This is a genomic window from Enterococcus innesii, assembly GCF_022846515.1.
GTDB lineage: Bacteria > Bacillota > Bacilli > Lactobacillales > Enterococcaceae > Enterococcus_D > Enterococcus_D innesii.
Genome location: NZ_AP025635.1, coordinates 2,398,872 through 2,456,542 on the forward strand (window position 1 = coordinate 2,398,872; position 57,671 = coordinate 2,456,542).

51 protein-coding genes and 1 other annotated feature (2 of these 52 cut by a window edge) are annotated in these 57,671 nt (G+C 43.4%); of the genes, 38 read left to right on the forward strand and 13 right to left on the reverse strand.

Annotated elements, in window-relative coordinates:
- Window positions 1-456: the 3' portion of an Asp23/Gls24 family envelope stress response protein gene (locus ENLAB_RS11285; RefSeq protein ID WP_005232258.1), read on the forward strand. It extends 63 nt beyond the left edge of the window; the window shows 456 of its 519 coding nt (coding positions 64-519); its start codon lies beyond the left edge, outside the window; its stop codon occupies window positions 454-456.
- An 86-nt stretch (window positions 457-542) separates the two neighbouring features.
- On the opposite strand, the gene ENLAB_RS11290 is transcribed toward ENLAB_RS11285, so the two are convergent.
- The gene (locus ENLAB_RS11290; protein ID WP_140965108.1) at window positions 543-1,256 is read right to left on the reverse strand and encodes a C39 family peptidase; all 714 of its coding nucleotides are present in this window, start codon (window positions 1,254-1,256) and stop codon (window positions 543-545) included.
- A 368-nt stretch (window positions 1,257-1,624) separates the two neighbouring features.
- On the opposite strand from ENLAB_RS11290, the gene mnmA reads away from it, so the two are divergent.
- Window positions 1,625-2,743, forward strand: coding sequence for a tRNA 2-thiouridine(34) synthase MnmA (mnmA, locus tag ENLAB_RS11295; RefSeq protein ID WP_077453943.1), 1,119 nt, complete (start codon window positions 1,625-1,627; stop codon window positions 2,741-2,743).
- A gap of 122 nt (window positions 2,744-2,865) precedes the next feature.
- On the opposite strand, the gene ENLAB_RS11300 is transcribed toward mnmA, so the two are convergent.
- Window positions 2,866-3,822: a 1-phosphofructokinase family hexose kinase gene (locus ENLAB_RS11300; RefSeq protein WP_200125891.1), complete on the reverse strand. Its 957-nt coding sequence runs from the start codon at window positions 3,820-3,822 to the stop codon at window positions 2,866-2,868.
- A complete protein-coding gene (locus tag ENLAB_RS11305) occupies window positions 3,819-4,580 on the reverse strand; it encodes a DeoR/GlpR family DNA-binding transcription regulator (RefSeq protein WP_008376158.1) in 762 nt (253 codons plus the stop codon). The genes ENLAB_RS11300 and ENLAB_RS11305 overlap by 4 nt, the downstream gene beginning before the upstream one ends.
- Before the next feature lie 281 nt (window positions 4,581-4,861).
- Between ENLAB_RS11305 and ENLAB_RS11310 the strand changes: the two genes are divergently transcribed.
- From ENLAB_RS11310 to ENLAB_RS11330, 5 genes are read left to right on the forward strand one after another with little or no spacing between them, the layout of a single operon-like run.
- Window positions 4,862-5,323: a PTS sugar transporter subunit IIA gene (locus ENLAB_RS11310; RefSeq protein ID WP_142424156.1), complete on the forward strand. Its 462-nt coding sequence runs from the start codon at window positions 4,862-4,864 to the stop codon at window positions 5,321-5,323.
- Window positions 5,324-5,343: 20 nt separating this feature from the next.
- Window positions 5,344-5,643, forward strand: coding sequence for a PTS sugar transporter subunit IIB (locus tag ENLAB_RS11315; RefSeq protein WP_005227245.1), 300 nt, complete (start codon window positions 5,344-5,346; stop codon window positions 5,641-5,643).
- A gap of 36 nt (window positions 5,644-5,679) precedes the next feature.
- Window positions 5,680-7,071: a PTS galactitol transporter subunit IIC gene (locus ENLAB_RS11320; protein WP_140965105.1), complete on the forward strand. Its 1,392-nt coding sequence runs from the start codon at window positions 5,680-5,682 to the stop codon at window positions 7,069-7,071.
- 28 nt (window positions 7,072-7,099) lie between these two features.
- The gene (locus ENLAB_RS11325) at window positions 7,100-7,351 is read left to right on the forward strand and encodes a hypothetical protein (protein ID WP_244351143.1); all 252 of its coding nucleotides are present in this window, start codon (window positions 7,100-7,102) and stop codon (window positions 7,349-7,351) included.
- 17 nt (window positions 7,352-7,368) lie between these two features.
- The gene (locus ENLAB_RS11330) at window positions 7,369-8,121 is read left to right on the forward strand and encodes a class II aldolase/adducin family protein (protein ID WP_010748701.1); all 753 of its coding nucleotides are present in this window, start codon (window positions 7,369-7,371) and stop codon (window positions 8,119-8,121) included.
- A gap of 227 nt (window positions 8,122-8,348) precedes the next feature.
- Here the strand turns inward: ENLAB_RS11330 and ENLAB_RS11335 are convergent, their stop codons facing one another.
- Both ENLAB_RS11335 and ENLAB_RS11340 read right to left on the reverse strand, forming a co-directional pair.
- Window positions 8,349-8,621: a hypothetical protein gene (locus ENLAB_RS11335; RefSeq protein WP_189372222.1), complete on the reverse strand. Its 273-nt coding sequence runs from the start codon at window positions 8,619-8,621 to the stop codon at window positions 8,349-8,351.
- Entirely contained in the window at window positions 8,618-9,478 is an 861-nt protein-coding gene (locus tag ENLAB_RS11340) for an AAA family ATPase (protein WP_244351146.1), read from the reverse strand. The genes ENLAB_RS11335 and ENLAB_RS11340 overlap by 4 nt, the downstream gene beginning before the upstream one ends.
- Before the next feature lie 312 nt (window positions 9,479-9,790).
- On the opposite strand from ENLAB_RS11340, the gene ENLAB_RS11345 reads away from it, so the two are divergent.
- A complete protein-coding gene (locus tag ENLAB_RS11345; protein ID WP_005227251.1) occupies window positions 9,791-10,168 on the forward strand; it encodes a DUF1033 family protein in 378 nt (125 codons plus the stop codon).
- Window positions 10,101-12,173: a DNA topoisomerase III gene (locus ENLAB_RS11350; protein WP_005227252.1), complete on the forward strand. Its 2,073-nt coding sequence runs from the start codon at window positions 10,101-10,103 to the stop codon at window positions 12,171-12,173. The genes ENLAB_RS11345 and ENLAB_RS11350 overlap by 68 nt, the downstream gene beginning before the upstream one ends.
- An 81-nt stretch (window positions 12,174-12,254) precedes the next feature.
- Here the strand turns inward: ENLAB_RS11350 and ENLAB_RS11355 are convergent, their stop codons facing one another.
- The 3 genes from ENLAB_RS11355 to ENLAB_RS11365 are packed head-to-tail and all read right to left on the reverse strand — an operon-like array spanning window position 12,255 to window position 16,249.
- Window positions 12,255-13,808, reverse strand: coding sequence for a response regulator (locus tag ENLAB_RS11355; RefSeq protein ID WP_244351149.1), 1,554 nt, complete (start codon window positions 13,806-13,808; stop codon window positions 12,255-12,257).
- Window positions 13,786-15,234: a sensor histidine kinase gene (locus ENLAB_RS11360; protein ID WP_200125895.1), complete on the reverse strand. Its 1,449-nt coding sequence runs from the start codon at window positions 15,232-15,234 to the stop codon at window positions 13,786-13,788. The genes ENLAB_RS11355 and ENLAB_RS11360 overlap by 23 nt, the downstream gene beginning before the upstream one ends.
- 10 nt (window positions 15,235-15,244) lie before the next feature.
- Entirely contained in the window at window positions 15,245-16,249 is a 1,005-nt protein-coding gene (locus ENLAB_RS11365; RefSeq protein ID WP_200125897.1) for an ABC transporter substrate-binding protein, read from the reverse strand.
- A 232-nt stretch (window positions 16,250-16,481) separates the two neighbouring features.
- On the opposite strand from ENLAB_RS11365, the gene chvE reads away from it, so the two are divergent.
- The 5 genes from chvE (at window position 16,482) to ENLAB_RS11390 (ending at window position 22,544) form a co-directional block, all read left to right on the forward strand.
- The gene (gene chvE, locus ENLAB_RS11370; protein WP_005231478.1) at window positions 16,482-17,582 is read left to right on the forward strand and encodes a multiple monosaccharide ABC transporter substrate-binding protein; all 1,101 of its coding nucleotides are present in this window, start codon (window positions 16,482-16,484) and stop codon (window positions 17,580-17,582) included.
- 146 nt (window positions 17,583-17,728) lie between these two features.
- The gene (mmsA, locus tag ENLAB_RS11375; RefSeq protein ID WP_077453937.1) at window positions 17,729-19,258 is read left to right on the forward strand and encodes a multiple monosaccharide ABC transporter ATP-binding protein; all 1,530 of its coding nucleotides are present in this window, start codon (window positions 17,729-17,731) and stop codon (window positions 19,256-19,258) included.
- A 1-nt stretch (window position 19,259) separates the two neighbouring features.
- Complete coding sequence (mmsB, locus tag ENLAB_RS11380) at window positions 19,260-20,456, forward strand: multiple monosaccharide ABC transporter permease (protein WP_077453936.1); 1,197 nt, start codon at window positions 19,260-19,262, stop codon at window positions 20,454-20,456.
- 12 nt (window positions 20,457-20,468) lie between these two features.
- A complete protein-coding gene (locus ENLAB_RS11385; RefSeq protein ID WP_008376144.1) occupies window positions 20,469-20,804 on the forward strand; it encodes a PTS sugar transporter subunit IIB in 336 nt (111 codons plus the stop codon).
- A gap of 282 nt (window positions 20,805-21,086) precedes the next feature.
- Window positions 21,087-22,544 carry an alpha-L-fucosidase gene (locus tag ENLAB_RS11390; protein WP_233618988.1) on the forward strand — a complete coding sequence of 486 codons (1,458 nt, stop codon included), beginning with the start codon at window positions 21,087-21,089 and terminating at the stop codon, window positions 22,542-22,544.
- A 132-nt stretch (window positions 22,545-22,676) separates the two neighbouring features.
- Here ENLAB_RS11390 and ENLAB_RS11395 read toward each other — a convergent pair whose 3' ends face one another.
- The 3 genes from ENLAB_RS11395 to ENLAB_RS11405 form a co-directional block, all read right to left on the reverse strand.
- The gene (locus ENLAB_RS11395; protein WP_077453935.1) at window positions 22,677-23,786 is read right to left on the reverse strand and encodes an ABC transporter ATP-binding protein; all 1,110 of its coding nucleotides are present in this window, start codon (window positions 23,784-23,786) and stop codon (window positions 22,677-22,679) included.
- A 107-nt stretch (window positions 23,787-23,893) separates the two neighbouring features.
- Window positions 23,894-24,598, reverse strand: coding sequence for a helix-turn-helix domain-containing protein (locus tag ENLAB_RS11400; protein ID WP_233618987.1), 705 nt, complete (start codon window positions 24,596-24,598; stop codon window positions 23,894-23,896).
- Window positions 24,599-24,928: 330 nt separating this feature from the next.
- Window positions 24,929-25,783, reverse strand: coding sequence for an SHOCT domain-containing protein (locus tag ENLAB_RS11405; RefSeq protein WP_200125901.1), 855 nt, complete (start codon window positions 25,781-25,783; stop codon window positions 24,929-24,931).
- Between the two features lie 149 nt (window positions 25,784-25,932).
- Between ENLAB_RS11405 and ENLAB_RS11410 the strand changes: the two genes are divergently transcribed.
- The 5 genes from ENLAB_RS11410 to ENLAB_RS11430 all read left to right on the forward strand — a co-directional run bounded on the left by ENLAB_RS11410 (window position 25,933) and on the right by ENLAB_RS11430 (window position 33,362).
- Window positions 25,933-27,039, forward strand: a complete 1,107-nt coding sequence (locus tag ENLAB_RS11410) for a GntR family transcriptional regulator (protein ID WP_375349985.1) — start codon at window positions 25,933-25,935, stop codon at window positions 27,037-27,039.
- A gap of 4 nt (window positions 27,040-27,043) precedes the next feature.
- Window positions 27,044-28,639, forward strand: a complete 1,596-nt coding sequence (locus tag ENLAB_RS11415; RefSeq protein ID WP_200125905.1) for a xylulokinase — start codon at window positions 27,044-27,046, stop codon at window positions 28,637-28,639.
- A gap of 19 nt (window positions 28,640-28,658) precedes the next feature.
- Window positions 28,659-29,354 (forward strand): L-ribulose-5-phosphate 4-epimerase, encoded by a 696-nt coding sequence (locus ENLAB_RS11420; RefSeq protein WP_008376133.1) that lies wholly within the window; start codon window positions 28,659-28,661, stop codon window positions 29,352-29,354.
- Between the two features lie 19 nt (window positions 29,355-29,373).
- Window positions 29,374-30,798, forward strand: a complete 1,425-nt coding sequence (gene araA, locus ENLAB_RS11425; protein WP_081118304.1) for an L-arabinose isomerase — start codon at window positions 29,374-29,376, stop codon at window positions 30,796-30,798.
- Between the two features lie 197 nt (window positions 30,799-30,995).
- Window positions 30,996-33,362: a phosphoketolase family protein gene (locus ENLAB_RS11430; protein WP_244351152.1), complete on the forward strand. Its 2,367-nt coding sequence runs from the start codon at window positions 30,996-30,998 to the stop codon at window positions 33,360-33,362.
- Window positions 33,363-33,490: 128 nt separating this feature from the next.
- On the opposite strand, the gene ENLAB_RS11435 is transcribed toward ENLAB_RS11430, so the two are convergent.
- Entirely contained in the window at window positions 33,491-34,411 is a 921-nt protein-coding gene (locus ENLAB_RS11435; RefSeq protein WP_005227268.1) for a LysR family transcriptional regulator, read from the reverse strand.
- Window positions 34,412-34,537: 126 nt separating this feature from the next.
- Between ENLAB_RS11435 and ENLAB_RS11440 the strand changes: the two genes are divergently transcribed.
- From ENLAB_RS11440 to ENLAB_RS11495, 12 genes are all read left to right on the forward strand, one after another.
- On the forward strand, window positions 34,538-35,692 hold the full coding sequence (locus tag ENLAB_RS11440; RefSeq protein ID WP_200125909.1) for a cobalamin-independent methionine synthase II family protein: 1,155 nt from the start codon (window positions 34,538-34,540) through the stop codon (window positions 35,690-35,692).
- Between the two features lie 126 nt (window positions 35,693-35,818).
- Window positions 35,819-36,053: a binding site (T-box leader), on the forward strand.
- 307 nt (window positions 36,054-36,360) lie between these two features.
- Window positions 36,361-37,005 (forward strand): amino acid ABC transporter permease, encoded by a 645-nt coding sequence (locus ENLAB_RS11445; RefSeq protein ID WP_010748717.1) that lies wholly within the window; start codon window positions 36,361-36,363, stop codon window positions 37,003-37,005.
- Between the two features lie 12 nt (window positions 37,006-37,017).
- A complete protein-coding gene (locus tag ENLAB_RS11450) occupies window positions 37,018-37,650 on the forward strand; it encodes an amino acid ABC transporter ATP-binding protein (RefSeq protein WP_005227272.1) in 633 nt (210 codons plus the stop codon).
- Between the two features lie 13 nt (window positions 37,651-37,663).
- Window positions 37,664-38,467 (forward strand): amino acid ABC transporter substrate-binding protein, encoded by an 804-nt coding sequence (locus ENLAB_RS11455; RefSeq protein ID WP_005227273.1) that lies wholly within the window; start codon window positions 37,664-37,666, stop codon window positions 38,465-38,467.
- Between the two features lie 163 nt (window positions 38,468-38,630).
- The gene (locus ENLAB_RS11460; RefSeq protein WP_244351155.1) at window positions 38,631-41,069 is read left to right on the forward strand and encodes an FtsK/SpoIIIE family DNA translocase; all 2,439 of its coding nucleotides are present in this window, start codon (window positions 38,631-38,633) and stop codon (window positions 41,067-41,069) included.
- Between the two features lie 43 nt (window positions 41,070-41,112).
- On the forward strand, window positions 41,113-41,814 hold the full coding sequence (locus ENLAB_RS11465; RefSeq protein WP_005232219.1) for a GntR family transcriptional regulator: 702 nt from the start codon (window positions 41,113-41,115) through the stop codon (window positions 41,812-41,814).
- A gap of 61 nt (window positions 41,815-41,875) precedes the next feature.
- Entirely contained in the window at window positions 41,876-42,676 is an 801-nt protein-coding gene (gene proC / locus ENLAB_RS11470; protein ID WP_200125913.1) for a pyrroline-5-carboxylate reductase, read from the forward strand.
- 46 nt (window positions 42,677-42,722) lie between these two features.
- Window positions 42,723-43,397 (forward strand): HAD family hydrolase, encoded by a 675-nt coding sequence (locus ENLAB_RS11475; RefSeq protein ID WP_086293902.1) that lies wholly within the window; start codon window positions 42,723-42,725, stop codon window positions 43,395-43,397.
- 48 nt (window positions 43,398-43,445) lie between these two features.
- On the forward strand, window positions 43,446-43,670 hold the full coding sequence (locus ENLAB_RS11480; RefSeq protein WP_223347157.1) for a hypothetical protein: 225 nt from the start codon (window positions 43,446-43,448) through the stop codon (window positions 43,668-43,670).
- 15 nt (window positions 43,671-43,685) lie between these two features.
- Window positions 43,686-46,391: a YhgE/Pip domain-containing protein gene (locus ENLAB_RS11485; RefSeq protein WP_096742181.1), complete on the forward strand. Its 2,706-nt coding sequence runs from the start codon at window positions 43,686-43,688 to the stop codon at window positions 46,389-46,391.
- A 217-nt stretch (window positions 46,392-46,608) separates the two neighbouring features.
- Window positions 46,609-48,432 carry a potassium transporter KimA gene (gene kimA / locus ENLAB_RS11490; RefSeq protein ID WP_200126235.1) on the forward strand — a complete coding sequence of 608 codons (1,824 nt, stop codon included), beginning with the start codon at window positions 46,609-46,611 and terminating at the stop codon, window positions 48,430-48,432.
- Between the two features lie 279 nt (window positions 48,433-48,711).
- Window positions 48,712-49,614: an alpha/beta hydrolase gene (locus ENLAB_RS11495; protein ID WP_200143128.1), complete on the forward strand. Its 903-nt coding sequence runs from the start codon at window positions 48,712-48,714 to the stop codon at window positions 49,612-49,614.
- A 448-nt stretch (window positions 49,615-50,062) separates the two neighbouring features.
- Here ENLAB_RS11495 and ENLAB_RS11500 read toward each other — a convergent pair whose 3' ends face one another.
- Window positions 50,063-50,953: an ArsR/SmtB family transcription factor gene (locus tag ENLAB_RS11500; RefSeq protein WP_086293906.1), complete on the reverse strand. Its 891-nt coding sequence runs from the start codon at window positions 50,951-50,953 to the stop codon at window positions 50,063-50,065.
- Between the two features lie 375 nt (window positions 50,954-51,328).
- Here ENLAB_RS11500 and ENLAB_RS11505 point away from each other — a divergent pair, with 375 nt between their 5' ends.
- The 7 genes in view from ENLAB_RS11505 to ENLAB_RS11535 are tightly spaced (at most 56 nt apart) and all read left to right on the forward strand, a layout consistent with a single transcriptional unit that may run on beyond the window.
- Entirely contained in the window at window positions 51,329-52,669 is a 1,341-nt protein-coding gene (locus tag ENLAB_RS11505; RefSeq protein WP_015508887.1) for an ABC transporter substrate-binding protein, read from the forward strand.
- 56 nt (window positions 52,670-52,725) lie between these two features.
- The gene (locus tag ENLAB_RS11510) at window positions 52,726-53,640 is read left to right on the forward strand and encodes a carbohydrate ABC transporter permease (protein WP_034872060.1); all 915 of its coding nucleotides are present in this window, start codon (window positions 52,726-52,728) and stop codon (window positions 53,638-53,640) included.
- 11 nt (window positions 53,641-53,651) lie between these two features.
- Window positions 53,652-54,485 (forward strand): carbohydrate ABC transporter permease, encoded by an 834-nt coding sequence (locus ENLAB_RS11515; RefSeq protein WP_005232200.1) that lies wholly within the window; start codon window positions 53,652-53,654, stop codon window positions 54,483-54,485.
- Between the two features lie 4 nt (window positions 54,486-54,489).
- Complete coding sequence (locus tag ENLAB_RS11520; protein WP_005232198.1) at window positions 54,490-55,098, forward strand: DUF624 domain-containing protein; 609 nt, start codon at window positions 54,490-54,492, stop codon at window positions 55,096-55,098.
- The gene (locus tag ENLAB_RS11525) at window positions 55,095-56,522 is read left to right on the forward strand and encodes a glycoside hydrolase family 43 protein (protein WP_200126218.1); all 1,428 of its coding nucleotides are present in this window, start codon (window positions 55,095-55,097) and stop codon (window positions 56,520-56,522) included. The genes ENLAB_RS11520 and ENLAB_RS11525 overlap by 4 nt, the downstream gene beginning before the upstream one ends.
- 3 nt (window positions 56,523-56,525) lie before the next feature.
- On the forward strand, window positions 56,526-57,509 hold the full coding sequence (locus ENLAB_RS11530) for a glycoside hydrolase family 43 protein (protein WP_015508891.1): 984 nt from the start codon (window positions 56,526-56,528) through the stop codon (window positions 57,507-57,509).
- Window positions 57,510-57,671: the beginning of an alpha-N-arabinofuranosidase gene (locus tag ENLAB_RS11535; protein WP_195265329.1), read on the forward strand. It continues 1,284 nt past the right edge of the window; the window shows 162 of its 1,446 coding nt (coding positions 1-162); the start codon lies at window positions 57,510-57,512; the stop codon falls past the right edge of the window.

The window sequence follows — 57,671 nt, forward strand, 5'->3', positions numbered from 1 at the left end:
ATTCAAAAAATCGTAGGCATTGCATTAGAATCTGTAGACGGACTCTTAACAGTCGATGGCGGTTTCTTCTCAAATATTGCAGGTAAATTAGTCAACACCGATGATGTGACTTCAGGGATCAACGTTGAAGTTGGGAAAAAACAAGTGGCAGTCGATCTTGATATCGTTGCAGAATATGGCAGCGACATGACCACGATCTACGACCAAATCAAAGAGGTTGTTTCAACACAAGTCAACAAAATGACGAATTTAGAAGTCATCGAAGTAAACGTGAATGTAGCAGATGTCAAAACACGTGAACAATTCGAAAAAGACTCTGAAACAGTTCAAGACAAAGTAAGCAGTGCGGCAGAAACAACTGGCGACTTTGCGTCAAAACAAACACGTAAAGCCAAAGGTGCCTTCAACCGGACAACGACGCGTATTCAAGAAAACAACGAACCACGCGTTCAATAATAGCAAGATAAGCAAAAGACTAGCTTCGGCTAGTCTTTTTTTGTCCCACAAAAGGTGTATTTTTGCAGTTTCAGCCGATCAGAACATCAAAGCCAAAAGCTCCAATAATGGATTCCTTCTGCTTGAAAGACATCGTTAGGATAGCTTTTCTCATAATGGGCTTTTTCGGGGGAATCATTAGGATCGAATACTTGGATATTTCCTTCTTTGTTCAAAGCCAATACCATGATATGTCCGGATGTCGTAAAGGTTCCTGCTTGAACCGAGACCACAACGGGGATGCCTTGTGTCATTTTCTCATAGGCAGCCTCAAATGAATCCCCTAAATCGGCAAATTGGTAACCAAAAGCTTCGGCAAACTGAGGAAAGATTTGCCAACTGGTTCCTTGTTTGGGAAGATAAAATTGATCGCCAGCCCACTTTAATAGTTTGTCAGGATTCGGCGGATGATCCGTCCAAAAAGCATCGATCATGGCTAAAGAAGCAATAGCGCACCCGTTTGCCGCAAACGTATTTTGCTCTTCTCCATATCCATATGGGCTATTACCCCAGCGTTGATCGGTTTGTACAATCAACGGCAGTTGCTGCGTGTCTGCCATCGCTTGTTGAATCGCTTGATTGGCTTGGCGAGTGAACTGTTTTGAGACAAGCGCTGTCTGATCAAACGTAGCATCCCTGACCTGATCAATCACGTAATGAATGACAAACACACCACCGATGAGAAAAAGCAGCAGTGCAAGGCTCTTCTTTTTCTTCCCATCGTTTCTCCTAGTTTTTGATGTCCTTGTGTGCGATCGCATGAAATGCCCCTCCTCGTAAAGTAGTATCTAAGAGAAGTATAGTCTTTTTCTAATAAGAGCATTTCTGCATTTCCTGAAGAATTTCATACGATTTTATGACAACCAACATTTGAAAAGTAAGTTTTTGCTGTTTGGACAGCTGTCGATGACAGACACAAAAGCAGCGCTTCCTCTATTTGGCTGAGTGGGTGGAATAACGAACAGCCACTTCTCTCCAGATGTCTTTTCTAAAAAAGGAATTTTTAAGAAAAGACAGCAAACAGTGAAGTTTTTTGTGTTTTGTTGTATAATGCAAATTACTGAAAAGTTGCGACCTTCAAATCGTAGATGATTTCAGAATCTATAATTGAAATGATGGTGAAACAATCATGTCTAACGAAAACACCCGGGTGGTGGTTGGAATGAGTGGCGGGGTAGACTCGTCAGTAACAGCACTTTTGCTGAAAGAACAAGGGTATGATGTTGTCGGGATCTTTATGAAAAATTGGGATGATACCGATGAAAACGGTGTTTGTACCGCAACAGAAGACTACAAAGACGTAGCCAAAGTGGCTGCGCAAATCGGGATTCCTTATTATTCAGTGAATTTCGAAAAAGAATATTGGGACCGTGTATTTGAATATTTCCTTGCAGAATACCGTGCCGGACGGACACCTAATCCAGATGTCATGTGTAACAAGGAAATCAAGTTCAAAGCCTTCTTGGATTATGCGATGGATCTTGGTGCCGATTATGTAGCCACTGGCCATTATGCACAAGTGACCGTTGATGAGAACGGCGTGACCCATATGTTGCGAGGCGTGGATAACAACAAAGATCAAACGTATTTCTTAAGCCAATTGTCACAAGAACAATTGAGCAAAACCATGTTCCCACTAGGCGGTATGGAAAAATCAGAAGTACGAGCGATCGCTGAACGGGCCGGTCTAGCAACAGCCAAGAAAAAAGATTCCACGGGTGTTTGCTTTATCGGAGAAAAGAATTTCAAACAATTTTTGAGTAATTACTTGCCAGCGAAAAAAGGCAACATGGTTACATTAGATGGCGAAGTCAAAGGACAACACGATGGCTTGATGTACTACACCATCGGACAACGTCAAGGCTTAGGCATTGGCGGCGGCGGTGCCACTCAAGAACCATGGTTTGTAGTTGGAAAAGACTTAGCAACCAACACTTTGTATGTGGGGCAAGGATTCCATCACCCCGCATTGTATGCAGATCGCTTGGAAGCAAGCCAAATCCACTTTACCACAGACCAAGATCGCGGAACGGAATTTTCATGCACAGCAAAATTCCGCTACCGTCAACAAGATGTACCGGTAACGGTGCGTCTATTAGATGGAGATCGGGCAGAAGTGATTTTTGACGAACCAGTACGCGCCATCACTCCGGGACAAGCAGTCGTTTTTTATGACGGCATGGAATGCTTGGGCGGCGGTTTGATCGATGCAGCCTACAAAGAAGCCAAAGAATTACAATATGTTTAACCACTAACACAATCAGTCCTAGCTAAGAACACTGAACCAATCAGTTGCACTTAGCTAGGGCTTTTTTTATTTGTACCAACGAATGTTTTGCGTAATCAAGAGAACCAAAAATAGGTAGCCGATTATTCTTTGATCTTGAAAAGGTGGATCTGTTCGCTAAATGCAGCGACTTGTGCAGGATCGATCGTACCGTTTGTTTTCGAAAGCGCATTAGACATGCCACAAGCCATCGAATAGGTCAATGCTTGTTCCATTGGATACTGTTTATTCATTGCAACAGCCATACCACCAACGGTTGAATCGCCACAGCCAGTCGTATTAACGATGGCGATTTTAGGGATCTCGATCTTAAAAAAAGTCGACTGGTGTTTAACGATTGCCCCATCGCCGCCTTGAGAAACCATGACGGTGTCGATCCCTTCGAAAAGAGTGCTCTCTAAGACAGAGAAAATGTCTTGCGATGAATGCAATTTTTGACCCATTAGTTCTTCTAATTCCTGTTGATTTGGTTTAATAAAACTCGGACGAGCATTCGTTTGAGTCAAACAATTTTTTAGTTGTTCCCCAGCTATATCCATGAGGATCGGGACTTGTTCACCTAATGATTGACGGATGAATTGAAGCAACTGATCGTGAAAGTGTCCATTATCAGAATTTACTGATCCAGAAATACAGACGACCGTGATGGGGTGTTGTTTAATTATTGCTGCAAGGTGTTGGTAAAAAAGTTGTTCGTTTTCCTCCGACAGATAAAGTCCTTTTTCTACTAGCTCAGTATGAGTGTTACCGTCATGCATGATCGTGATCGCATTGCGAGAATTGCCGTCGATGGTGAGGAAATCCAATACATAACGTTCTTCAGCTAGTAAAGAATCAAGGATCGTTTTGCCTACAGGTCCACCTAAAATACCTGTCAATAAAACGGCTTCCCCAGATTGTGCGATGACTCTGCCAGCATTGATGCCTTTTCCTCCAATTGATGTATGTGGGTTATCTACCCGATTTACTTGATCCAATTTTAGCGAAGGAACAAGATAGTTGTAGTCCATGGAAGGGTTCATTGTGATGGTTAAAATCATTTTTGTTCCTCCTTGAGGATCTCTGTAAAGGAACGATAATAGTCAAAAGTAGTCTCAGAAAGTTTATCATCAGTGATCAAATAGTCGATATCTGAAAGCGAGTAGAAGGTATAAACGTCAGAGCGATTAAACTTGGAACTATCTGCAACGATGCATTTTTTGCGGGAATGTTTGAATGCGACTCGTTGAATCGAACCTTCAACAAGATTTGCAGTGGTAATATTATTTTCAAAAATCCCATTTGTAGCAGCAAAAGCGATATCGATATTTAAATTTTCAAAACTCTTCTCTGCTGTTTCCCCATAAAATTCTTCCGTCGTGCGGGAAAATTCTCCACCGGTCAATAAGACACGATAGTCTGTGTTGTAAATCAAATAATTAAAAGCAAGTAAACTATTTGTGATCACGAATAAGTTTGCTTTTTTTAGTTCAGGTAAAGCGTGGAGCATCGTAGTTCCCGCACCGATATAGATAGTATCGTTGTCTGATATGATACTGTTCATTACTTTTCCGATGAATTTCTTTTCGGCAACGTTCGTATCGATTTTTTCTTGAGTAGAAAGCTCGTGTTCGATTTTTTCGAGTTTTTGGGCGCCACCATAGATTTTTACCAATAAAGATTGATTCGCTAACTCTGTAATATCTCTACGAATGGTCATATCGGAAACGTCTAATGTTTTGGCTATTTCTGCAATGGATAAGTAATCGTGCTGATTCACTAGCGCTAGAATTTTTTCTTGCCGTTCTTTCTTTAACATAGTTTCACCTCTGGTTGATTAACGATTTTTTTAAGTTTCTTTTTTATCGATGTTCTTTATACATTAATTAATAGCATTTACTTTTGGAAAAAGCAAGGGAAAATGTTCATCTTTGTTAAAGTTTGATAGTTTCGTGTATTGGTGAAAGGAATCAGTTTGAAAAAAATACCAAAAGAAAGCGTTGACAAGAAAAATTAACTATTGTATATTTACATTGTAAAACAGATTGTAACAAACTTTAACAATGTTTATCATTTGGGTTGAACAAGGAGGAAGAATAGGTGGGCTATACGAGCATGTTTGATGAAAGGCTAATTTTTCTCGATGTGGAAGGAGAGGAGTTGAAAGAACTATTTGAAGAAATAGCCAAACGATTACAGCAACAAGGTTTTGTGAATGAACAGTATGTAGAAGGATTACTAGCAAGAGAACAAGCCTTTCCAACTGGACTAATTACACAGTATTTGAATATTGGCTTGCCTCATTCAGAACCAGCGTATGTCGAAAAGCCTTTTATTGCGATCGTGCGTCTGAAAAACGAGGTGAAGATGAAGCAAATGGGGGACAGTCAAGAAATGCAGGTCAAGGATCTCTTTTTTCTAGGGATCAAAGAACCAAAAGAGCAAGTCGGCTTACTGCAATCGTTAATGGCATTATTTATGGATGAAGGATTTGTAAAGGCATTCATTGAAACACAAGAAGTGCAGGAAATTTATCAGCTAGTTACTCAGTATACAAAATAAAATTTTTGGAGGAATTTAAGATGAAAAGAAGATTGATCGTAGCATGTGGAAGTGGCGTTGCAACAAGTCAAACGATCGCAAGTAAAATTGCCGGAATGCTTGAAGATGACGGAATCGATTTCCCCGTTGAAGCAGTTGATTACAAGTCGATCCAAAATGAATTGCCGTCGACAGGAATTTATGTGTATGTTGCTCAGCCAGATGATGAAGTATTGGAAAAAGCCGCTGAGCTAGGTGTACACGTTTTTGCTGGGATTCCGTTTCTTACCGGTATGGGTATGGATACGATTTATGAAGAAATCAAAGAATTGATTGGCTAGTACAAAACATCCTATCAAAAGAAAGAAGTGAAAAAAATGCAAGTATTTCAAGACATTATCAATTATATCTTAGGTTTAGGTTCCGCTATTTTTGTGCCGCTAATCATTTTAATCCTAGGCTTGGTTGCAGGGATGAAATTCAAAAAAGCCTTTATGTCTGCAATCACGTTAGGTATTGCTTTTACTGGGATGTCGATGGTCATTGGTTTTATGTCAAATGCAGTTAGTCCAGCTTCCGAAGCATTGGCAAAAAATACTGGCTTGAACTTGCCTGCGCTAGATTTAGGGTGGACAGGAGCGGCAAGTATCACCTGGTCATGGTCCTATGCCTTTGTTTTCTTTGCCGTCGTTCTTGGTGTGAATTTTGTCATGTTGATTTTGAACTGGACCAAGACGTTGAATGTCGATATGTGGAATGTATGGGGCAAAGCGCTGACTGCCTATCTGGTCTACTTTATCAGTGGAAGTTTACTTGCTGGGTTTATCACCGCCATCGTACAGGTTATCTTGGAACTTAAAATGGGGGATATGTTCCAACGCCACATTGAGGATTTGACTGGTATTCCTTTAGTAACAGTGACCCACTTGATGAATATTTCAGCAGTGCTTTTATTACCGATCAATGTGATTATGGATAAAATTCCTTTCTTTAATCGACGGGCAGATACCAAAGCCTTAAAAAAGAAAATCGGTATCTTCTCTGAAAATTCGGTGATGGGCTTTCTCATTGGTTTGGGCTTGGGATTAGCTGCAGCTTATGGCGTGTCAGGCTCACTGAACTTAGCTATTCAAATCGCGACTGCAATGGCTTTGTTCCCAATGATCTCAAAAATGTTTATGCAGTCCCTTTCACCACTTGCTGATGCAATGTCGGAAATGATGAAAAAACGCTTTAAAGATCGGGAAGTTTACATTGGGTTAGATTGGCCTGTATTAGCTGGTCGCTCTGAGATTTGGGTCACTGCTATCTTGTTGGTACCTGTCTTTATTGGCTATGCCATCATCTTGCCAGGAAATGCTGTGTTGCCTTTAGCAGGAATCATTAACTATTCGATCGCAGTAGGTGGATTATTGCTTACTGGCGGAAACTTGGTTCGTATGCTGATCATGGGGGTTATTTCGATGCCAATCTATCTATATGCAGCTACGTATTTGACGCCGATCTTAACGGGCTTAGCAGATCGAACCGGCGCAGTAGAAGGAATACAAAAAGGGCAGCAAATCACTTGGTCTTCGATCGAAGGACCAGAATTTCGAATTTTATTTGCAGAAGCGTTTAAAGGAAATATCTTGGGTATCGTCGGTTCCGTTGTGTTTATCGCAATGTTTGTCTGGTTGTATAAATATATGAGCAAGGTAAAAGTACCAAGTCAAAGATATGAAGAACAAGGGACCCAATCGACGCAAGTGCGTGCGACGAATGGCTAATATTTTCAAAAAGAAAAGGGCGACAGGAATGGGAAAGAGCGAAAAAATAAAATGGCAATTGCTTCTTTTTCTAGCAATTGGCTACTATCTCTTAGCTTTGGTGACACAACAGTACCTATTTAATGTCGTAGCGATTGGTCTAGCAGTCTGTGTGTATAACTATGGCAGTCCAGTACTTTTTAAAGAATACGATGAACGGAAAAAGAAAAAAGAGGAAGAAGCAGCCAAAGTAAGAGAAGCTGTTCAAACAATCTTACGCAACAAAACGTTTGAAAAATAAAAAAGGTGGTCTTGAATATGTCAGATGGACGGATGATTTTTGAAAGAGAACGGGAAGATTTAGCACGAATCGTAAAATTGATTTTTACCAGGAAGAATACAAATGTTGCAGGCGGTAATTTTTCTTTTAAAACAACCGATGAAACTGGAAAAGAATACATTATTATGACACCAACTATGATGTCAGAAGCCTATTTAGGAGAAGTCTCACCAGCCCAGATTTTAGTTGTTGAGCCTCATACGAGAAAGGTGATTGATGGGGTAGGTCAGCTGACACGAGAAATCAACTTACACGAAGCGGTTTATGATACGAATCCAGCGATAAAAGCAGTCTTACATGCCCATTCTCCTCACTCGATGTTCTGGGCAACCGCCGGATTGGATATGCCTAACTTAACGGAAGCGACCCAAAAAATTGGCTATATTCCTGTACTAGACTTTGAACCTAATTGCTCACCAGAATTAGCAGAATTAGTTTCTGATTATATGAAAAAAGAACAACTCGCCTTACCGAATATGTTACTCCTCAACAGTCATGGGGTACTGATCAGTGCGCCAGGAGCATCTGGCATCGAAGCAATCCATAAAGCTTTGCAAATACTAGATACCACGGAATGGAACGCGGAAATTGCCTATAAGCAAACGATTTTTCAATCTTTAGGCTTGTTAGATGGTTTTTACTCCAAAGGGAGACAAGTAGGAACCCTTGAAGACTTGAAAAAACATACACCGATTTATAATAAAGAAGAAATTTTTGCTGGTGGTGATTAGCCAGCAAGTAATCATCTTTTTTGATTGATAAAAATCCAAGAACATTCGTTTACGAGTTCTTGGATTTTATTTTTTTATTCAAAATATGCTATAATTTAGTCAGAAAATGAATGTTTTTGATGTATTGGCATTTTTAAAAGAAAGGGGGAGGTGCATGAATCGTACAAGATCCAACCTCATGAAATGAGGGACGTTAGTGTCGTAGGGGTGGTAATGCTTCATCAGAATCAGGTCATTTCAAGCCAAATCAACCAACTTGCCTTAGCCGTACTATTTGGTTTAGCCGGGTATTTGATTGTTGTAAAAAGTTCTACTTTTTGTCCTCTCAGATTGCGGGGCATTCCGATCAGTATAACCAAGCAGAAGTCAAGTGGGACAAAATTGCGGGGGGTGTCGCCTTCTTTATTGCGCTGATCAATTTGATTTTGGTCTTTGTGTGAGTGCGACGGAAAAAAGCCACCAAAAGAAATCTTTGGCGGAAAATGGTTTACTTTGGTCATGATCGATCATCAAATTCGGCTTGATGTGCTTGAAAAAAATGGTAATACTGCTGGACACTAGCTAACTGCGTCCACTTCCGCACATCGACGGGCGTTTGATCCAAATCATAGATTTTGGCTTCCTTTAAAGATAAAACGAAAGGACTATGGGTAGCAATAATGAATTGGCACTGTTCATAGCGGACGAAATCTTCCAGTAACTGCACTAGTTCCAACTGACGATCAGCAGAAAGGGAATTTTCTGGTTCATCTAATAAGTAAAGACTGTTGGGACGAATTTTTTCTTGAAAGAAGCGAAAGGCACTTTCACCATTGGAATATTCTTGGACGTTGTCGATCAAGTGCTTGCGGGTGAATTTGGACTGTGTGTTGGATCGTGCGAGATTGATTTTCTTCAATTCATGGTAATCGTCAAAACCTGTGAAACGAAAGTCCGCATACTTTGCTTGGTAGTATTCTTGAAACACTTCTTCTCGGCGATGATCGATCCCTTGATTTAAGTTTCGAATATCCAGCATGAAGTCAAAGACGTCATCGCTGGTCAAAAGCACTTTTTCTTGCGGTTCGTCGTTGCTACGAGCAGTACAGTAGGATAAATAGTCCTCGAAAAAATTCGACCGATTATACGCAGCAAAGCGCTGCGCGTGGATCTTTTCGGCAATCACGTTCAATGCAGTGGTTTTGCCAGAACCATTACCGCCATATAAAATCGTGATTGGTTCAAAATCGATCTGCTGAAAACGGCGGGCACTGAGAATCTGAAAAGGGTAGTAAGAATCATAGACAGTCCGTTGGATAGAAAGGAAAAAATCAAACTCGGTTTCTTGATCGGGAAAAGTGATTTGTTCGAGATACATGGGGCACCTCCTAGCAGTTTCGTGGTTGCCATTATTGTAGCATATCCATCACAGATAAAAATTTTTTTGCGAGGTTAAAATAAATCTTGTTTGCTATTTTTTTAATCTTTTACTGTTATATTCACAACAGGAAACTTCTGTGCTAGACTATAAGGGCATAGAAATGATGTAATCTTAAGCAACTGATAAAACGTACAAAAAAACGAAGGTTTAATGAATTCTTTAAGCGATGTTTAAATGCTGAAACTTATTCCTTGCAAGTTTAAGTAAAAGTGACTAATATGAGGAAGGAATCGTGAAAGGAGCAATGGAATGTATCAAGTAGTAGTCATGTATGGGGACAATGAACCGTGGTGGTTTTTTGAGGGATGGCAGTCAGATATTCAAGAGGCGTTCACATTTGCAACTTTCAGCGAGGCGCAGTCATTTTATGAACAAAAATGGCAAGAAATCAGAGAAGAGTATTCGTACATAAATGCAAAATCAAACTTTATGACGGCTTTTTGGAATGAAGAAGACGAACGCTGGTGCGAAGAATGCGACGATTACCTCCAACAATATATTGGACTGGCATTGCTTAAAGAATATCAGCAAGTCGTCGATGAAAGCAGGAAAGATTTTTATGAAACAACTAATTCTAGCGGAAAAGCCAAGCGTTGCCAAAGACCTCAGCAAAGTTTTGGGCTGTGAGCAAAAACATAAAAATTATTACGAAGGACCCAAGGCGATCGTTACTTGGGCCCTTGGTCATTTATTGGGCTTGAAAATGCCTGAAGATCTAAATAAAGACTGGGCATCATGGCAGATGGAAACATTACCGATGATCCCTAAGTCCATTGGGATCAAGCCGTTGCCAAAAACCGGTCATCAACTAAAAGCCATCAAACAATTGGCTCAAAGAAAAGATGTCGGGGAAGTTGTGATCGCTACTGATGCGGGAAGAGAAGGGGAGCTAGTCGCTCGCTGGATTTTGGAGTGGGTTCGTTTTGACAAACCAGTCAAACGTTTGTGGATTTCTTCGCAAACCCCCAAAGCCATCAAAGAAGGTTTTGCAAAATTGCAGTCAGCCAAGCACTACGACAATCTTTACTACTCCGCCCTTGCGCGGGCAAAAGCCGACTGGCTGGTAGGATTGAATGTCACTCGGGCATTGACGGTCAAATATCAAGACAATCTTAGTGCGGGTCGGGTCCAAACCCCTACCTTAGCTTTGGTGCGCAGTCAGGAAATGCAGATCGAAAGTTTCCGTCCGCAAACCTATCATGTGATTACCCTAAACGTAGGCGATGCCAAGGCTCGCCTGCAGCAAAAAAATCCTTATCAATTAAAAGAACGCAGCGATGCCGAAGCATTGGTCAAACAGATGAGTCAACAAAATGGTCGCGTGACAGCGATCGAAGAAAAGGTCAAAACAGAAAGTGCACCACTGCCCTACGATTTGACCGAGATCCAACGAGAAGCCAATCAGCGTTATGGGTTTTCAGCCAAGAAGACCTTGTCGCTTGTTCAAAGCTTGTATGAAACCCACAAGATCGTCACTTATCCAAGGACGGATTCCAAGTATTTGACCAATGATATGAAGGCAACCATGAAGGAACGCCTGCAGGCAGTTGCGGATTTTGCCCCAGAAGTCAAAGGATACTTGAAAAATGGTGGACAAGTGGTGCAGCAAGCTGTCTTCAATGATAAAAAAGTTACCGATCACCATGCCTTATTGCCAACGGAACAGCGGGCACGGTATGAAAAATTAACTACCGATGAACAACGGATCTATCAAATGATCGTTAGTCGTTTCTTGATGCTCTTTGCGAAACCCCATAAAAAGCAGCAGCAGAAAGTGACCGTGACCTTTGGTTCAGAAACCTTTGTATTCAACCGCAATACCGTGTTAGAAGCGGGATGGAAAACGACTTCTGAAGAAGAAACCAGTGATGTGGCTTGGCAAAAAGGCAGTACCGTCAAGCCTGAGTTCACCATCCAAAAAGAGTTGACCACACCACCGAAACCGTTGAATGAAGGAACTCTTTTAGGCAAAATGGAAAAACACAGTCTTGGCACGCCAGCAACCCGTGCGGAGATCATTGAAAAGCTGATCAAATCTGAGCTGATGGAGCGGACCCCAAGCGGCTTGCAAGTATCGCCAAAAGGCAAGCAGCTGTTAGTCTTAGTCAATCCATCCTTGGTGACACCAGAATTGACGGAAAAATGGGAGAAGGAACTGGAAGCCATCGCGAAAGGCACCTATTCTGCCCAAACCTTCCTCGCACAAATCGAAGCGGACACCAAACAACTGGTCAAAGAAATCAAGCAAAGTGAAAGCAAGTACCAAGATTTCTCATTGACCCAAAAACGGTGTCCTGAATGCGGCGAACCATTGCGGGAGAAAAATACCCGTGATGGCAAGATCTATGTTTGCTCCAGTGGCACCTGCAAGTACCGTCGTCGGAAAGACCCGAAAGTTTCAAACCGACGCTGCCCGCAATGCCACCGAAAGATGGAGATCATTGAGGGCAAAAACGGCGCCTATTTCCGCTGTAAATTCGATGGGACCACCGAAAAAATGGCGGATAAAAAGGAACGCAGCAAAAAGCTGTCGAAACACGAAGAACGCCGCTTGATGAACAAAATCAATCAAGAAGAACCGCAAGAAAGCCCATTAGCAGCTGCTTTAAAAGCTGCTATGGAGAAGAAATAACCGCATGAGGTAGAAAATGAAAAAGAGTGAGGACGATTTTGCTGTCCTTCACTCTTTTTTTGCACCCATTCATTCACTCATCTAGGCATTTTTTTGACGGTATTCTTTCGGTGAGATTTTTTCTTTCTTTTTGAACAAAAAGGAAAAATAATTTGGGTCATTGTAGCCAACATCAAAGGCGATCTCAGATAGCCGCAGATTGGTCGTTAACAGCAGTTCCTTAGCTAAGGTCAACCGTTGCTCGGTCAAGTATTCGATAAACGTAGAATCAGTGGCTTGCGAGAAGATGGTGCTGAAATGTGCTGGACTCAAATGAACTTTTTCAGCAACTACATTTAAGGAAATATTGGGATCAGAAAAGTGCTCACTAATAAAGGCTTTGGCTTGATTGATGACGCTTTGATATTTCGCCATTGCAGGATTGATGGGTTGTTTGGTCAATAATGGCAACAGTTCTGCCAGAGTCGTTTGATAGTTCTCTGGCTCATGGGTCAATGCCGCTAGATAGTCTAAGTCATGGGCGTGCTGAACGATCTGGGGCAGCGAATGACTGTCTTTTTTCTTCAATAATGCCAGCAGTTCGACTAAGACGAACAAACGGTACATTTGCGTTCGCTCAACGGTTCCTTGAGGCGCCATCAATTCAGCGATCAGCTCAGGGATCGTCTGTTTCCCAGCATTTGCCAGCCGTGAAGCAAGGTCGGTTTTGAAGGGATTGGTGGGGGACAGTTCCCCTTCGCGAATGTCGTCTTCATAGCTGATGATTTTTTCCTTGCGGATGCTGCCATAGGTTTTTAGCATATCACGAGCTTTCTGATAAGAAAGAGAGATACCCGAGAAGCGATCTGCTACCGGTCCAATCGCCACTGCTACTTCTTCCCCAGAACCATGAACGAGGCTTTGAGCGATCTGATAGGCTTTTTCTAAAACTTGTTCTCGGTCGTGGTCAAAAAGTAAAAACTTGATGAAGCGGCTGGACACACTGGAGAACAAGACGGCATCATCTTGCTCATAGGCTTTGGTCAGCTGCTGGCTAAAGCGAGTGTAGTCAGAAAAGCTTTGATTGAAGGGGGTTTTTGCTAACAGCACACAAAACTGTTTGCCTGAAAAGCGCCGGCCCAGTTCTTCTGCTTGCAAAAAGGCTTCTGAGATCGTGATCTTTTGTTTAAAGAGGTGATTCAGAAAGTGATTTTTTTTGATTTCCATTTCGAATAAATCGTCTTCTTTGGATAATTGCTGATGAGTGGTTTGTTGTTCATCTAAGTGTTGAACGACGGTTTTGATGGCTTGTTCTAATTCTTCGTTTTTGACGGGCTTGAGCAAGTAATCATCTGCTTGCAACTGCAGTGCCGTTTTTGCATAGTCAAAATCATCAAAGCCGCTAACAAAAATAATGCGAACTTGCGGCAATAATTTTTTGGCTTCTTTCGCAAAGACCAAACCATCCATAAACGGCATTTTGATATCGCTGATAATAATATCCGGACGCAGATCAAGGATCGAAGCCAGCGCCAATTCGCCATCGGCGGCTTCATCGCTATAAACGATCGGGTATTGTTTGGCAAGAGTCATGATTTGGTGACGCAAACTATCGCGAATCAGATGTTCATCTTCAACTATGAACACTTTGTACATGGTTGGGTTCCTCCCTTTTTGGTACTGTGACGGTAATCGTGGTGCCTTCTTGGTATTGACTGTGGATCGTCAGTTGCGCTTCGCTGCCGTAGTTCAGCTGGAGGCGGCGATAGACGTTGTAAAGGCCATAACCGCTCTCAGAGTCGGGGTCGGTGGTTTCCTTAAGGTTACGACGAATCTCCTGCAAACGGTCAGGGTCGATCCCAACGCCGTTGTCACTGATGGTCATTTGAATCTGGTGGGGCAGTTCTGACACTGTGATTCGAATCATACCGACACGGCGGACAAACTTGGTGCCATGATAAACGGCGTTTTCAACAAGGGGCTGCAAGACCATTTTCAGGACCTGTAGTTCTGGACTGACGGTTTGATCTTCAATGGTGTAAGACAGCATCCTGCCATAGCGGATCTGTAAAATCTTCAAGTAATCGTCCACATGCCGCAATTCTTTTTCCAAAGGAATCCAGTCTTGCCCTTTGCTTAAGGAGATACGGAAAAAATCCGACAACGCATAGGTCATTTCCGTTGCTTGCTCGTAACGGGCAGCTTCAATCAAAGAAACGATCGCATCTAAACTATTATAGATGAAATGTGGGGTAATCTGGGCTTGTAAGACCCGCACCTCACTTTGGGCTAAGTGATACTGCTTCAAGGCATTTTCTTCCAAGAGCCGAGTCAAGTCATCTGCCATTCGATTCAAGCTACTCGTCAGAGTCCGCAGCTCTGGGGTCTCGGGCAGTTCTGCTCGGTAGCTCAAATGTCCTTGGGATAGTTCATTGGAAAGGTCTAACAACCGATCCAGCGGGTATTGCAAATTATCTCGAACAAAGCGCCGGTTTTTATTGATGATCGCAAAGATGATCAAAAGCAACACGACTTGAAAAAGGATCAGCAGCAACACGGATTGGACTAGTTCGTGATTGGTTTGGCTGGCTAAGCTGATCTCTACCCCGACGAATTGCTGCAAAATTTCGGATAGCAAATCGATCACCGAATCCACTTGGATCATGACGTATTGGTTTTTTTCCACCGGCTCATCCTTGAGAATATTATCGATCAACTGTTGCTGATAGGTTTCTAAAGAATCGAGCGTCCGAAAGGCGACCGCTAAAATATTGAGCTCTTTGGCAGTGCTGGTATTTTCTTGGATGTGTTGCAGATCGCTCCTTAGTTCATCGATCACATTGGTTTCTTGGACTTGTGCGACGGTTTTTTGACCAAAGACTAAATCCCACATTTCTTCCAAGACAATGGCATCGACTTTTTCCGATAGTTGATTGGCTTCTTCAATATTGTTGATGGTATTTTGGTAAATGAAAATCTGCCGCGAGTAAAAGACACTGCTTACTACGAGGGGGATAAAGGCGACGAGGATCATCAGTTTATTCGTCTGTTGAAAGATGCCCTTGATACTTTTTGTTTTCATCTTCATCCCCTCAATAATTTCTCGGCGGAATCTGATCGAAATCCATGTCACTGGAAAAAACCGTTTCATGGACATAGATTTCACGAGGAATGGCATCAGCGCCGCGAGCCAAGTAGCGCGAGATGGCATTTTTGACGAACACACCAGCATCTGGGTTGCACTCAACGACACAATTGACCACTCCTTGCTTCAATTTATCGATCATTTCTTTTTGGGCATCGATCGATACGATCACTAAATCCTTCCCTGGCTCAATATCGGTTTTTTCGAGGGCTTCAAGAGCACCGAGAGTCATCTCGTCATTGTGACTGAACAAGACATCGATCTGCTCCATTTTGCCTTCTGCGATGTATTGTTCAATGACTTCTTTGCCTTTGCGGCGAATGAAGTCACCATTTAGCTCATCTTTGACTTGGATCGTTACATTGTTGTGGGCATAATCACGCTTGATGGTTTCTCGGAACCCTTCTGAGCGCAAATACGTCGGAGACGTAGCATCCAGTCCCGTCAATTCTAAAACATTGATCGTTTCATTTTGATGTTCTTTATAATAATTGCTTACGTAGAGACCCGCACGATTGCCCTCGGCTTTGAAGCTTGGCCCGATATGGGTCAAAAATAAAGAGGGGTCACTGACATTGACATGACGATCTACCACGAAAATGGGAATCCCCGCTTGCGCCGCTTCTTCCAAAATCGGTTCCCAATTGTTTTCCTGAATCGGGGTAAAGACGATGGCATCGACTTGATACACGATAAAACTGCGGATATCTTGAATCTGACGTTCTTGATTCATATAGCCGTTACGATAGAGCACTTCATAGCCTTCCTTCTCTAATTCAGTGCGAATCGATTCGGTGTGGCGCTTGCGCCAGCTGCTTTCTGTTCCCGATTGAGAAAAACCGATCACGATACTTTCTTCCGATGTTTCAGTGGTTGTTTCTTTGTTTGCTTGGCAACCAGACAAGCAAGCTAGAAACAAACAGACGAACAACCCAATTTTTATATTCCTCATTTTTTTCACCTCTATAGTCTATTCTACTAAAAAATACGGAAGCGCTTTACACAAAATATCAAATCAAATAAAAACCAAGGGAATCTTAAAAAATCCAAGATTCCAAAGAGAAAAGGGGGCAACTGGGCCGTTTTTTCTCAAGAAATCCAAGAAACCTCGAAAAAATCTAAATGTAAGCGATTCCTTAACTAGCTATACTGAATATGTAAGAAAAAGACATGGAGGGATCACAATGAAAGGTACTTTTGGTAAATTGGTCGTCCTAGCATCCACCTTATTGGTTGGTGGATTGTTAGCAGCTTGTGGGAATGGATCAGATAGCGGGGCAAACGGTGACGGAGACAAAGGATTTGTTGGGATTGCGATGCCGACCAAATCAGCAGAACGATGGATCGCAGATGGCGACAATATGGTAGAGGAATTAGAGAAGCTTGGCTATAAAACTGACCTGCAATATGGAGAAGACAAAGTAGAAAACCAAGTGGCACAAATTGAGAACATGATCACCAAAGGCGTTGATACTTTAGTGATCGCCTCGATCGATGGTTCGGCACTGACGGACGTGTTGGAAAAAGCCCATAACGAAGACATCACAGTCATCGCCTATGACCGTTTACTGATGAACTCGGAATACGTCGATTATTATGCCACCTTTGATAATTTTGGGGTCGGCGTGCTGCAAGCGTCTTATATTGAAGACAAATTAGGTCTCAAAGACGGTGAAGGACCATTTAATATTGAATTATTCGGCGGCTCTCCAGATGATAACAATGCACTGATCAATTATAATGGGGTCCTTTCGGTCTTCCAACAATACTTTGACAGCGGACAGCTAGTCGTTCCTTCTGGTCAAACCAACTTCAACCAAATCGCTACCTTGCGTTGGGATGGTTCGACTGCACAAGCTCGGATGGACAACTTGTTGAGTGCCAACTATACGGATCAAACATTGGATGCCGTTCTTTCACCTTATGATCCAATCAGCCTAGGAATCATTTCATCGCTTAAAGGTGTTGGCTATGGTTCTTCCGATAAACCACTACCTGTGATTACTGGTCAAGATGCGACGGTGGCAGGAGTGAAATCAATCATCGCGGGTGAACAAACCCAAACGATTTTCAAAGATACACGGGTGTTAGCGAAAAACACGATCGAAATGATCGAAGCCATCACCAATGGCGAGGAAGTCCCGGTCAACGATACGGAAACCTATGACAATGGCGTCAAAGTCGTACCAACCTATTTGTCAAATCCCGTTTCTGTGGATAGCGACAACTACAAAGAAGAATTGATCGATACCGATTACTATACAGAAGAAGAGCTAGGCATTTAAGCAAGAAGTACAGATCCAGCGAGAAAAGATGCTAGTTTCCCCGAAAGCAGCAGGGAAGAACGAATCATCCCCAGTATTCGTTCTTTCCGCTTTTCTTACAAACGGATCGCTTCACTTTTACATAAAAAGGAAAAGGGTGAAAGAACATGGCAGATAATATTTTGATGATGAAAGGCATCGTCAAAGAGTTTTCAGGGGTTCGCGCCCTTGATAACGTCAACCTCTCGATCGAGCGAGGAGAGATCCACGCACTGTGTGGAGAAAATGGCGCCGGCAAGTCCACGCTGATGAATGTCTTAAGCGGACTCTATCCTTACGGCAGCTATGACGGAGAGATCTATTATGAAGGGGAGTTATGCAAGTTCAAAGATTTGCGGGACAGTGAGGACAAAGGAATCGTTATTATTCATCAAGAGTTAGCCTTAAGTCCTTACCTGTCGATCAAAGAAAATATCTTTCTAGGAAATGAACAAGCCAAACACGGCATCATTGATTGGGATCTAACCGAAAAGAAAACAGACAACCTCTTAAAGATCGTTGGCTTAAAATTAGACCCGAATACGCTGGTTTCACAAATCGGTGTCGGGCATCAACAGCTGGTGGAAATTGCCAAAGCATTTTCAAAATCCGTCCGATTGTTGATTTTAGATGAACCAACTGCGGCGTTGAATGAAGAAGAAAGTGCCAATCTGTTAGAGCTGATCAAAGAGTTTCGCAACCAAGGGATCACTTCGATCATCATCTCCCACAAGCTGAATGAAATTGTCAATGTGGCGGATCGCATCACGATTTTACGAGACGGGCAAACGATCGAGACGCTGAGCGGCACCGAAATCTCTGAAGAGCGCATCATTCGCGGCATGGTTGGGCGAGACTTGACCAATCGCTACCCAGAGCGGAACCCCACTATTGGTGAACCGTTTTTTGAAGTCAAAAATTGGACGGTCCATCATCCAATCGACCATACCCGTGTGGTGAATGAAAATTTGAACTTGATGATCCGCAAAGGAGAGATCATCGGTATCGCCGGTTTGATGGGTGCGGGACGGACTGAGTTTGCCATGAGCGTCTTCGGTCATTCCTACGGCAGTTCGATTTCGGGGGAAGTCTATAAAGACGGCCAACCGATTTCTGTCAAAGACGTGCCAACCGCCATCAAAAATGGGCTAGCCTATGTGTCGGAAGACAGAAAAGCGCTGGGCTTGAATCTGCTGATGGATATTCGCGAGAATACCACCATTGCTAGTCTTGCCAAAATCAGCCGCCAAGGGGTCATCGATAAAGAAAAAGAAGTCACGATGGCAGAAGAATTCCGCAAAAAAATGCGGACCAAAACCAATTCAATCTATCAAAACGTCGGCAGTTTGAGTGGTGGGAATCAGCAAAAAGTTGTTTTGGCAAAATGGCTGATGACCACACCAGACATCTTATTTTTAGATGAACCGACCCGTGGGATCGATGTCGGGGCGAAATACGAAATCTATACGATCATCGAAGAGATGGCAGCAGCTGGCAAAGCCATTTGCATCATCTCCTCGGAGCTGCCAGAACTATTAGGCATGTGTGACCGAATCTATACGATGAACGAAGGACGCTTCACTGGCGAGGTCCTGCGGGAAGAGGCGGATCAAGAACGATTGATGAATCTAATGACATTAGAAGAGAGTGGGGTTTGAGATGGAAACAACCAATAAATTAAAAAAAGAACGCAGCCATTCGCTGAAAGAAAAGGCACTGGAAATCTTTAGTAAATACAGTATGATCATTATCTTAGCAGTATTATTGGTGGCCTTTCAGCTCATGACCGATGGGATTTTCTGGCGGCCGCTGAATATCACCAACCTCGTGTTGCAAAACAGTCATATTCTCGTTTTGGCAGCTGGTATGCTTTTGGTCGTCTTGTTAGGACACGTCGATCTATCCGTAGGGTCCGTGATGGCGTTTGTCGGTGCGATTGCAGGCGTTTTAATGGTCAATAACGGCATCAGTCCTTGGCTGGCAGTGCCTCTTTGCTTACTGATGGGGGCAGTGATCGGTGCCTGGCAAGGCTTCTGGGTCGCGTATGTCGGTATCCCAGCATTTATTGTGACCTTGTCTGGTTTACTGATGTTTCGAGGACTGACCCAAGTCGTCTTAGGCGGTCAGTCCTTGGCGCCTTTTCCCAAGGCATTCCAACAAATTTCTACTGGGTATTTGCCAGATATTGCAGGCGGTCAGATCCATTTACTTTCCATGATTTTAGGTGTAGTGATCACGGGCGTCCTGATTTTAGGCCAATGGCGGACCCGTGAGCGTCGCAAAAAAAATCTTTTTGAAGTGGAATCAATGGCAGCCTTTGCCTTTAAAGCCGTCTTTACTGCGGTCGTATTTCTCGGTGCTACCTATATCTTTGCCTCTTATCAAGGGTATCCGATCATTTTGATCGTCTTAGGAGTGATCGTGGCTGCCTATGGCTTTTTGACTAACAAAACCGTCGCTGGTCGTCAAATCTATGCAACCGGCGGCAACAAAAAAGCAGCCGAACTTTCTGGGATCAAGACGAAGAAAATCACCTTCTGGGTCTTCGTGAACATGGGGATGATGGCAGCTTTGGCGGGCTTGGTTTTAGCCGCTCGGTTGAATGCAGCCACACCGCAAGCGGGAACGTCAATGGAATTAGATGCGATGGCCGCAGTGTATTTCGGCGGTGCTTCCACCTCAGGCGGTATTGGTACCGTGATGGGGGCGATCGTCGGTGGTCTCGTGATGGGTGTCTTAAACAATGGGATGTCGATCTTAGGAGTCGGTGTCGATTGGCAGCAAGCCATCAAAGGGTTGATTTTGCTGCTGGCTGTCGTGTTGGATATCTACAATAAGAAAAAGAAAATTTCGTAGGAGGGCCTGTTTATGGAGGACCAAGCACAAAAGACGATTTTATTGATTTGTACCGCCGGCATCACTACGGGACTCTTAGTAAAAAATATGCAGCGGGCCGCAGATGAAAAAGGGCTAGCTGTGCATATCTATTCGGCACCAGCCATCATTGCTGAACAGATCCTGCAGCAACAAACAGTCGATGCCTTGCTGATCGGTCCGCAGTCGAAGTACGAAGTCAATCGATTAAAAGACTTTCTCATGGTCAAAGCGGTGCCATATAAATTAATCAAAGAAACAGATTATGAGCTGTTAGATGGCGAAGCTGTCCTTACAGACAGCCTGACCCTCTTACAAAACGATCGCTAGGCTCAAAAAAGAGCTATGTGTTTCAGCGTTTGAATATGTTGTTTAGAGTAGTGCCTTGCGAATCCCCCAAGCAAGCACTACTCTTTTTATCGTAAAGTAGTTTGATCACCTGATAGGGAAGAACCGCCGATTGAATGCTGCTTCGGTCAGTTCTTGTACTTCGTTTGCCAGTGAGTGGACAGGTGGCAAAAGTACAGTAAAGGCGGCGGATCTTTTCCAATAAGGAAATAGTCAAGAATCGATCTTGTATCTGTTTCCTTAAAGCAGCAAACAACTCATAGAATGGAGGAACAGATTATCAAACCAGCAGACCTTACCCAGATTCGCCCCAGTAAACGACAACTACAGTGGCAGCAGTTGGAATTTTATGGCTTTATCCACTTTGGTCTCAATACGATGACCAATCGTGAATGGGGGCTCGGCAATGAGTCGCCAACGGTATTTGACCCGCAAAATTTAGACTGTCATCAATGGGTTTCCACAATGAAGCAAAGCGGTATGCAGGGAATCATTTTGACCTGCAAACACCATGATGGCTTTTGCTTATGGCCAAGCCAGCACACTGCTTTCACAGTCGCTTCAACGCCCTGGCGCAATGGTCAAGGTGATTTAGTGAAAGAACTTTCTGATGCTTGCCGTCAAGCAGACCTGAAATTCGGCATTTATTTATCGCCTTGGGATCAGCATGAAGCTTGTTATGGAATGGGGCAAGCCTATGATGATTTTTATACAGCGCAGTTGACAGAACTTTTAACCAATTATGGTGATATATTCGAAATATGGTTAGATGGCGCCAATGGTGAAGGGCCCAATGGAAAACGCCAAAACTATGATTGGGAACGGTATTATCAAGTGATTCGAGAGCTGCAACCCAATGCGGTGATTGCGATTTGCGGACCGGATGTCCGTTGGGTAGGAAACGAAGCGGGGCAAACCAGGCTTCAAGAATGGAGTGTGGTGCCAGCAGCATTAAAGGATGCTGAAAAAACAGCGAGTCATTCGCAAAAAGCCGATAGCGCAGCGTTTCGGCAATCAATCTCCAGTATGGAAATGGATTTAGGAAGCCGACAAGCGCTGAAAAAGTACGGCATTAAAGAAGCTGCTGAATTGGCTTGGTACCCTGCTGAGGTCAACTTATCAATTCGCCCCGGCTGGTTTTATCATCCATCAGAAGACCAACAAGTAAAAAGCGGCGCTGAGCTCTGGTCCTTTTACAAGCAGAGCGTTGGGGGCAATAGTTCTTTTCTACTTAATGTGCCGCCGATGCCGGATGGTATGATCCATCCAATGGATCAAAAGGCATTGCAGCAATTAGGTCACTCGATTAAACAATTGAAAGAGGTGACGACTGAAAGGAACGGCACGTTTGCGAGCTCTTCAACCAGTGTGTCCAGCAGAATGGATAAGCTCCAACTATCTCAAGCGTTTGGCCAGTATTGGAAACCGGACTTGGAAGACAAACGGCCATGGCTGACCCTACATTTTGCAGAACCGGTCGTCATCAATACACTTGTACTGAAAGAAGCGATTCAATATGGGCAACGGGTAGAAAAAGCAAAAATTTTTCTGCAAACGGCAGAAGGACAACAGTTGCTGACCGAAATAGTGACGATCGGCTATCAAAAAATCATCAGCTTTGAAGCAGTCGGCGTGTCTGCTGTCAAAATCGTTTTTACTCAAGTTCGGCAAACACCGATCATTCAAACCATGGCCGCTCGTTATGTGCCTCAGGAAGAATAAAAAAGCAACCCAAAAACAGACAGTCGGCTGACTGTCTGTTTTTGGGGGATACAAATAAGGAATAAAAGTGGATATTAGTTAAATGCGACTGCCTAGGGGGCAAATCCGAGAACAGTGCATGGTAACTACAAATTAAGGAAGTGTGATGACATTTTCTGAATCTTTATCGAAGAAGTGTGCTTTGTTGATGTTGAAAGCCAAATCAACTGTTTCACCTGGACGATGGAAGTCGCGGGCATCAACTTTCGAGATAAATTCAGTCGCACCTACACGTGTATAAAGCATTGTTTCTGCACCTAATAGTTCAGATACGACCACTTCAGCACGTACAGTTGCTTCAGGAGAAGCTTCCAATGCGATTTGTTCACTGTGGATATCTTCTGGACGAATACCAAAGACTAATTGTTTGCCTTCGTAGCCTTTTTCCACAAGAACCTTGTTCTTGCCTTCAGGAATACGTAAGTTCAAGCTTTGTCCATCAGAGATCATGCCGTTTTTCAACGTAACATTGAAGAAGTTCATTGCTGGTGAACCGATAAAGCCGGCAACGAAAATATTTTTCGGCGTGTTGTAGACTTCTTTTGGTGAACCAATTTGTTGAATGAAGCCATCTTTCATGATAACGATCCGGTCAGCCATGGTCATCGCTTCTGTTTGGTCATGGGTTACATAGATCGTCGTTGTTTCTAAACGTTGGTGTAATTTTGCGATTTCCGCACGCATGGCAACCCGCAATTTCGCATCTAAGTTTGACAACGGCTCATCCATCAAGAAGACTTTGGCATCACGAACGATGGCACGGCCTAAGGCAACCCGTTGACGCTGACCACCTGAAAGGGCAGCTGGTTTACGATCTAAGTATTCTGTTAATCCTAAGATCTCAGCGGCATTTTCTACCCGTTTTTTGATTTCTTCTTTGTCGTATTTACGCAATTTCAAACCAAATGCCATGTTGTTGAAAACAGTCATATGGGGATACAATGCGTAGTTCTGGAAAACCATTGCGATGTCGCGGTCTTTTGGTGCCACATCGTTCATTACTTTTCCACCGATGCTCAATTCGCCTTCAGAAATATCTTCTAAACCAGCGATCATTCGAAGGGTTGTGGATTTTCCGCAACCAGAAGGTCCGACGAAAACGATGAATTCGCGATCAGCGATATCTAAATTAAAATCAGTTACCGAATATGCATCATTATTGTCATATTTTTTGTGGATATTTTTTAAGGCCATTTCTACCATTGGGATTACCTCTTTCCATTTAGTTTACATGAATAGCATAAATGAAAACGCTTCGAATGCGCAACGGAAACCTGCACAAGAAAAAAACGTTTTCTTGTGCAGGTTGTTTAATTGCTCTGATGGGTGAATTGGTCGATCAGTAAATAGCAAAGCAAAAGATCATCCATATTTTTTAAATTCAAGCGCGTCAGTGTTTGAAACTTATCGATCTTATATAGGAGAGAATTCCGATGCATAAACAGTTCTTTGGCAGTAGAACTCGCATTGCCTTGATTGCGCCACAGGGATTGAATGATCGTTTCGGTCTCTTCTTCAAACCAATCTAGATACAAGGTACGGAACAAGGAAATATACTCGGAAAAGCCATTGCGAAAAAGAGAGAAGACCACTTTGGGCAGATCCATACTTTTACTGGTAGTTTTCGTTTTTAACTCATTTTTGAACAGGGTAGATTCACTCGTCCATAAGGTAGTGAAGTCGTGGCGTGGGTGATGGAAGGGACCGACGAATAGCTGAGAATAGCAGTCGAAATCCATATCCAAAGCCACGAATAAGCCGTCAAGATCTTCGATGGGCAAATTGGCACTATCTTGTTTTTCTACGATCACCGCATGGTTTTCGGTGAGGAAAAAAAGATCCACTACGCTAGGGAGCATTTGCTGGATCTCTGTGAGCCATTCGGATTGTAAGGAGTCGATGGTTCGGGTGAAATGAACTTGCAGCAGGCGAATCCACTCTGGCTCTTGAACGGGCTGATGTTCAAATAAAATCGAATACCATGGATGGTTTCGGTTATCGATTTCTGGTTGCAAAGAGCCGTTTCCCAGTTGGATCAGCAGTTTTTCACTGTCACTTAATTGGTCAGTTGGCAGCCAAATATATTTTTTGCCGAAAGCGATGGATTCGATGTCCTTCGTTGTGGATACTTTGTCATGCAGCGTTGCCTGGGGGAAACGCGCTTTGATGTCATTAAAAGAAAAAATGAGAAAGACCTCCTTTGAGATGCTCTACGTATTCTTCATTTAGTATAGCATGTTCTAAAAAAACCGTTCAAAATTTTCTCAGGAAAAAAACACAGCCCTTCACCGAAATCTCTGCCTTCGCATGGCAGGAGGGCGGCTTTTTTCCCGAAGCGATTGCTTCTATAATCCTAATCGTTGCTTTTTCTTCAACACAAATTCTTCTTCAGTCAGAATTCCTTCGTCAACCAATACTTTTAGTTCACGTAGTTCAGCAATGACCTGTGCCGTCGGGTTTACAGTTGGTTGCGGGGGCAGTATCGCATGCTCACGGGGGAAGTTAGTGAGATAGCGCTGTATGATCCGAGCAATCAGCAGGTCTTTTTCGGCAAAGCAAAGGGAGTGGTTTGGTTCCGTCCTTCTGCGAGAATGGGTTTCTCTGATTGCCCCGCCGCCAATATACAGTTCCAAGAAGCCATTGCCTTTCCAAAGACCAGATTCGGCAACTTCTTTCAAATTGACACTGGTAATTTGGGGAATCTGCAGAACCTGTTTCGCTTTCTTCTTGTAATCGATGATTGTGAGGGTATCTTCTGAAATGACCCAAGCCTCACGATAATGATAGGAAAGTAATTTGATTTTTCCAGCCTCTTCATCCACGTAACTTTTGGCTGATTGCCCGCCAAGTGCTGCAAGGCGAGTGGTTAAAAATTCATAGGCTTTTTGGGCATCGATTCGATTGGTGAAATAGAGCAATTGAGAATTACCTGGTATCTGCAGTCGGAGGTAGTCCACTAAGAGACCTTTGCCTATATGTAATTCCACATCGGCAATTTTTGCCATGGGGATTTTTTCATCTGGGATTTTTGGATGGGTGTTGTTTATCCAGACGCCTTTTTTCGTAATAAGCCAACGACAGCTGGCATCATGTCTGCGATTTTCTCGATATTTTTTTGAATACAAAATAATGGGTTCCTCGTAGGTTTCATTAGGTGTTCTCGTCAAAATACTTACCTCCTTAAACGTAATAAGCAACATTTTATTCAATTATACAACAAATAGTGTTTTGATTCGTTTTATTCTGATGAAAATAAGGAGAATTTATCATTTACCTTCTTTTCGTTAGGTTTTTTTAGAAAAAAAGCCATAGCAGCAATTGACACGGAAGCGGTTTCTTGGTATCTTAGATGTACGGACAACTTTTGAAAGATGGGATTAAAATGGCGAATAAGTACGAACAACTTGCGGATATCTTAAGAGAAAAGATCCGCTTAGGCACCTATCAAGAAGGCGATGCGATCCCTTCAGAAGCAACCTTACAGGAAGAATTTCATTATAGCCGCCACACGGTGCGCCAAGCGATCGCTGTTTTGGTCAATGAAGGCTATTTAAGAAAAGAACGGGGCTCAGGCACCTACGTTTCAAAACCTGAGACTGTCAATCATAAAAACCGCAAAACAATCGGGATCATCATGACCTATTTGTCTGATTATATTTTCCCTTCGATCATGCGCGGCGTAGAGCAGACATTGCGGGAGCAAGGCTACTCACTGCTTTTAGGCTCAACCAACAATGATCATGAGCAAGAAAGAGCGTGCTTGCAGCAAATGATGGATCAAGGGGTAGACGGGTTGATCGTTGAACCAACGAAGAGCAGCCAGTACAACCCGAATCTTGCCTATTATGTCGCCCTTCAAGAAGCTGGGATTCCTCTCGTCATGATCAATGCCTATTACGAAGAACTAGACTTGCCGCATATTTGTGTCAACGATACACGTTCTGGGTTTTTAGCAACCAATTATCTATTAGAGCAACAGCATCAGCAGTTGATGATGATCACGAAAATCGATGACTTACAAGGGAAATATCGGATGAAAGGGTTTGTCAAAGCGTTGACCCAAGCCAAGCGGACGTTTGCAGCAGAAGACGTCTTGACGTATACGACGGAGTCAAAAGAAGCCGTTATTGAACAAGCGATCCAGCGCTTGACGGCTGCCGATAATCAAGTCACAGGCATCGTTTGTTACAACGATGAGATCGCGCATCGCTTGATTCAAGCATTGACGGCTTCGGGGAAGAACGTTCCTACTGATTTTTCGATCGTGGGTAACGATGACTCGCCCCTTAGCACCTTGTCCACACCGGCGATCACCACACTGACTCACCCGAAAGAAGCGATGGGGGAATTGGCAGCACAATGGATCACTACAGGTAAGGCAACAGAAGCGCAACGCTTTTATTTTGAACCGGAGCTGATCGTTCGCGGTTCAGTCAATAACCAAAAAGGAGAGTAAGAAGATGACGCAACAAGTAAGGCAAGCAATTATTGACGGGCGCACGTCTCTTGGGATCGAGCTAGGCTCGACACGGATCAAAGCTGTCTTGATCGATGAGCAGTTTCAGACGATCGCTTCCGGCAGCTTTGAATGGGAAAATCAATTGGAACAAGGGATTTGGACCTACTCGCTAGAGGCGATTTGGCAAGGACTGCAAGCCAGCTATCAAGAGTTAGCGCACAACATCCAGCAGCAATTCGAGGTACCTTTGACGACGATCGGCAGTATCGGTTTTTCTGCAATGATGCACGGCTATATGGCTTTTGATCAACAAGGCACGCTGTTGGTACCTTTTCGGACGTGGCGCAATGCGATCACGGAAGAAGCAGAAAAAGCCTTGACGGCATTGTTCCAATACAACATCCCACAGCGGTGGAGTATCGCGCACTTGTATCAAGCGATTTTGAATCAAGAAGCCCACGTCCCAGAGGTCGCTTTTTTCACTACCTTAGCCGGCTATGTCCATTGGCAGCTGACAGGGGAAAAAGTTATCGGAATCGGCGATGCATCTGGGATGTTCCCAATCGACAGTACGACAAAAAACTATGATGCGAATATGCTGCAGCAATTTGATGCACAAATCAGCAGTCAGGGGTATCCTTGGCAGATCAAAGACCTTTTGCCACAAGTGTTGACAGCAGGCGAACCAGCCGGCACATTGACGGCAGAAGGCGCAAAAAAACTCGACCCAACTGGTACTTTGCAAGCTGGCATCCCGTTATGTCCGCCAGAAGGCGATGCGGGCACTGGCATGGTTGCCACGAATAGTGTGGCACAGCGAAGCGGGAATGTTTCAGCCGGGACGTCGGCTTTTGCCATGATCGTCTTAGAAGAACCCTTAACTAAAGTGTATCCAGAGATCGATTTGGTCACGACGCCTTCTGGAGATTTGGTGGGGATGGTCCATACGAATAACTGTACCTCGGAGATCAATGCCTGGGTCAAAATTTTCCGCGAATTTGCCGACGCAGCTGGAATGAAACTTTCCACGGAAGAATTGTTTGCGACCTTATTCAACGAAGCATTGAAAGGGGATTCAGAATGTGGCGGGATGCTTTCTTATGGCTATTATTCTGGTGAAAATATCACTAAGATCCCTGAAGGACGGCCGCTTTTCGTCCGATCGCCAGAGAGTTCTTTTACTTTAGCAAATTTCATGCGCTTACATCTGTTTAGTGCCTTTGGTGCGATGAAGATCGGGATGAAGATTCTGGAAGCCGAAGACGTCGCCATTGATCGAATCGTTGGTCACGGGGGGATCTTCAAAACGCCAGAAGTTGCCCAACGTGTCTTGGCAGCTGTCATGGAAGCCCCAGTCACGGTCATGGAAACGGCTGGTGAAGGCGGCGCCTGGGGGATCGCCCTTTTAGCAGCATACCTTCGCCGTCACACGCCAGAACAATCCTTGGCAGCATTCTTAGCAGATCAAGTATTTAAAAATGACCACGGCGTGACGTTAGCCCCGACAGAAGCCGACATTCAGGGGTTCACCGTCTTTACTCAACGTTACCAAGCAGGGTTGCCGATCGAGCAAGCGGCAATCGATGCGTTGATTTAAAAAGAAAGAAGGGAATTTTGTGTTAGAAGGATTAAAAGAAGAAGTCTTTCAGGCCAATTTGGCATTGCCGAAGCAAGGATTGATCAAATACACCTGGGGCAATGTGTCAGCAGTGGATCGCCAACAGCAGTTGTTTGTCATCAAACCTAGCGGTGTTGACTATGAAACCATGCAAGCCAGTGATATGGTGGTTTGTGATTTTGAGGGCAACGTAGTGGAAGGAGCGAAAAATCCTTCCTCCGATACGCCAACGCATGCCGTTTTATACAAAGCATTTCCAGAAATTGGTGGGATCGTCCATACCCATTCTACTTGGGCGACGAGCTGGGCTCAGGCAGGACTCGATCTGCCAGCGATGGGCACGACCCATGCCGATACGTTTTATGGAGCAGTCCCCTGTGCCCGCTTTTTGACGCAAGCCGAGATCGATGAAGGCTATGAAGCACAAACAGGACAGGTGATCGTCGAAACCTTTAAGGAACGCGGCATCACGCCAGAAGAAATTCCTGGTGTCTTGCTTCACGGTCATGGACCGTTTACCTGGGGCAAAACGGCGGATGCGGCGGTGATGAACGCAGTGGTCTTAGAAGAAGTCGCCAAGATGAATTTTATCACGCGCCAGCTGAACAGTTACGCACCCGAATTGCCGCAGCGGGTCTTAGACAAACATTATTTACGCAAACATGGAGAAAATGCCTATTACGGGCAAAAATAACGAAAAAGGAGCAAGCAGAATGTTAGAAATCGGGAAAAAAGAATTTTGGTTCGTCGTAGGATCACAGCACTTATATGGAGAAGAAGCATTACAAGAAGTACGGGACCATGCAGAAGAAATGGTCAAAAGCTTAAATGACAGCTCAAAGCTGCCTTATCCAGTCGTTTTACAAGAACTCGCTGTTACTGCCGATACGATTACGAAAATCATGAAAGAAGTCAACTATCGGGATGAAGTCGCTGGGGTGATCACCTGGATGCACACCTTCTCACCAGCAAAAATGTGGATTCGCGGCACGAAATTATTACAAAAACCATTGCTGCACCTTGCCACTCAATACAATGAACAAATTCCATGGGAAACCATCGATATGGACTTTATGAACTTGAACCAAGCGGCTCATGGTGACCGAGAATATGGATTTATCAATGCCCGTTTGAAAAAACAAAACAAAATCGTTGTCGGTTATTGGAAAAATGAAGCCATCCAAAAAGAAATCGCTGCTTGGATGGACGTGGCAGTTGGTTACAATGAAAGCTTCCAAATCAAAGTCGCTCGTTTTGGCGACAACATGCGTAACGTTGGGGTGACGGAAGGCGACAAAGTCGAAGCACAGATCCAATTTGGTTGGACCGTTGATTATTTTGGGATCGGCGATTTGGTACAAGTTGTCGATGCGGTGACTGACGAAGAAATCGATGCACTCTTTGAAGAATACAGCCAGCTGTATGATTTCGATTATGGCGATTACGACAAAGAAGAGTGGGGACGTCATGTCAAAGCCCAAGCCAAACAAGAAATCGGTCTGCGCCGCTTCCTTGAAGCAGGCGGCTATACGGCATTTACCACGAACTTTGAAGACCTGTATGGTATGCAGCAGTTGCCTGGTTTAGCTGTACAACGCTTGATGGCAGAAGGCTACGGGTTTGCCGGTGAAGGGGACTGGAAAACCGCCGCTATTGATCGCTTGATGAAAATCATGGCTCACAATAAAGCGACTGGTTTTATGGAAGACTATACCTATGAGCTGACACCAGGAAAAGAAGCCATCTTGCAATCCCATATGATGGAAGTCGATCCAGTATTAGCAGCCAATAAACCAAAAATCGTGGTTTCACCACTGTCAATGGGGGATCGTGAAGACCCGGCTCGCCTCGTCTTTGACGGCCAAGGCGGCGAAGGTGTCGTGGTTTCGATGGCCGACTTTGGCACCCACTACAAATTATTGATCAATGAAGTCGATGCCTTTGAGCCAACTGAAGAAGCACCAAAACTACCGGTTGCACGAGTAATGTGGACACCAAAACCAAACTTCCACGATGGCGTCAAACAATGGATCGAAACAGGCGGTGGCCATCACACCGTTGTCTCACTTGTCTTAAATTCTGATCAGATCGAAACATGGGCGAAGCTTGTAGGATTAGAATACGTAACGATCAAATAAGTACCCGATCACAAAAGAAATCGTTGGCGATAGTCGGCGGTTTCTTTGCGTTTTTCTTAAGCTTTCTTGCCTTCTGGCTGCAAAGTGCGGATAAGCAGACCCCTGAAAGCACCAGCAATCAGCAAAATTGACTTTTAAATATAGGGGGCATAGACTTTTATGTAAGAGTGGAACAATGGACTAAAAGGAGGAGAACAATGAAGACAACCTACGATACACCAGAGTATTATCAGAAAATGAACGCTTGGTGGCGAGCAGCCAACTACCTTTCCGTTGGTCAGATCTATTTGAAAGACAATCCCTTATTGCGCCGCCCCATCGAAGAAAAAGATTTGAAAGTGAATCCAATTGGTCACTGGGGAACGATCGCCGGACAAAATTTTATTTACACCCATCTTAATCGCGTCATCAATAAGTACGACTTAAACATGTTTTATATCGAAGGACCGGGCCATGGCGGACAAGTCATGGTTGCGAATGCTTATTTAGACGGCAGCTACAGCGAGATCTATCCAAAAGCCACCCAAGACGAAGCAGGGATGAAACATTTATTCAAAACTTTCTCTTTCCCAGGTGGGATCGCTTCTCATGCGGCACCTGAAACGCCAGGTTCGATCCATGAAGGCGGCGAGTTAGGCTATTCCATCGCCCACGCTACCGGAGCTATTTTAGACAATCCCGATGTCATTGCAGCAGTAGTGGTCGGTGATGGCGAAGCCGAAACCGGACCATTAGCGGGCAGCTGGTTTTCAAACACCTTTATCAATCCAGTCAATGATGGCGCAATTTTGCCTATCTTGCATTTGAATGGCGCCAAAATTGCCAACCCAACGATTTTGGCTCGTAAAAGCGACCAAGATCTCACGAAATATTTTGAAGGCATGGGTTGGACCCCTTATTTCGTAGAAGGGGACGATCCAGAAGCCGTTCATCCGCAATTGGCACAGAAGATGGATCAAGCCATCGAACAGATCCACGCGATCCAAGCAGAAGCCCGCAAAGGTTCTGCGGAAGAAGCCGCTATGCCTCATTGGCCTGTTTTGATCGTTCGCACACCAAAAGGGTGGACTGGACCGAAAGTCTGGGATGGCGAGCCGATTGAAGGGGGCTTCCGTGCCCACCAAGTGCCGATCCCGGTCAATGCGAAACATATGGAACACGTGGATGCTTTGACGGATTGGCTGCAGTCTTATCGTCCAGAAGAGCTTTTTGACGAAAACGGCCGCATCAAAGCTGAGATTCAAGAATTGGCGCCAAAAGGGGAGCAGCGGATGGCTGTCAACCCAATCACTAACGGGGGGATCGATCCGCAACCGCTAAGCTTACCAGATTGGCAAGCACATGCCATTGCGATTGAGACACCAGGGGAAACGACGGCCCAAGATATGATGGTCTTTGGGAAATTTGCCCGTGACATCATCAAAGAAAATCCCGACAACTTCCGCATCTTTGGCCCAGATGAAGCCAAATCCAATCGGTTGAACCATGTGTTTGAAGTCACGGACCGCCAATGGTTGGAGCCAAAACATCCTGATTATGATGAATGGCTGTCTTCAGTGGGCCGTGTGATTGATTCACAATTATCAGAACATCAAGCAGAAGGCTTCTTGGAAGGCTATGTGCTGACGGGTCGTCATGGCTTCTTTGCCAGCTACGAGTCATTCTTAAGAGTCGTTGATTCTATGATCACGCAACACTTCAAATGGTTACGAAAAGCCCATGATCTGGACTGGCGCAACCCGTACCCCTCATTGAATTTGATTGCTTCATCAACGGTCTTCCAACAAGACCATAATGGGTACACCCACCAAGATCCAGGGATCATGACCCATATTGCAGAGAAAAAAGCCGACTTTGTGCGGGTCTACTTGCCAGCCGATGCCAATAGCTTGATGGCTGTCATGGCAGAAACGCTCGCTTCTGAAGAAAAGATCAATCTAGTGGTCTCTTCAAAACACCCACGTCCGCAGTTTTATTCGGCGGATGAAGCGAAAGTGCTTGTCAAAGATGGCTTGAAAGTCATCGACTGGGCATCGACAGATGAAGGACAAGAACCCGATATTGTGATCGCAGCTGCTGGGACGGAACCGAATTTGGAAGCTTTAGCTGCTGTTTCGTTGCTGATTGAAGCCTTCCCAGAGTTGAAGGTCCGCTTCATCAATGTGGTCGATCTATTGAAATTGCGTCGTCCAGAAGTCGATCCTCGTGGATTGAGCGATGAAGCATTCGAAGCCTACTTTACGAAAGACAAACCGATCGTGTTTGCTTTCCACGGGTATGAAGGACTGATTCGCGACATCTTCTTTGGCCGTCGCAACCAACAGCTTCATATTCATGGGTACCGAGAAAATGGCGACATCACGACACCGTTTGATATGCGGATCCTTTCTGAATTGGATCGCTTCCACTTAGCCAAAGACGCCGCCGAATGGGTCTATGGAGAAAAAGCAGCGGACTTTGCCAAAAAAATGGCAGACACCGTTGCGTATCACCATGACTTTATTCGAGAAAACGGCTATGATATCGCCGAAGTCGAAGAGTGGGAATGGAAACCATTGCGTTGATTTATTCTCCACAACATCAGCGAAAGATAATTTAAGAACAAAAAAGCACAAAAGAAACAAAACGATCCGCAACAGGGTCGGGACGCCTACCTAAGGAAGCCCGATCGACTGTCTGCGGATCGTTTTTTTTAAAAGACGTCGAAACCGTAATTTTTGATATGCTGTTTCAACAAGGCGAGATAGTCCAAAGCCATCTCGCTCAGTTCCATTTTCTTGTGTTTGAGGTAACCTAGTGTCATCGCATCATCGACTTCCAAAGGAATCGCAACGATTTTTTCATCATTCAGCTCACTGCTGATGATCCCAGAGCTGATGGTATAGCCGTTGAGACCCACCATCAAATTGAAAATCGTGGCACGATCGCTGATGCGAATGTGTTTTTTGCGCTGTAAAGTGCTTAAGATCTCTTCAGAAAAGTAGAAGGAATTGGTTTCCCCTTGTTCGTACGACAAATAGGTATATGGTTCCAAATCAGCTAATGTGATGCTTTTCTTCTGAGTCAGGGGATTTTCTCGGCCGATGAAGACGTGGGGTTTGGCTTCAAATAAAGGGATGAATTGCAGGTCTTTTTCGTGGATCAAACGGGTCAAGACTGTCGTGTTGAAATCATTCAGATAAATGACCCCCAATTCGCTCTTAAACGTCTGGATATCATCCAGTACATTTTGAGTCTGGGTCTCTCGCAAGGTGAATTGAAATTCATCTTCCCCTAACTGTTTGACCAGCTCCACGAAGGCGTGGACGACGAAGGCATAGTGTTGTGCGGAAACACTGAAAACATGCTTGCGATGGCTGTCTTTGCGAAAGCGTTCGTCCAAGAGATTGACTTGGTCTAAAACATTTCGAGCATAGTTGAGAAAGGAACGGCCATCATCGGTCAAGGTCACCCCTAATTTACTGCGGTAAAACAGCTGCAGATCATACTCTTTTTCCAACTCTTTCATGGCTTGAGAGAGGGAGGGCTGACTGATGAAAAGCTGTTTAGCGGCTTCATTGAAAGAGCCAGTTTCTACGATTTTTTCCAAATATTCAAGCTGCTGGATACGCATGGGATGCAACCTCCTTTTTATGTTATAGGTATTGCCTATGGAATATATAAGTTTATAAGTATTATCTATAGTATAAGATGTTTGCTAGAATAAATCTAACAATTTTGAAAACTTTGTATAGGAGGAATGGATATGGCAACAGACAAATTTCAACTTGTGGGGTCATTGTTACGACCACAAGATTTATTGGACTACAAAAATCAAATCGAGCATCGGGAGGATATCCGCTACCCGTTTTATGATGCGTTTCCTGGCTACCAAGAAACGGAAGCAAAAGCGATCGCTGACATCATTGCAGCGCAAAAAGAACACGGCATCACAGTCATCACAGACGGCGAACACGGCCGTTCGATGTGGCACCTGGATTTTCTCTGGGGATTAAAAGGCGTTGAGCGCTATATCTCCGATCATGGGTATGCCTTTGAAGATTTGGACGGTGGACATTTTGAAACGCGTAAAGACATCGGCATCCGAATCACAGAACCATTATCTGGCAAAAACCATCATTACTTGACGTTGTTTAAAGAAACCAAACGCCAAGCTGGCGACCTGCCAGTCAAAATCACCGTCTGGGGGGCTGCCCACGCCTTTACCGAGCTGACTGTCTTTAACGACCTCGTTGGTGAAGGTCAGGTGTATCCAACGAAAGAGGCCTTGCGGAAAGGGCTGCTTAACGCCTACAAGGAATTCTTACAGGAATACCGAGAAGCCGGTGGTGAGATCGTTCAGTTCGATGATTGTTTATGGGAACTATTTGCCGAAGACAATGACAAGAGCTTCTTCACCCAAGGCAATGACGGCTTAGAAGCGTTAGCTGATGAATTCGTGGCGATCAACAACGAAGTCGCTGATTACGCCCACGAATTAGGATTAAAAGTCTGGACCCACAATTGTCGCGGCAATTACCAAAGCCGCGCGGCAGCCAGTGGTACCTACAAAGCGATCGCCGAAAAATTCTTGCGTGATCAGCATTATGACCGCTTTTTCCTAGAGTGGGACGATGACCGTGCCGGTGATATCTCGGCTTTAGAAGCGCTGAAAGATCGTCCAGAAGTGGAGGTTGTCTTAGGCTTATTATCCAGCAAAACCGCCACATTAGACGATGAAGAGCGAGTGATCGCTTTATTAGATAAAGCTAGTCAAATCATTCCTAAGGAGCGGCTTTATCTTTCTCATCAATGCGGCTTTGCCTCTTGTGACTGCGGCAATGAGCTTTCGACTGAACAGCAATGGGCAAAAATCAAGCAAGGACAAGCCTTAGCTGAAGCGTACTTCGGTTAAGCTGCTGCGTCTTCTTTTCCCTAAATCTTCCCCTCGAAATCGGTGCATGCGACAAAGTTTCGAAAATTTCAGAAAAAATGTTTGACATTTTCTTTAAGAGCGAGTAAAGTAAGACACAACTTAATGAAACAGACATCGAAAAGAAGAGTAGCAAGGCTTGCTGTTTGAAGAGAGTCTCTGGTTGGTGCAAAGAGATAACGCATGGTTGTGAAACACATCTTGGAGTCGTTTTTCCGAAAGAAAAGTAGGAGAGACCGGGTTTGCCCGTTACAGCAGCAGTCATTGATTGATGACTTTCTGAGTTCAGTTGCTGTGAAGCACTGATAAACAAAGGTGGAACCGCGTTGATAACGTCCTTTAGCTGTAATGGCTAGGGGACGTTTTTTTTCTCTTTTTTTGCGGCTCACCGAAAACCGAAAGTGGAAGGGTCACAAGGACTGCACGAGGCCTTTTCCTGTGAAGGAAAGGCAAATTGAGGTGGAACCACGTATCTAGCGTCCTCTGGCAAATGCCAGTGTGCGCTTTTTTTGTTTTTCTTTTTTAGAAAAATGAAACTTGCCAGTTGCCCCTCACCAGCCAACGCACAGCGCCACATAAGCGTCGGAGAAGCCGTCGCTAAGCTGTATCGCTGCTAATCGAAATTGAAACCTATCAAGGAGGAAGTCACCATGTTTGAGTATTTAGTCAATGTTATGCCCCAACTGATTTCAGGAACTGGAATCACCGTTAAATTGTTCGCACTGACCTTAATCGGGTCCATTCCCTTAGGCATTTTGTTGGCCTTTGTTTTAGCCAGTCGCCTGCGTATTTTGAAATTGATCGTGCAAGTCTACGTTTGGTTGATGCGAGGAACGCCTTTATTGCTACAGTTGATCTTCGTATTCTACGGTCTGCCGATCTTAGGGATCGTCTTTGACCGCTTTGAAGCAGCCTTGATCGCCTTTATTATCAATTACGCTGCTTATTTTGCTGAGATTTTCCGTGGGGGGATCCAATCGATTCCAGCCGGACAGTACGAAGCCGCGAAAGTCTTGCGTTTGTCCCCGATCCAAACGATCCAAAAAATCATCATCCCACAAGTCGTCAAGATCACCCTGCCATCTGTCGGCAATGAAGTCATCAATCTTGTCAAAGACACATCCCTCGTTTACATCTTAGGCTTGTCAGACGTGATGCGAATCGGGAAAATCGCCATGGAGCGAGACAGTACCTTACTTCCGTTAGTTGGGGTCGGCTTGATCTACTTGGTGATGACGGGCGTCTTCACGTTATTGTTAAAACAAATCGAGACCAAACTGGACTATTACCGTTAGGAGGAACCACGTATGTTAGAACTAAAACAAGTATCAAAATCATTTGGCGCTAAAAAAGTCATCGATCAGCTAGACTTGACGATCGAAGACGGCAGTATCTTAGCGGTGGTCGGTCCTTCCGGTGGCGGGAAAACCACTTTGCTTCGGACACTGGCTGGGTTAGAAACGATCGATTCTGGAAGCTTTTTACTGGATGGCAAAGCTTTTGATCCCACCGACACAAAGGAACAAGAACAAGTCGTCGGTGTCGTCTTCCAAGACTTCCAATTGTTTCCCCACTTGTCAGTTTTTGAAAACATCACTTTGGCACCAAAAATGGTGCTAAAACAAGACAAGGCCGCGTATACAGCAAAAGCCGAACAGTTGGCAGAAAAACTAGGGTTAAGTGACCTACTAGCCCAATATCCCTTCCAATTGTCCGGGGGACAGCGGCAACGAGTGGCTATCGCACGAGCGATGGCGATGAATCCCAAAGTGTTGGCCTATGACGAGCCTACCAGTGCCTTAGATCCAGGCTTGAGACAGCAAGTCGAACAGCTGATCTTGGATCTGAAAAAAGAAGGAGTGACCCAGATCGTGGTGACCCATGATTTGGTTTTTGCCGAAAATATCGGCGATCAATTATTAAAAGTAGCAGGAGAATAAGGGGGAGAACAAAATGAAAAAATTACTATTGACGGGAATCGCAGCAGCAAGTGTATTTTTATTAGGGGCGTGTGGCAGCAGCAATGACACCACAACCAGTGCCGCTGACAAAGAAGAAGTGATCGTCGGCCTAGACGATACCTTCGTACCGATGGGCTTTAAAGACGACCAAGGCAACATCGTTGGGTTTGATGTGGATTTAGCCACAGCGATCTTGGATCTAACAGGAACCAAAGTCAAATTTCAACCAATCGATTGGTCCATGAAAGAAACCGAACTAAGCAATGGCACCATCGATATGATCTGGAACGGGTATACCAAAACCGCAGCTCGTGAAGAAAAAGTATTGTTTACAGATACTTATATGGAAAACAAACAAGTCTTGGTCACAGCAAAAGCCAGCGGCATTACTAGCTTTGATGATATGGAGGGCAAAGTCTTAGGTGCCCAAGAAGGTTCTTCTGGTTATGAGACCTTCAATAACCAACCGGAAGTTTTGAAGGATCTCGTAGACGGCAATGACGCAACCTTGTATGCCAGCTTTAATGAAGCCTTTATCGATCTAGAAAACGGTCGGATCGACGGTCTTTTGATCGACCGCGTCTACGCAGAATATTATTTGACTCAAACAGGCAAAACCGATGACTTCAACGAAATCGAAAGCCCCTTTGAAGCAGAAGATTTTGCTGTAGGTGTGCGGAAAGACGATCAAGCCATGGCAGATAAAATCAATGATGGTTTGAAAGAATTGCAAGACAATGGTACCTTTGCTGAAATCTCTGAAAAGTGGTTTGGCGAAGACGTCACACCAAACTAAAACAAGTCAACAAGAGGCACTGGCTGCTTAGCGGCTGGTGTTTTTTTCATCATTTAAGAAATTTTCGCTTAAATTCCAGCACCTAACCAAAATTTCTCACAGGAAAACTTTTGTTCGCCTTCTTTTTTCGTTATAATAGGGAAAGATGAAAAGAGGGATAGAAATGGCGCAAAAAAAACGCGCAAAGAAACGCAAAACAAAAAAACAACAAAAACAGCAAGAGAAATTAATGCTGGTCGGCGTCGGCCTGCTCTTTGTCTTGTTTTCGATATTTGGCTTTTTCCATTTAGGTTTTTTAGGAACCTTGATTGCCAACGGGTTTCGGATCGTTGGCGGAAACACGTACCAATTTTTGAGTGTTGCCCTAGCCGCTTATGGTGTCTGGTTAGCGATCAAAACGACCGATGCTCGCTTTAAGAGTATTCGGCGAGTGATTGGCTGTGTATTGGTGTATTTTGGTTTACTAATTATCCTCCATGCGCAAATCTTTAGTAATGTGGTGGGAGAACCAGCCAATATCTTCCAAACGACGTGGATGACGCTGTTAGGCGATATTCGGCGCAGCCAAGTGACCCAAAATGTCGGGGGCGGAATGATTGGCGCCATGCTTTATGGGGCGACCTATTTTCTTGTTTCCCAGATCGGCAGCTACATCATCGCTGTTTTACTCATGCTGATCGGGGCGTTCTTGTTCAGCCAAATGAGCAGCCACGAGTTAGTCGAGCACCTGCAAGCAGCTGGTGACAAGCTACAGCGGTTGTTAGAAGGCTCTCCAGAAAAGCAAGCCGAACGAGAAGCCCGCAAAGCGGAACGAGCAGCAGAGAAACAAGCGGCGAAAGAAGCCAAAAAAGAAGCCGAGCGAGCAGCAGTCATGGCGGAAATCAAAGAAAAGAATCAAGTCCGACCAATGACAGAAGACGAAAAATCAGCAAAAGAACAGCAGATGCAAGCCCCAGCTGATTTTGAACCAGAGCAGCTGAGCTTTGTACCCATCGACCACTTCCAGGAATTGCCGCAAGCGGCGGGACCAGAGGCCGCTCAAGCACCACATCCAGCAGGAAACAAACCGGCACCAAGCAAAAAGGTCAATGAAGACGGGGAGATCCTCGATGATGATGGTGAAGTATTGGAATTTGAGATTTCGGAAGAAGCTGAAAATCGTGATTATGAATTGCCTTCAGCGCAATTACTCGATTCGATCCCTTCAACGGATCAAAGCAGCGAGTACAAAAAGATCGAACAAAATATCGGTGTGTTAGAAACTACCTTCCAAAGCTTCGGTGTTGACGCAAAAGTCGTCAAAGCCAGCTTAGGACCAGCAGTAACCAAATTCGAAGTTCAACCAGCAGTAGGGGTCAAAGTCAGCAAAATCGTCGGGTTGACCGATGATATCGCCTTAGCCTTGGCCGCCAAAGACGTCCGGATGGAAGCGCCGATCCCAGGGAAATCATTGATTGGGATCGAAGTTCCAAACAGCGCAGTCAGCATGGTTTCATTCCGAGAAGTGATCGAAGCCCAACCAGATCATCCAGATAAACTATTAGAAGTACCTTTAGGACGCGATATTTCTGGCCGTGTCCAAACGGCAGACTTAACGAAAATGCCCCATCTCTTGATTGCCGGATCGACTGGGAGCGGGAAGTCCGTAGCCATCAACGGCATCATCACCAGTATTTTGATGCGGGCAAAACCCCATGAAGTCAAATTGATGATGATCGACCCGAAAATGGTTGAATTAAATGTTTACAATGGGATTCCCCATCTCTTGACACCCGTTGTGACCAATCCCCGCAAAGCGGCGCAAGCGTTGCAAAAAGTGGTCAAAGAAATGGAAGAACGCTACGAAAAATTTGCGGCAACTGGGGTCCGAAACATTACTGGCTACAATGATTTAGTAATCAATAAGAATTTAGAAGATGGCGAAAATCGTCCGATCTTGCCATTCATTGTGGTGATCGTCGATGAGTTAGCTGACTTGATGATGGTTGCTAGCAACGAAGTCGAAGATGCCATCATTCGTTTGGCGCAAATGGCGCGGGCAGCTGGTATCCATATGATCTTAGCAACGCAACGACCAAGTGTGGATGTCATTACAGGGATCATCAAAGCCAATGTTCCATCACGGATGGCCTTTGCTGTTTCCAGCGGTGTTGATTCGCGGACCATCATTGATGGGAACGGAGCCGAAAAACTGCTGGGACGCGGCGACATGCTGTATCTGCCGATGGGTGAGAACAAACCGATTCGGGTCCAAGGGGCCTTTATTTCCGACCAAGAAGTCGAACGAGTGGTTGAATTCGTGACAGATCAGCAAGAAGCCAATTATGAAGAAAAAATGATGGTCACTGAGGAAGAAACGAGTGCTGGCAGCAGCGGACAACCGCAAGATGAGCTATTCGAAGATGCCAAAGCTCTTGTGGTGGAAATGCAGACCGCCAGCGTTTCTCTCTTGCAGCGACGTTTTCGTATCGGCTATAACCGAGCAGCTCGGTTAGTGGATGAATTAGAAGATCAAGGCGTCGTAGGACCTTCTGAAGGCAGCAAGCCACGGAAAGTCTTGATTGAGCCGCAACCAGAAGACATTCCTACCGTTGATGAATAAGGAGAACACCAGACCAATCCAATGAGAGAAAGGCGAGATAGCAATGAAACGCAAACACATTCTTTACCGTGATGTTGCCGATAAGCTCAAAGAAGACATCATGTCGGGTCGCTACCCGATTGGTTCATTTTTACCGACGGAAACAGAATTGGAAGCTACCTTCAATGTCAGCAAGATCACTGTCCGCAAAGCCATCGAATTGTTAGCGGCAGATGAGTATGTGGAAAAACGCAGCGGACGTGGGACGACGGTTTTAAGCAATCGCCCCTACAACAAGCTGTCAAAAGGCACGACGTTTAGCCAATTGCTTGAAAAGACCGGCAAGGAATACACAAAGAAAAACCTCAGCTATGAATTAGTCGAACTTGCGCCTGAACACCCTGCGTATTCTTTAATGGGCAAAGAAGTCATGCGTTTACGTCGCATGTACTATTTTGACCACCAACCTTTTATTTACTATGAGTACCATTTGCCAAAGCAACTAAAGGGAACCTCCATCGAGGTCTTTGAAGAAAAATCATTGTATCGCCTATTGGATGAACATCGAATGATCATCGATCGCTTTCAAGATGCGTTTGTGGCAACGACGTTGACTGAAGAGCAACAGAAGTTTATGATCACGCCGGAGGTCGCTGCCTTGAAACGAACCCGTTATTCGTATGATCTACAAGGAGAAGTGGTAGAATATACAGAAGGGATCTATAACACTGCCTTGCATCCGTATATGATCGAATTTGAAGCCTAGTCATTGATTAGGCTTTTTTAGCAAAAAGTGGTACCAAAATCAGAAGTGGAGCGTGAAATACATGAGAAAAATCGCCTTTTTAGGAGCCGGTAACATGGCAAAAGCCATCATCAACGGCTTGATTGCAGCAAAGCTGTATGAACCAGCAGAGATCTTGGTTTATAACCATCGCTACGAGCCGACTTTGGCACAATTAGAAAAAGAAACCGGGATCACTGGGACAACTAAGCTGGCGGATGTCACAGAAAAAGCAGAGATCTTCGTCTTAGCAGTCAAACCTTTTGTCTTTCCCCGCTTGCTTGCTGATTTAAAAGCAGGATTGACTGAGGAACACTTGCTAGTTTCCATTGCCGCGGGTGTGACGATTGCGCAAATGGAAGAAATCATCGGTGCGCACAAAATCGTGCGGGTCATGCCAAATACCCCCGCACTTGTCGGCGAAGGGATGTCTTCTATCAGCCCCAACGGTCAAGTAACGGAAGCCGAAGCCAACGAAGTCAAACAACTTTTTGAAAGCCTTGGGAAAGCCGAGCAAGTACCAGAAAGCATGATCGATGCAGTCATTGGTGTCAGTGGTTCTTCGCCAGCCTACACGTATTTATTCATTGAAGCTTTGGCAGATGGAGCAGTGGCAGAAGGTATGCCGCGGCCGATGGCGTATGAATTTGCTGCTCAAGCGGTATTAGGCGCAGCGAAGATGGTACTAGAGACGAAGGAACACCCAGGTGTCTTAAAAGATCGTGTCAGCTCGCCTGGGGGCACAACGATCCAAGCAGTCAAAGCCTTAGAGGAAAATGGCTTTCGTGCGGCTGTCATCAAAGCAGTGCAAGCAGCTGCTGACAAAAGTCGGGAAATGTCTTGATCCCCAGTGAGTGAGGGGAAAATCTTAGCAAAACGAAGGAGCGTTTATGAAAGAACTTTTGATTTTTGATTTTGATGGATTGTTAGTCGATACTGAAAGAGTCTATTTTGATGGGTGGTTGGCGCTATTTAAAAAGTATCAGCTTCCGATTACAGCCGCTGATATTTTTGGTTGGCGTGGTCAAAGTTGGCAACAGACGGCTAGTAAACTAGCCGACCTCGTAGGTGGTCAGCAGCGGGTGCAGGAATTACGAGCAGAACGGGAAGTCTATATTGCCCAGCAAATAACCGATGGCACCTTCAAAACAAAACCCTATGCGAAAGAAACCATCGCATTGGCTCGGGAGAAAGGCTTCCAAACGGCACTAGCCACCTCGACGATGAAAAAAAGAGCCTCTGAATTGTTGGCGCATTTCGATTTGTTGCAGGCCTTTGACTATCAGACCTTTGGCGATGATGTCTCCGCCCATAAACCTGATCCAGCACCTTACTTGCTGACTTTAGAAAAAGCGCAAGTCGCAGCAGAAAAAGCATTAGTCATGGAAGATTCTCTTGTGGGAGCAACAGCTGCGACACGTGCGGAGATCGATGTTGTGCTGATTCCCGATCAAAGCTTTGATCAAGTCTACTCCCCAGAAGAGAAGGCCGGACTTCAGTTATATGGCGAAGCCACCTCATTGAAGTATGTGTATGATTTATTGGCAAAGGATCAACTGAAATAACACCTAAAAAAGCTTCCTTTTTCGTTGCAGAAAAAGGAAGTTTTTTTTGTGAAGAAAAGACCGGTAAAAAAACAGTTCAAAGGATATGAGTGGTTTGTTTTTCGCCATCATGGTAAAGTTAAAGAAAGTTTAACAATAAGCGAAAAAAAACAAAAAGTAAAGGGGTTTCATTTTGACAAAAACGTCCATTTGTCAAAAGGACTTTTCTTGGTCGATCGTAGCCGTTGGCGGCGGGGGAAAAACATGGTAAATTATCCTTCGACGAAGAACTAGTGGGGGAAGAAAAAAATGAATAAACTAAAGAATGTTTTCTATTTATATAAACTGGACTGGAAACGAATTTTCAGCAATCCAATCTCTGCATTTTTGATCATTGCCTTAATGATCTTGCCCTCGCTTTATGCGTGGTTCAATATCAAAGCACTTTGGGATCCATATGGCAACACCAGTGAATTGCCAATCGCCGTGTATAGTGCGGATAAAGGGGCAGAATTTCAAGGCAAGCATATCGATATCGGTGATGAAGTCATCGACACCCTCCATGATAACAAACAGTTAGGCTGGCGTTTCGTGGATTCAAAAGAGGACTTGGTAGAAGGGGTCAAATCAGGAAAATATTACGCCGGTATTTATCTGCCAGCTGATTTTTCAGATGATCTGATCAGCTTTACCAGCGGGACAATTGAAAAACCGACGATCGAGTATTACAGTAACCAAAAAATCAACGCCATCGCACCAAAAATCACCGAAAAAGGAGCCAGCAGTCTTCAAGAAGAAATCTCACAAAACTTTATTGAGACTGCCAGCTCCACGTTAATAAAAGTCTTCAATGAAATCGGCTATGACATTGATTCCAACTTAGTTAGCATCAACAAAGTCAAATCCATGATCTTAGATACCGATGACAATTTGGCTACGATCGACGGTTATACGAAAGAGATCGTCACCTTGCACGATAAGTTTCCAGAAATCAAAGAAAAGATCGCAAAAGCCGAAGAATTTACCGATTATATCCCGCAAGTGGATGCCATGGGGGAAAAACTGATTGGCCTAAACGATAAGCTACCGACATTGAAGAAAGAAGCCAGCATCATTTTGACCTTGCAAGAAAAGATCCCAGAGATCCAAAATGCCGGCAAACAATTGAAGATGATCGATGATGATTTTGATGACATTGCCAGCACCATGACGGACGGTATCGATACCGCCAAACAAGGACTGCAAGTCATCGAACAAGTTCAAGCCGCGTTACCACAGATCGAACAACTAGGCGACCAAGCCGCTAGCTTCGCCACAGCGACCAAAGATGGGGCGCAACAGTTGCAAGATGCCCTGCCAAGTATTTCTAGCAGTGTGAAGGTGACGATTCAGTCGATCAGTCAAGTGGCAACCACCACTGCTGGGCTGACAAGTACGATTCGTCAAGCACTCGCTGACAATGAACTAACGGATGAAGAGCGTCAAGCGATCAGTGCAACGATCACTGACTTTCAAAAGAACATCCAGCAACAACAAGCAGCCTTGGATTCCTTGATTGCCTTTTTAACCAATATTCAGAATTCCGGTAGTAACGCCGATTTAGAAGGTATCATTACGCAACTAAGCAATGCTAAAACATCGCTAGGAGTTTTATCTGACCGCTTATCGCAATTGAATAACCTTGTTCAAAATGGGTCTGTTGATGAAATTACAGCGTATCTCGATCAAGTTACCGCAGCTGCTCAAAACATCGCTGATCTTATGAACAGCATCAATGTTGATTCAATCACTGCAACCATCAACAACATTCTAACTGAACTAATCAAAACCATCACCACCGCCGAAGATGTCTTGAAAAAAGCCCAAGAGATCGATTTTGACTCGTTGCTGTCTTCCACCAAATCAGTGGTCAGCAATGCCGTGACGATTTTGGAAAAATACCAAAAAGAATTGCCTGCCATCAAACAAGAATTGCACGATGCCAATACGATGCTGAATGGCCATATGGATGAGATCGTCAATGCCATCAACAAAGGAGCCGACCTTTACAACAACGAATTGCCAGTTGTCGAAGAAAAATTAGGGCTGGCCGTAGACTTCTTGCAAAACGATTGGCCAACCATCAAATCAGAAATCAGTTCTACGATGGCGATGGTGGATGAAAAACTGCCAGAAGTTGAAAAAGCCTTGGATGCGGCCGTTGATTTGATCAATAACGATTGGCCAAGTATCAAAGCAGGTATCCACAAAGCCGCTGATGCGATCCGAGCAGGAGAAAATGAAGTCGATCTCGGGGAAGTCATCAAATTATTGAAACTTGATGCTACGGATGAAGCTGACTTCTTCAAACAACCAGTGGAATTAAAAAGCAATGAAATCTATCCAATCGCCAACAATGGTTCAGCTAGCACGCCATTTTATACCGCATTGTGTTTGTGGGTAGGGGCATTATTGTTGTCAAGTGTCGCTACAACGGAGTATCATTTAGAGAAGAAAGACAAAAAACGCTTTACACAACGTGAAACCTTTGTGGCACGAATGCTGACGTTCTTGACGATGGCAGTCGCCCAAAGTTTGATCGTGACCCTAGGAAATATGTTTTTATTAGGCGTTGATGTCCACAATCCAGTGTACAGTGTCTTCTTCGCATTACTCGTTGGACTCGCCTTTATGATGATCGTCTACGTACTGGCGGGACTGTTCGGCAACCTCGGGAAAGGGATCGCCATCATTATTTTGGTTCTCTCCATTTCAGGTGGGGGAGGAAACTACCCAATCCAAGTCTCTGGGAAGTTCTTCCAATTCATTAATCCGCTACTGCCATTTACCCATGCGGTCAATCTGTTAAGAGAATCAGCCGGTGGGATCTATTGGCCAAATGCTATCCCGCAGTTGATCATTTTAACGATTTTGTTCCTAGTCTTTGGGATCGTCGGTACGTACGCGTATCCTTATCTAGTCAACTCTACGAAGAAACTAAGTGACATTTCCAAAGAAAGTCATTTCTTCCACTAAAATCTTAAAGCAGAAAGAGCATTTGTTCTTTCTGCTTTTGTGCCATCACGTGAAATTTCTAATAATCAAAAGAGGGAAAAAGGGTCGTTTTTTCATCTGATTTTCATTGACTTTTCGCGGTTACAAGAGTAGCATACAGTCTTGATAATTCAATATTTGTGAGGATATCGTTACAAGTTTAACGAAGGATTTTTTCATGAAAAGGAGTGTAGAAAAAGTGGAGTATTTGAAACGTTTGTTGGTCGGACGTCCATTGAAATCCGCAGAGAATGATGAACAAAAACTGAGCCGGACGGCGGCCCTTGCGTTGCTATCTTCTGATGCTTTGTCTTCGATTGCTTATGGGACAGAGCAGATCGTTGTCGTATTAGTGGCACTTTCCGCTGCTGCTATCTGGTATTCATTACCGATCGCTGCTTTTGTTATTATTCTTTTGATTTCATTGACCTTGTCTTACCGTCAGATCATTCATGCTTACCCTCACGGTGGTGGGGCGTATGTAGTAAGTAGTGAAAATTTAGGGAAAAATGCGGGCCTGATTGCCGGCGGCTCACTGTTGATCGATTATATGCTGACAGTAGCAGTATCCGTCTCAGCAGGGGCGGAAGCCATCACTTCTGCTGTGCCAGCGTTGTTCGGCCATCAAGTGGCGATTTCTGTTGTGATCGTGCTCTTGATCATGATGATGAATCTGCGAGGGCTGCGAGAATCAGCTAGCTTCTTAATGATTCCTGTCTACACCTTTATCGCAGTGATCACAGTCTTGATCGTGGTCGGCTTGTACAACATCGTAACTGGTGCGCAACCGTTGAATGCAACCGCACTGCCAGGAGCTGTGGTGCCTGGGGTATCCGTAGCCTTGATCTTACGGGCTTTCTCATCAGGTTCCTCTTCTTTGACGGGGGTCGAAGCGATCAGTAACGCGGTGCCATTTTTCAAAAAACCACGGGCGAAAAATGCAGCTGCGACCTTGACGATCATGGCTGCGATCTTAGGGTTCTTCTTTGTCGGCATCACTTTTATCAACTATTGGTATGGTATCGTACCAGAAACAGAAGTGACCGTTCTATCTCAAATCGGTTCCGCCGTTTTTGGTCATGGGTTTATGTACTACGTTTTGCAATTTGCCACAGCGCTGATTTTAGCAGTTGCCGCAAATACTGGATTTTCTGCCTTCCCCGTGTTGGCGTATAACTTAGCCAAAGACAAATATATGCCACACATGTATCAAGACCGTGGGGACCGTCTCGGCTACTCAAACGGGATCATCACCTTGGCTGCTGGTTCCATCGTCCTATTGTTTATCTTCCAAGGATCGACCGAGCGTTTGATTCCGTTGTATTCCATCGGGGTATTCATTCCTTTTGCACTATCCCAAAGCGGAATGGTGATCAAATGGAAAAAAGAAGGCAAAGGCTGGTTCTTTAAATCGATCGCCAACATCATTGGGGCTTTGATTTCTTTTGCGATCATTGCCATCTTGTTCGTGTATCGCTTAGGCGATATTTGGCCATTCTTTATTATCATGCCGATCCTCTTGTATATCTTTTACAAGATCCATGATCATTATAAAAAAGTCGCAGAACAGCTGCGATTGGAAAAACAAGAAGCACTGCATGTCTATGAAGGAAATACCGTGATCGTTCTCGTCGGAAATGTTACCCGAGTAAATATCGGCGCATTGAACTATGCCCAATCGATTGGTGATTATGTCGTAGCGATGCACGTATCGTTGGATGAAGATGTGAAGAAAGAAAAAGAAATCGAACAAGAATTTAAGCAAAAATTCCCAGACGTGCGTTTCTCCGTCGTTCATTCTTCTTATCGTTCGATTGAAAATCCCATCTTACGTTATGTGGATCTAGTCAGCCGCAATGCAGCCAAACACAATTACACAACGACCGTCATCATTCCACAGTTTGTCCCAAGACGTCGCTGGCAAAATATTTTGCACAACCAAACAAGCCTGCGCTTGCGTTTCAGACTCTCTTGGCGTGAAAACATCATTGTAAGTACGTACAGTTACCATTTGAAGAAATAACAAAAAGCTGATTGATCCTTTGTAGGATCAACCAGCTTTTTTCGTTTTCCTTGATGCTGCAGAGCTAAGAAGCGATTGAGGAGGGGCGAATGTCGCTCTTTCATTGCGGGAAATAAATATGAAAGTTATAGAAACTGTATGTAGGCTTTCTAGTAACAATTTTTTCAATCTGTTTAAGGAAAAATTTGTGAGTTTAGAAAATAAAAGAGATTGACAAGAGCGCGAGAAAGCGCTATTTTTGAAACAATATTAGTTAAAGTCGAAATGATGGAGGAAGAAATGAGTTCCAAGAATAACAGTATGGTGAATAAGTCTCGAGCAAAGATTGACGGAATGGTAATAATCCCTGGAGATCCTAAAAATATTCGAGGCAAAATCGAAGCACAAGACAGCTATTATCAAACCCAAGATGGTAAAAAAAGACGTATCCGCATGATGTTTCCCGAACAGCAAAACAAAAAGAAGAAATATCCCCTTGTTTTTCATATCCAAGGATCTGCATGGATGAAGCAAAATCTAAATAATCATTTGCTAGATTTAAAAGAAGTGGTAACAAATGGCTATATTGTGGCTATTATCGAGTATACTCCGATTCCTGAGGGGATTTTCCCAAAGCAAGTGGAAGATTGTAAGCAAGCAATTCGTTTTTTAATGACAAAAGCTGAAGAATACTCTATAGATACAACGAACTTGTTTTTATCAGGTGATTCCAGCGGGGGACACACTGCTTTATTGTGTTGGGCAACTTGGAATCAACCTTTCTTAGACTCTTCGACAACTCCCTTACCACCAATTAGAGGATGTATCGATTTATATGGAGTTTCAGATTTAACGACGATTGCTGATTATCCTTCTTCAGTAGACCATACTCATATTGAAAGTCCCGAGAGTCAATTACTGGGTGGGAAAATACCAAAAGATCATAAAGAAGAAGCTGAAAAAGCATCTGTACCTTATTACCTGAAGAAAAATAAACAATTAGCCCCCTTACTAATCATGCATGGCAATCTTGATACAGTGGTGCCATTTGAACAAAGTGTCGAATTATTTGCTCACTGTCAATCGTATGAAGTAACAGCTGAATTTTATGCTATAGATAATGCGGATCACGGCGGCAGTCTTTTCTTCTGTGAGGCTGTACTAAAAAACATCGTGTCTTTCTTAAAAAAATATACGCAATAAATGAGCGATAGTTTACTAGTCACAAGGTAATAATCTAAGCAATGCTAGATTTGAATATGAGTGATTGAGTTTGATCGGTGTCTCCAAAAGGAGACATGCTGATCAACTCTTTTTTTGTTTACTTGAATACTGAAAAGGGTCTAACTCTTTCAAGAAATGCACTTTGTCTAACCACTGGATTGAAATTTTGAGATCATGGATAAAGCTGCTGAGGTGAAGGTTTAACTTGAAAATTTATTTTTCAAGAATAAATCAACTTTGCATAGATGCGTTACGGTTTCATTTAAAACCCTGTAATAAATAAATTTAAATAGTTTAAATTCTTGAATTATTTATTCAGTAGGACAGGCCTTACTGGAAATCAGTTTTTAGACTAATTTTTGGGATACGAAATAAAAGCGACTTTATATGCAGCTTCGTTCTAATAGACAATTCCTTATTAGTTGTTTTAGCTATAAAACATTTTTAGTTTGATATCTTGATCGTAATTCCCAAACCCCTTGCCAAAGAGGGTACAACCGCCGACATGCTCGGCATCTTCTTTGACTTCCACTTTTAAATGCCACGTATCTTCGTAGGCAGGTATATCCTTGATCGTAATGTCGGAAAGAGGAACACCTTCCATGTAGGTTCCATGATCCATGATGCGAATCGTCTTTAATAACCCGTACTGATTGAGATTGTCTGGATACCAATCCGGTGTATACTTGCCGCGAATATCTGCAAAATCCCCTGGGCTAGTCCATGTACCAAGCTCCACACCATTTAAGCTGAAGGTGATATCTGACGGCCAGTTGTTATTGGAAAAAGGAAATTCAGACGAAACTTCCATTGAAATCTCCATCATTTCGAGTTTTTCTTCTTTTGCTAAGAAGTTTGGCGATTGGTATTCGACAAATCCTTTCGTAAACCACAAGATGCGGGCATCCATTCGTCGGGGATCCATGAAAAACTTCGGTTCATCCACCATTCCCACAAAATCAGCTGAAGTAGCAAGCCCGCACGTTGGTTCTACCGAATAATTTGTATAATGACCGATCGGTATCGCCGTTTCTTTCGTATCAAAGGCATTAAAGATTTTCTCAGGAAAGTTGATATCGATATGATCCACTCTCAAACTGGAAATCTTTTTTTGCCCCACACGCTCTGTTTTGATGATTTTGGCTTCCTCTAATTTTTTGATGTGCATCGTAACGATGGCACTACTTAAGCCTAACTCTTGTGCCAACTCTTTGACATTCATCTTGTTTTTAGCCAGCAATTGAATGATTTTGATTCGCACGTTACTGGCAAGTGCCTCATAGACTGGCAATGCTTCTTGATTGATTTCTAATTGCATCGTGTCACCTCCGCATAAACTGTTTGATTTACTTGAATGTTAACATATTTGCTAATTTGTGTAAATAGCGTTGTTTATTTCGTTAGTTATTAATATATTTATTAATTAATATAGATATTATCTTGAATAAATTAATCAAAATATTGTTGACAGCGATTACAAATCAAGTTATGATTTATTTGTAAATTGAAAGTGTTTGCAAACATCAATTTCTATGTTTTGTTTTTGTGAATTGTTTATAGGCTTCTTTATAGGAAACATCTTAGGTGTTAGGAATTATTATGAGCAGTTAGTAAGGTCTTTTTTAAGAGATGTCAATGAACAAATGTGATAACATACCTGCAAATATCTATAAAACTTGAGAGGATGGAAAAGATGAACATCAAAAAGGTTATTTTTTCGGGAGCAGTTCTAGGTTTAAGTAGTTTGGTATTAGGGGCCTGCGGAAACAGTAATAATAGTTCAGGTGATGATAGCGGAAGTAAAGAAATTACGTTTATGTTTCGAGGTGGCGAGGACGAGAAGAAAGCCTATGAAACAGCAATTAAACAATTTGAGGAAGAAAATGATGTAAGCGTTAAGATTATTGCCACAGATGCTGATCAATATGCAACAAAGCTGCAAGCGGCAATCTCAGGCGGTAATATGCCCGATGTTTTCTATGTAGAACAAAGCAATCTAATGGCTTACGTTGATAATGGTGTTTTGCTAGATATTACGGATGAAATTGAGAATTCAGATTTTGATCTTTCAAACATTTGGGAATATGGGGTAAACAGTTATCGGTATGATGGTGAAAAAGTTGGTAGCGGTGCTTTGTATGGATTACCAAAAGATGTTGGACCATTTGCTTTAGGATATAACAAAGACATGTTTAAAGAAGCTGGTATTGATTTGCCAGATACAGATACGCCTTATACATGGGATGAATTCGTTGAAGTATCTAAACAGTTGACGAAGGATTCTGATGGAGATGGAAATCTTGACCAATGGGCAACAGGATTTAACGTAAACTGGAGTTTACAAGCTTTTGTTTGGAGTAACGGAGCAGATTGGATCAACGAAGCCAAAGATACCGTTACAGTCGATACACCAGAATTTGCGGAAGCATTGCAATGGTTTGCGGATCTGCAAAATGTGCATGAACTCACCCCTTCAATTTCTGATGCACAAACATTGGATACGTATCAAAGATGGATGAATGGGGAGATTGCTTTCTTTCCTGTAGGACCTTGGGATATGAGTACGTATGCTGGATTAGATTTTGAGTATGACTTGATGCCTTGGCCAGCAGGCTCTACAGGCGAATCTGCAACGTATATCGGTTCTTTAGGAATTGGTGTTGCCAGCAAAACCAAACATCCAGAAGAAGCAGTGAAATTAGTTGAATATTTAAGTGCATCTGAAGAAGGACAACAACAATTAGTAGACGCACAGATTCAAATTCCTAACCTGATTGATATGGCTGAAGAATGGGCTTCTGATACGGATAGTGTGCCTAATAATAAACAAGAATTTATTGACATCGTCCAAGATTATGGTCGCGCTTTGCCAGTAGCAACAACCTACAATGCAGAATGGTACGATGAATTCTTTATCAATATCCAACCTGTGTTAGATGGAGATCAAACGGCAGCGGATTATTTAAAAGAAGTTCAACCTAAGATGCAAGAAAAACTAGACTCAGCGATTCGCCAACAAGAAACAGCAAGATAGACTCACTGGGGTCACATATCTATGTGACCCCAAAGATTTTTATGGAGGGACGCGTAATGGAACAAGTGGAAATAAAAAAAACAAAAAATAAAAATAGTCTTTATGCAAAAGAGCACAAAGTTGCTTTCTTGTTCGTTCTACTTCCAGTTTTAGGATTTATTTTGTTTTCATTGATACCTTTGGGCTATTCGGTTTATGCTGCCTTTACAGATTGGAACGGTCTAGGGCAAATGAATTTTATCGGTCTTGAGAACTTTCAGAAGCTTTTTAGAGATGAGTACTTCTATAAGACGATGTTTAATACCGTCTTTTTGATGTTAGGAATTCCAATCGGTTTGATTTTGTCATTTATGCTGGCATCAGCACTGAGCAGAGGAATTAAAGGAACGACGATTTTTCGAACAATCTATTATATTCCAGTCATCTCATCATTAGCAGCCATTTCGATTTTGTGGCAATGGGCTTACAATGGTGATTTTGGTTTAGTCAATCAGGTCTTGGATATCTTCGGTATCAGCGGCCCTAACTGGTTGCAAAACCCATCAACAGTCAAACCGGCAATTATTATTATGTCTGTTTGGAAAGGCTTGGGCTATTCGATGCTCTTGTACTTGGCAGCGATTCAAAGTGTACCCAAAACCTTTTATGAAGCAGCAGAATTAGATGGTGCTTCTTCTTTTCAAAAGTTTCGCAATATCACTTGGCCGATGGTTAGACCAGTCACTTTCTTTTTAGTCGTTACGAATATTATCGGCGGCTCACAAATCTTTACGGAAATAAACATTATGACACCAACTGGCGGACCACAATATAGCAGTGCTACGGTCGTTTGGTATATCTGGCAAAAAGCTTTCAGAAATTGGCAAATGGGTTATGCAAGCAGTATGGCGTTGATTCTAGCAGTATTGGTTTTTGTGATAACAGCATTCCAATTCTATATGAACAATCGTTCAAGCTATAAATTAGATTAGGAGGGAAAAGAATGAAAAAACTGAAAATAAGCAACGTACTCATTATTTTAATTCTCTCCCTTGGAGCAGTTATTATGGTGGGGCCGTTACTTTGGATGATCTCAACATCGCTAAAAGACCGAGCTGGCGTCTTCCAGCTGCCACCTCAATGGATTCCAGACCCAGTACAATTTGATGCGTACAAACGTTTATCTGAGCTGGACACTTTGTTCTCAGGGATTAAAAATACAGTGATCGTTTCACTTTCTGTAACTGTTGTAGGTACTCTGACATCCAGTTTAGCTGCCTTCTCATTTGCCAAATTACGGATGCCGCATAAAGATGCGCTATTTCTAATTCTTTTAGCCGCTTTGATGATTCCCTATCCAGCGGTGATGATCCCACAATTTATGATGTTCTCCCAAATTGGCTGGGTTGATACGTTATTACCATTGATCATTCCGGGAATGTTTGGGAATATCACGATGATTTTCTTTTTGCGACAATATTTATCTAATATTCCTGATTCGATCGTTGAGGCGGCAAAAATTGATGGGGCGGGCTATTTACAAACCTTTATCCAATTGATTTTCCCGTTGATTCGTCCAGCAGTTGCTGCTCAATTTATTTTATGGTTTATGGGCGCTTGGAATGACTACTTAGCACCATTGATCTACTTGAATAGTCCAGAAAAACAAACATTGCAAGTAGTGATCGCAAACTTAAATGCCGCCTATGCAATTCAAACGGATTATCCGTTGATTATGGCAGCTTCCGTTGTTTCATTACTTCCGGTTTTGATCGTATTTATTATTTTCCAAAAGCAAATTATTGAATCAGTTGCACTTTCTGGAATGAAAGGGTGAGTAGATGTTTCTAAAAGCAATGAACTGGCTAAATGCATTCGTACTTCTGATAGAACTAAATATTTTGTGGCTTCTAGGTATTTTAGCTGGTTTTTTTGTGGTCGGCTTTGTTCCCAGTACTGTTGCTGTCTTAACGATTCTAAATAAAGAGGATCTATTTACAGGCTATTACTCTTATATAGAAGTATTGACTTTATTTTGGAAAAACTATGTGTCAGCCATTCGCTTATACAAATGGCGGGTCTTTATATTTCCACTTATTCTAGGCATTCTCTATTTGGAATTGCTGATTGTGCAGCAAAGTGATCTAATGAGAGCATTTTTCCAATGGCCACTTTTGTTTTTGTTCAGTTATGTGATTTTAGTATTGATCAATTTATCCTTAGTCACTCGATTGAGTAAAGATAAGTGGAGGAAAAAAGCCGTTTTTTCATTGACGAGTCCATTCTTGTTACCAAAAGAATCGTTTCTTTGCCTTTTGATGGTTCTCACATTTTCAATTGTTAGCATGGCGTATCATTGGTTCTTTTTTGTCGCAATTTCAATCTTTTTGTACAGTGCCAGCAAGTGCTTGTTGTCAGGCTATAGCAAGAAAGGATTGTTAAAATCATGATCAAAAAATTTCTTTTCTCGTGTGTTCCTCTAATGGTTCTTTTATCTGGCTGTACTGCTTCTGCAGTTGAAGAAGTCTTGTCCCCTCCTGAGTTTGCCGATGTTAGTGTCCATGACCCATCGGTGATCAAAGCGGATGATACATTTTATATTATTGGATCACATATGCAATTTGCCAAGTCTCAGGATTTGATGAAGTGGGAGCAGATATCTAATTCAGTATCTGAAGATACACTATTTGAGAATATTCGAGAAGAATTGGCAGAAGAGTTTGAGTACGCACAGACAGATACGTTATGGGCTAGTGATATCCAACAGTTTAAGAATGGAAAATACTATTTGTACTATTGTTTGTGTCAAGGAACTTCACCGCTCTCCGTAATGGGAGTGGCGGTATCTGACTCTATTGAAGGTCCTTATGAAAAAGTCGAATCTTTTCTTTATTCAGGAACCTCTCCGCAGTTTGGTGAAGCGTACAATGCAGCGATTCATCCAAATGCGATCGATCCTCATGTTTTTTATGACAATGAAGGAAAATTATGGATGGTCTATGGATCATACTCAGGTGGGATTTTTATCCTAGAAATGGATGATGAAACGGGTTTGCCTAAAGATCGCAATTCTTACGGAACACATTTGATGGGCGGAAATCACAGTCGCATCGAAGCACCATACATTCAATATAATCAAGAAAATGGCTACTATTACTTGTTCACTTCATTTGGTGGGCTAGATGCAGACGGTGGATATAACCTTCGAGTCGCGCGGTCAAAGAATCCCGATGGTCCTTATGAAGACAGCCAAGGAAATCCAATGGCTGAGGTCAAAGGGAAATTTGGAACGGTTTTTGATGACGCAAGTATTCAAGACTTCGGAACTAAAATTATGGGGAACTTCCTATATACCGAAAATACGAGCAATGAAGGGGTGGGCTATGTTTCGCCAGGTCACAACTCGACCTATTATGATGAAGAAACCAATCAATATTACCTGATTTTCCATACACGTTTTCCAAATAGCGGAGAATACCATTCTGTGAGAGTCCATCAAATGTTTTTCACAGAAGCAGGCTGGCCGGTTGTTTCTCCATTGAGATACAGCGAAGAAACGATTGCTGACTATACAAAGAATCAAGTTACGGGTGCCTATACGCTGATTTCCTTTGACAAGTTTTTAACGGATGATTTGAAAGAACCACAGGAAATTACAGTTGAAAAAAATGGCACGATCAAAGGTGATCGCACTGGAACATGGGAACTAGCAGAAAAGAATAGTCAAGAAGATTCAAGTGTGGTTATCGATGACACTGTTTACAAAGGGAAGTTTCTTTCCGGCTGGGATGAAAATCAGCAAAAGCAAGTAATGACATTTACAGGTACCTCCGAAACAGGATTACCATTATTTATTGTTAGGAATGAGGAGTAAGGTATGGCAAAAGCAAATGCAGAGACAATACAAAATCCAATCGTGTATGAACGAGCAGACCCTTGGGTATATTTACATTCCGATGGTTACTATTATTTTACAGGTTCAGTTCCTGGGTATCAGTCGATTGAACTTAGACGAGCGAAAAGCCTCAATGAACTGGAAGATGCGGAAAGAAAGACGGTTTGGCAGGCACATGAGTCGGGACCAATGAGTGAATTGATTTGGGCGCCAGAAATTCATTTTATCGCTGATAAGTGGTATATCTATTTTGCCGCGAGTGATAATGAAGAGATCAGAAATGAAAATCATCATCATCGAATGTTCGTGATCGAAAATAATGCAAGTGACCCTTTTGAAGGGGAATGGGAAGAAAAAGGACAGGTCATCACGCAATTTGAAAGCTTTAGTTTGGATGCAACTGTGTTTGAACATCAGGAGAAACTTTATTATGTTTGGGCGCAACAAGATCCAAGAATTCCAGGAAACTCTAATCTTTATCTATCAGAAATGGAAAATCCATGGACGCTAAAAGGAAAGCAGCTTTTACTATCGATCCCTGAATACCCTTGGGAACAGATTGGTTTCATGGTGAATGAGGGACCAGCCGTGCTTAAGCGAAATGGTAAGATTTTTATCACTTATTCTGGCAGTGCTACAGATGAAAATTACGCTATGGGATTATTGTGGACAGACGAAAATAGTGATTTATTGAATGGATTTTCTTGGCACAAATCCCAAGAGCCAGTCTTTCAAACGTCAGAACGGAATTCTCAATATGGACCGGGACATAACTCTTTTACAAAAGGGGCAGATGGTGAGGACATTTTAGTTTATCATGCAAGACCAGAAAAAAATCAGGCAGGCGATCCTCTGGCAAACCCGAATCGACATGCAGTTGCACAACCATTCACTTGGGATGAAAAAGGATTCCCAGTCTTTGGCGAGCCGGTCGCAAACAATAAATTAGAGATGAAGGTGAACTGATTGACGATTAACATTCAAAACACAAAATCAGGAACAACGATCAGTAAATATATCTACGGTCATTTTGCAGAGCATCTAGGCCGTTGTATCTATGAAGGATTATACGTTGGAGAAGATTCACCGATCCCAAATAAAAATGGGATGCGGATCGATGTGGTTGAA

Bases quoted from the DNA above. Each gene is read 5' to 3' on its own strand.
- ENLAB_RS11435 (WP_005227268.1), bottom strand. From the start codon at position 34,411: ATGCGTATCCAGCAGCTTGAATATTTGGAAAAAATCGTAGAAACTGGC.
- ENLAB_RS11325 (WP_244351143.1), top strand. From the start codon at position 7,100: ATGGGAAAGAGCGAAAAAATAAAATGGCAATTGCTTCTTTTTCTAGCA.
- ENLAB_RS11455 (WP_005227273.1), top strand. From the start codon at position 37,664: ATGAAAAAATTACTATTGACGGGAATCGCAGCAGCAAGTGTATTTTTA.
- ENLAB_RS11495 (WP_200143128.1), top strand. From the start codon at position 48,712: ATGAGTTCCAAGAATAACAGTATGGTGAATAAGTCTCGAGCAAAGATT.
- ENLAB_RS11445 (WP_010748717.1), top strand. From the start codon at position 36,361: ATGTTTGAGTATTTAGTCAATGTTATGCCCCAACTGATTTCAGGAACT.
- ENLAB_RS11515 (WP_005232200.1), top strand. From the start codon at position 53,652: ATGAAAAAACTGAAAATAAGCAACGTACTCATTATTTTAATTCTCTCC.
- ENLAB_RS11385 (WP_008376144.1), top strand. From the start codon at position 20,469: ATGGAGGACCAAGCACAAAAGACGATTTTATTGATTTGTACCGCCGGC.
- ENLAB_RS11340 (WP_244351146.1), bottom strand. From the start codon at position 9,478: ATGTATCTCGAACAAATCACTTTTCCCGATCAAGAAACCGAGTTTGAT.
- ENLAB_RS11410 (WP_375349985.1), top strand. From the start codon at position 25,933: ATGTACGGACAACTTTTGAAAGATGGGATTAAAATGGCGAATAAGTAC.
- ENLAB_RS11505 (WP_015508887.1), top strand. From the start codon at position 51,329: ATGAACATCAAAAAGGTTATTTTTTCGGGAGCAGTTCTAGGTTTAAGT.
- ENLAB_RS11335 (WP_189372222.1), bottom strand. From the start codon at position 8,621: ATGACCAAAGTAAACCATTTTCCGCCAAAGATTTCTTTTGGTGGCTTT.
- ENLAB_RS11300 (WP_200125891.1), bottom strand. From the start codon at position 3,822: ATGATTTTAACCATCACAATGAACCCTTCCATGGACTACAACTATCTT.
- ENLAB_RS11360 (WP_200125895.1), bottom strand. From the start codon at position 15,234: ATGAAAACAAAAAGTATCAAGGGCATCTTTCAACAGACGAATAAACTG.
- ENLAB_RS11395 (WP_077453935.1), bottom strand. From the start codon at position 23,786: ATGGTAGAAATGGCCTTAAAAAATATCCACAAAAAATATGACAATAAT.
- ENLAB_RS11350 (WP_005227252.1), top strand. From the start codon at position 10,101: ATGAAACAACTAATTCTAGCGGAAAAGCCAAGCGTTGCCAAAGACCTC.
- ENLAB_RS11315 (WP_005227245.1), top strand. From the start codon at position 5,344: ATGAAAAGAAGATTGATCGTAGCATGTGGAAGTGGCGTTGCAACAAGT.
- ENLAB_RS11525 (WP_200126218.1), top strand. From the start codon at position 55,095: ATGATCAAAAAATTTCTTTTCTCGTGTGTTCCTCTAATGGTTCTTTTA.
- ENLAB_RS11320 (WP_140965105.1), top strand. From the start codon at position 5,680: ATGCAAGTATTTCAAGACATTATCAATTATATCTTAGGTTTAGGTTCC.
- ENLAB_RS11390 (WP_233618988.1), top strand. From the start codon at position 21,087: ATGGAGGAACAGATTATCAAACCAGCAGACCTTACCCAGATTCGCCCC.
- proC (WP_200125913.1), top strand. From the start codon at position 41,876: ATGAGAAAAATCGCCTTTTTAGGAGCCGGTAACATGGCAAAAGCCATC.
- ENLAB_RS11405 (WP_200125901.1), bottom strand. From the start codon at position 25,783: ATGTTGCTTATTACGTTTAAGGAGGTAAGTATTTTGACGAGAACACCT.
- ENLAB_RS11510 (WP_034872060.1), top strand. From the start codon at position 52,726: ATGGAACAAGTGGAAATAAAAAAAACAAAAAATAAAAATAGTCTTTAT.
- chvE (WP_005231478.1), top strand. From the start codon at position 16,482: ATGAAAGGTACTTTTGGTAAATTGGTCGTCCTAGCATCCACCTTATTG.
- ENLAB_RS11485 (WP_096742181.1), top strand. From the start codon at position 43,686: ATGAATAAACTAAAGAATGTTTTCTATTTATATAAACTGGACTGGAAA.
- ENLAB_RS11465 (WP_005232219.1), top strand. From the start codon at position 41,113: ATGAAACGCAAACACATTCTTTACCGTGATGTTGCCGATAAGCTCAAA.
- ENLAB_RS11345 (WP_005227251.1), top strand. From the start codon at position 9,791: ATGTATCAAGTAGTAGTCATGTATGGGGACAATGAACCGTGGTGGTTT.
- ENLAB_RS11290 (WP_140965108.1), bottom strand. From the start codon at position 1,256: ATGCGATCGCACACAAGGACATCAAAAACTAGGAGAAACGATGGGAAG.
- ENLAB_RS11415 (WP_200125905.1), top strand. From the start codon at position 27,044: ATGACGCAACAAGTAAGGCAAGCAATTATTGACGGGCGCACGTCTCTT.
- ENLAB_RS11355 (WP_244351149.1), bottom strand. From the start codon at position 13,808: ATGTACAAAGTGTTCATAGTTGAAGATGAACATCTGATTCGCGATAGT.
- ENLAB_RS11460 (WP_244351155.1), top strand. From the start codon at position 38,631: ATGGCGCAAAAAAAACGCGCAAAGAAACGCAAAACAAAAAAACAACAA.
- ENLAB_RS11450 (WP_005227272.1), top strand. From the start codon at position 37,018: ATGTTAGAACTAAAACAAGTATCAAAATCATTTGGCGCTAAAAAAGTC.
- ENLAB_RS11475 (WP_086293902.1), top strand. From the start codon at position 42,723: ATGAAAGAACTTTTGATTTTTGATTTTGATGGATTGTTAGTCGATACT.
- araA (WP_081118304.1), top strand. From the start codon at position 29,374: ATGTTAGAAATCGGGAAAAAAGAATTTTGGTTCGTCGTAGGATCACAG.
- ENLAB_RS11530 (WP_015508891.1), top strand. From the start codon at position 56,526: ATGGCAAAAGCAAATGCAGAGACAATACAAAATCCAATCGTGTATGAA.
- ENLAB_RS11440 (WP_200125909.1), top strand. From the start codon at position 34,538: ATGGATATGGCAACAGACAAATTTCAACTTGTGGGGTCATTGTTACGA.
- mmsB (WP_077453936.1), top strand. From the start codon at position 19,260: ATGGAAACAACCAATAAATTAAAAAAAGAACGCAGCCATTCGCTGAAA.
- mnmA (WP_077453943.1), top strand. From the start codon at position 1,625: ATGTCTAACGAAAACACCCGGGTGGTGGTTGGAATGAGTGGCGGGGTA.
- ENLAB_RS11330 (WP_010748701.1), top strand. From the start codon at position 7,369: ATGTCAGATGGACGGATGATTTTTGAAAGAGAACGGGAAGATTTAGCA.
- ENLAB_RS11365 (WP_200125897.1), bottom strand. From the start codon at position 16,249: ATGAGGAATATAAAAATTGGGTTGTTCGTCTGTTTGTTTCTAGCTTGC.
- ENLAB_RS11520 (WP_005232198.1), top strand. From the start codon at position 54,490: ATGTTTCTAAAAGCAATGAACTGGCTAAATGCATTCGTACTTCTGATA.
- ENLAB_RS11500 (WP_086293906.1), bottom strand. From the start codon at position 50,953: ATGCAATTAGAAATCAATCAAGAAGCATTGCCAGTCTATGAGGCACTT.
- mmsA (WP_077453937.1), top strand. From the start codon at position 17,729: ATGGCAGATAATATTTTGATGATGAAAGGCATCGTCAAAGAGTTTTCA.
- ENLAB_RS11430 (WP_244351152.1), top strand. From the start codon at position 30,996: ATGAAGACAACCTACGATACACCAGAGTATTATCAGAAAATGAACGCT.
- ENLAB_RS11305 (WP_008376158.1), bottom strand. From the start codon at position 4,580: ATGTTAAAGAAAGAACGGCAAGAAAAAATTCTAGCGCTAGTGAATCAG.